The sequence below is a fragment of the Curtobacterium sp. MCLR17_044 genome, assembly GCF_003234435.1.
Classification (GTDB): domain Bacteria; phylum Actinomycetota; class Actinomycetes; order Actinomycetales; family Microbacteriaceae; genus Curtobacterium; species Curtobacterium flaccumfaciens.
This window is the reverse complement of the sequence record NZ_QKTC01000016.1, coordinates 1-57,237: the sequence shown is the minus strand read 5'-3', so window position 1 is coordinate 57,237 and position 57,237 is coordinate 1. Positions and strand designations below refer to the sequence as shown.

Genomic DNA, 57,237 nt, shown 5'->3' with positions numbered 1-57,237 from the left:
GCGTGGGGAGCCGCTCGACCCGGAGTGCCTGGTGCGGCTCCGCGAGGTCGCAGCCGCCAGCGCCGACGACCCGCAGGTCGACGTCTCGGTCGTGCTCCGCGGCGCTCTGCCCGCGATCCGTGTCTTCGCCCTCGTCATGCACACGGCCACCCGCGAGCACGCGACGACGATCGACCACGCCGGCAGGACGATGCTCGCGATGAGCCGGGCATCGCTCGTGGCACACGAACTCGGCTCGTGCTGGGCGGAGGCCTGGGCGCAGCACCGGGGAGGGGCGTCGGCGGACGCGACGACAGCGCTCGGCACCGACGACATCGACCTGGTGGCATCGGCGCCCGGATTGGACGAGACCGAGGAACGGATGCTGGCGCTCGCCGCCCGCGGGCTGTCGAACGACGCCATCGCCAAGGAGACCGCCTACAGCCGGCAGGCCGTCGCCTGGCACCTCGGCCGGTTGATGAAGTCCTGGAACGCGCCGAACCGGACGGCGCTGGTGTCGGTCGCCTTCGTCCGGGGCTGGATCCGGTCTCGGCGGGACTTCATGCTGGCTGCACGCAACCGGCCGTCGGCGATCGAAGCGGCGCGGTCGGACGGCGACGCCCCCTGAGACCGAGGTCCCAGGGGGCGTCGCCGACGAACGGAGGAGTCAGCCGCCGTTGACGTGGATGACGTTGTCGATGCGCTCGATGTTGCCGAACACACCCCAGTTCAGCCAGCCGCCGTCACCGTTGTTGGTGACCTTGCCGGGGCCCTTGAACCAGTAGATGACGTAGTTGCCACCCTTGATGTCGATCGACTGGGCGTCCGCGACGTCGCCCTCGACGGTGATGTCCTGGTTCTTGTTGACCACCGCGACGGTGAGGCGGTCGGGGTTGCCGGCGTTCCAGTAGCCGACGTCGAGCGCCGCCTGCACGGCACCGCCGCGGTCGCTCTGGTCGTTGACCGCGTCCTTGATCGCGTTCACGATCGCGACCGGGTCGAGGTTGACGTTGACGCTGCCGCCGACGGACGACGAGGTGCTGGGCGGCGCCGGCTCGGCGGCCTGCGCGGGGGCTGCGACGAACGCCCCGGCGATGACGGCGCCGCCGAGGGCGGTGCCGGCGAGGAGCTTCACGGACTTGCGCTTGAACGAGTTCATGATCGTGTTTCCCATCTCTGCAGTGGTGACCCGTTCGGGTCGTCTTGCTCGGACAGGACCCAGCCTGCGTGCGCTCCGACGCGGATGCACGCGTTGAGTCTCGACGTTGGTCGATCGTCTGACGATCCGGACGACGCCCGATCGCCGTGCCATCGTCTGCCGGTCCTGGCGGTGACATGGCACGGTGGTAGCGTGATCGTGCTCGTTGCGTTGAGCTTCGAGAAGTGGACCCGAGACCCATCCGGACGGTTGGGCGCTCGGGTTCTGCGCGTTTCAGACGTCGATCACGGTGATCTCCGGTGGACAACGACGTCTCCAGTCGCCGCCCTTCGCCCACGCCCACCCGACTGCATCCGGCAGGGCCAGGAGCGGTTCGTGTGCAGCCGTCTCGTGGCGGTGGACCAGACGGGCGCCACCCGAGTCCCGCGTCGCCTCGACGATCCACTGTCGGTCCTTGCGGATGAGTGTCTCGTCCCGTTCGAAGCACACGCTGACGCGCGGGGACACCGCGGTGGCGGCGACGAGTCGTCTGAGGCACGCAGCGCGGCGTGCTGTGTCGGATCGCCCGTCCTTGACGGCACGGAAGACCGTGACCTCCACCGGTAAGGACGCGATCGTGCTGAGGATCAGCCGGCGACGGGCGTCGCTCTCCTTCCGCATGTGCAGGCGCGACTGCCCACGCAGGACGAGGCCGGTGAGTGCCGACCGTGCGGCCCGTGTCGATGAGCGTTCGAGGCAGACGGCGACGAGGAGGTAGTCCTTGACCTTCGACTCATCGACGAAGACCTCTCGGTACCCGTTCGTCGCTGTCGTCACCACCGCGTCCCCACGGCCTACCACTCTACATATCAGTGACGCTCTCGGTCAGCGGGGCAGCAGGATCTGCACGATCGCGACGACCACGAGCGCCGCGATCGGGACGCCCGCGATCCAGGCGCCCGCCCGCATCTGGGTCCGGCGGATCGTGGGCGGTGCGTGCGAGGAGCGCGCGAACTCGGTCGCGGCCACGAGCTCCGGCGCCGCGGCGGGCGGTGCGGGCTCGGGCTGGGGGCGGTCGTCCTCGAACGCCGGGACCTCGACCACCAGGTCGGCGGGGTCGGGGCGGCCCGGGAGCTTGTCGTACGCGTTCGTCACGGTGCCTCCTCGTCCGGCGTTCTCCGACCAGTATGCGACCGGGACGGCACTCGGTGTGCAGGAGATGTCGAGTGCGGTCGCGGCACCCGATGTCTTCTGCTCACGAAGCGCCCGAGGCAGGCAGGTCCACGGTGAACGCGGTCCGGCCGGGCTCGGACGCGACCCGCACGATGCCGCCGTGCGCCACGACCACGGCCCGCACGATCGCGAGCCCGAGGCCGCTCGTGCCGTGCTCCCGTGAGCGCGAGGCCTCACCCCGGGTGAACCGGTCGAACAGGGTCGGCAGGGACTCGGCGGGGATCGGCGGCCCGTCGTTCGCCACGACGAAGCGGACGACGGCACCGTCCGACGCAGACGCAGACGCAGACGCCGACCGCGACCCGGGCACCGACTGCAACGACACCACGACGGCAGTCCCCGGCGGCGTGTGCGTCCGGGCGTTGGTCAACAGGTTCGTGACCACCCGTCGGAGCTGCACCTCGTCACCGGCCACGAGCACCGGCTGGTCGTCCACGATCTGCAGCGTCCACCGGTGGTCCGGCGCCGTCGCGCGGGCGTCCATCGTGGCGTCGACGACGAGCGACGTCAGGTCGACCGGCTCGCGGACGACCTGCGACGCCGGCGCCCCCGACGCCAGGGCCGAGGCGTCGAGCCGTGCGAGCAGCAGCAGCTCGTCGACGAGGTCGCCCATCCGGACGGCCTCACGTCCGATCCGTTCGACGTTGCGGTGCACGGCGTCCAGGTCCGAGGTCCGCTCCGACAGCTCGGCGTACGCCCGGACGGTGGCGATCGGGGTCCGCAGCTCGTGCGAGGCATCGGCGACGAACGTCCGCATGCCGGCCTCGGCGTCACGACGCACGGTGAGCGCTCGGACGACGTGGCCCAGCAGCCGGTTCAGCGCGTTGCCGACCTGCGCGACCTCGCGGTTCGCGCGCAGGTCGGCGTCGGAGACGCGGACGGGGATGTCCGGGTCTCCGCGTTCCAGGTCGAGTGCGGTCACGCCGGACGCCACCGCGGCGACGCGTTCGAGCGGACGGAGCGATCGACGGACGAGCACCGTGAGCGCCCACGCGGCGACGGCGAGCCCGAGCACCGTGACGACCCCGATGACGAGCAGCAACCGGGCGATCGCGGCGTCGAGGTCACCGAGGGGGAGCGCGGTGACGAACACGTCGCCGTCGTCGCTGACCGCCTGCGCCCGGTAGTCCCCGAGCGCGCCGAGTTCGACCGTCACGGGGTCGCCGCCGGTCTGCACCGCGGCGAGCGTCCGCTGCTGCGCCGCGGTCAGGCGGCGCTGGTCACCGTCCCCGTCGGTGTAGCCACCGAGCACCAGGTCGCCGTCTCGGACGATGGCGATGACCGTGCCCGCCGACTGCCCCGGCGCACCGATGAAGGCGTTGTCGGGATCCGGCAGATCATCCGAGTCCGACGACGAGGACGAGGACGACGACGAGGACGACGACGACGACGAGGACGACGACCCCGGCGGCGGCCCGGAGGCCCCGGGCGGCGGTTCGGCCCCGTCCCGTCCGCCGACCGTCCGCATCGCCGCCGTCGACAGCTCCGCGTCGAGCCGGTCGACCAGGTACCCCCGGAAGGCGACGACGGTCACCGCCCCCACGACGACGTTGGTCGCGACGAGCAGCAGGGCCACGGCCGCCACGATCCGCCAGCGCAGCGACGGCACACGCCCGGTGCGCCCGAGGCGGCTCACGTCGCCGGCCGGAGCACGTACCCCGCCCCACGGACGGTCTGCAGCATCGGCTCTCGTCCGGCGTCGAGCTTCTTCCGCAGGTACGACACGTACATGTCCACCAGGTTCGACGACGTGCCGAAGTCCATGCCCCACACGCTCGCCAGCAGCTGCTCGCGGGACAGCACCCGGTTGGCGTTCCGGGCCAGGTGCCGCAGCAGCTCGTACTCGGTCGGCGTGAGCTCGATCCGGTCCCCGGCACGGCTGACCGAGCGGGCGTCCTCGTCGAGGCGGAGGTCCCCGACCACGACCTCGGCGCTCGCCCCGGCCGCGGCGACCCGGGCCGAGGTGCGCGCCAGGATCCGCGCACGGACGAGCAGCTCCTCGATGCCGAAGGGCTTGGTCAGGTAGTCGTCGCCGCCGCCGGTCAGCCCGGCGAGCCGGTCCTCGGGGGCGTCGCGTGCGGTGAGGAACAGCACCCGCACGCCGTCGCGGGCGTCGCGGAGCCGTTCGAGCACCTCGAACCCGTCGATGTCCGGCAGCATCACGTCGAGCACGATCACGTCGGGCTGGAACTCCCGGGCCGCGAACAGCACGTCGCGCCCGCGGTGCACCGACCGCACGGCCCAGCCGTCGCCCGCGAACGCCAGGGCGACGGCCTCGGCCAGGGCGTGCTCGTCGTCGACGACGAGGGCGCGGACGGGGGAGCCGTCGGTGCGCTGCAGCGGGGTGCCGGGCATGTCCCGGAGCCTATCCACCGCGCCCTCGTCGCCGGTCACTCCGTGCTGCTCAGGTCGTAGACGGTCTGGCCGCCGACGGTCGTCGACCCGTAGTTCGCTGCGACCCACTCCTGGATCGCCGACGCGGTCGACGAGCCGCCGCCCATGCCGCCGCCGGAGCCGGACGACACGTAGTACCCGATGTCGCCGTCGGCGACGTAGGCCTTGAACTGCGCGAGCGTCGGTGCCGGGTCGCTCGACCAGCCGCCGATCGCCATCACGGCGGTGTCGGTGTCGAGTTCGAGCTGCGCGGCCGACTGCGATCCGTTGACCGCGGCCGCCCACTTCGCGTCGGATGCCTCGAGCAGCTCCTGCAGTGCGGACGAGGTCGACGCGCCCTCGCCACTACCCCCGGCCTGGAGGCCCGTCCCCGACCCGCCCTCGGAGGTCGCGTCGTCCGTGCCGTCCTGCCCACTGCCCGGTGCCGTACCGGACGTGCCGTCCGGCATCTCCGGCGCCTCGCCGGAGGCGCCGTCCGGCGGGGTCCCGCCGGGACCCTGCTGGGAGTCGGACGTGCTGTCGGAGCCGCCGTCGTCGGAGCCGGAGGTCGACCCACCCGGTCCGCCCGTGCCTCCCGGGAAGCCACCGGTGCCGCCGCCCATCCCACCGGAGCTGCTGCCCGCCGGACCGACGCTCGGGATCGAACCGGAGTGCGCGACGGTCGTCGTGGCGAGGGCGTAGGCGGTGGTGCCGGACAGGCCGAACAGGGTGCCGGCGAGGACGCCGACCGTGACGAGTCGGCGCAGCGACGGCACGCTGCCGATGACGATCAGTGCCGCGGACAGCAGCCCGCCGGCGAGCATCACCCAGCGCAGCCACGGCAGCCAGGTCGGGTTCTCGTTGAGGAGGCACCAGCCCCAGAACGCGGTCACGCCGATCATCGCAGCGAGGCCGAGGCGGCCGACGAAGCGGGCTCGTGCGTGCCAGAGCAGGGCGCCGCCGGTGCCGACGAGTCCGGCGATGGCCGGGGCGAGGGCGACCGTGTAGTACGGGTGGATCGTGCCGGACATGTACGAGAACACGAGTCCGGTGACCAGGAGCCAGCCACCCCAGAGGACCAGTCCGGCGCGTGCGGGATCGGCCAGGTGCCGACGGCCGACGACGACCAGCCCGACGACCAGGGCGATGAGCGCCGCGGGCAGGAGCCACGAGATCTCGAGCCCCATCTCGGACGAGAACAGGCGGTTCAGGCCCGTCGAGCCGCCGAACGAGCCTCCGGCGGTGCCGCCGGTCATGCCGCCGCCTCCGCCGCCGTTGCCCGAGCCTCCGAAGATCCGGCCGAGGCCGTTGTAGCCGAACACCAGGTCGAGCACGGTGTTGTTCGTCGAGCCGCCGATGTAGGGGCGGGACTCGGCGGGCCAGAGCCACACGGCGACGACCCACCAGCCCGCGGCCACCACGAGGGAACCGGCGGCGACGAGCAGACCGATCACCCGTCGGCCCCAGCCGGTGCGGGCGGCGAACAGGTAGACGAGGCCGAAGGCGGGCAGGACGAGCAGGCCCTGCAGCATCTTCGTCAGGAACGCGAACCCGAGGGCGACCCCGGCGAGCGCGATCCACTTCCAGCTGCCCTTCGGCAGCGCCCGCACCGTGCAGTACGCCCCGGCGGTCATCAGCAGGACGAGCAGGGCGTCCGGGTTGTCGAAGCGGAACATCAGTGCCGCGGCCGGGGTCGCTGCGACGACGAAGCCCGCGAGCAGTGCGCCGACGTTCGCGGTGGTGGCTCCGAGTCGGGCCACGGTGCGGCGGACCGTGCCCCAGACCAGGGCGACGGAACCGACGGCCATCAGCGCCTGGGGGAGCAGCAGGCTGAAGCTCGAGAAGCCGAACAGTCGGGCCGACAGCACCATCACCCACAGCGAGGCGGGTGGTTTGTCGACCGTGATGAAGTTCGATGAGTCGAGGGAGCCGAAGAAGAACGCCTCCCACGACTTCGTGCCGGCCTGCACGGCGGCGGCGTAGAAGCTGTTGGCGTACCCGGAGACGCTGAGGTCCCACAGGTACACCACGGCGGTCACGGCCAGGAGCGCCCAGAACGCCGGCCGGAGCCAGCGGGCGTCTTCGCGCTCGCCGAGGAACAGTCGGGCGAGGGGCGGGCGGCGCCGATCCCGGGCGGCACTGCGCGCGGGGTCGCGTCGGTCGGTCACGGGTATCGGGTACGTGGTCATGTCGATGAGCATCCGGGGCGTTCCCCGACTGCTGCACTGCGACGGCTATGTGCGGGCTAAGGACGCACGGTGCGCGGTTGGCCGGCGGGCGGCGGCGCGGCGCACGGTGCGCTGTTGTTCGGTCCGTGCGGGGTCGCCTGCTCGGTGCGCGGTTGTAGTGCTGCACAGGGCGGGCAACCTCGCACGGGCTGAGCGAGGCCGCACGGTGCGCGGTTGGCCGGCGGGCGGAGGCGCGGCGGGCGGAGGCGCGGCGGGCGGCGGCGCGGCGCACGGTGCGCTGTTGTTCGGTCCGTGCGGGGTCGCCTGCTCGGTGCGCGGTTGTAGCGCTGCACGGAGCGGGCAACCCCGCACAGGTTGAGCGAGGCCGCACGGTGCGGCGCCGGCACCCGGGCGGGCAACCTCGCACGGGTTGAGCGAGGCCGCACGGTGCGGCGCCGGCACCGGGGCGGGCAACCTCGCACGGGGTGAGCGAGGCCGCACGGTGCGAGGGGTCAGGCGTACCGCTGCGCTGCCCGAAGTGCGGCCCCGGAGTACGAGCCGCCGAACAGGAACACGTGCAGCAGCAGCGGCGCGAGCTGGTGGAGCTCGACGCGCTCCTGCCAGCCGTCGGCCAGCCGTGACTCCCGGTCGTAGGCGGCGAGCACCGTCTCGAGCCGGGGCAGCCCGAACAGCCCGAGCAGTGCCAGGTCGGTCTCCGCGTGCCCGCCGTGGGCGATCGGGTCGATGAGCACGGCGCCGGTTGGTTCGGACGAGTCCGTCGGCCAGAGGACGTTGCCTGCCCACAGGTCACCGTGCAGGCGTGCGGGTCGGTCCCCGACGAGCGCGGGCTGCGGGGACCCGAGTGTGCCGTCCTGCACGCGTGCGGCGACCCGCTCGAACACGGCGGCCTCGGCGTGGTCGAACCCGCCGGCGTCGACGATGCGGCGGACGAAGTCGCGGATTCGGTACTCGGCGAAGAACTCGCCCCAGGTCGCCGGTGCCTGCTCGGCCGTGACGAACGGCGTCCGCGAGCGGCCCATCCGCAGCGCCGCACCGCGGGTCCAGCCGGCGGGCGGTGCACCCCAGTGGTCGGCACCGGCGGCGTGGGTGTGTGCGAGGGACCGGCCGAACCGCTCGGCCTGGGCGGCGGTGGGGGAGCCGTCGGAGATGAGCTCGAGGTCGAGCACGGTCGGGGTCGGGCGCCCGAGCACGCGGGCGATGCGGGTGCCTCCGGTGTCCTCGGCCTCGGCGAGCCAGGCGAGTCCGGCGGCTTCGGCTGCCGCTTCGTCCGCGGTGGTGAACGTCTTCACGTGCGTCTCGGCCATCGGTCCATCCTGCCGAGGGGGCACCGTCGACCGTTCAGCCGACGGTCACCCGGTCACCCGGGCACCCGGGCACCCGGCGGACCGTTTACCCGGCGGACTGGTCACCCGGCGCCCCGGTCACCCGGTCACGCGCTCGGCTCTGCCCGCCGGGCCGCGTGCACCACGAGTGCCAGCTGCACCCGGTTCTCGACGCCGAACTTCTCGTACACGTGCCCGACGTGCGTCTTCACGGTGGCCAGGCCCACGTACAGGTCGGCGGCGATCTGCGCGTTGGACGCCCCGTTCGCCACGGCGAGTGCGACCTCCCGCTCCCGCTCGGTCAGCAGGGCGAGCATCCGGCGCGCCTCGGTGTCGTCCGCAGCGGCATCGACCGGTGGCCCGGCCGGTGCGCCGCCCGGGCCACCGGCCGCCTGGCCCGAGCGGGATCCGGCCGCGAACGCGATGACCCGGTCGAGCACGGACGGGGACAGGATCGAGCGCCCGGCCGCCACGGTCCGCACGGCCTGCACGAGTTCGTGCGGCGGGGTGTCCTTGAGCAGGAACCCACGGGCGCCGGCCTGCAGTGCTCCGAGCACGAGGTCGTCCCCCTCGAAGGTCGTCAGCACGAGGACGGCCAGGTCGGGTCGGCGGCGCAGTTCGCGTTCGGTGGCGACGAGTCCGTCGCACCGGGGCATCCGGATGTCCATGAGCACGACGTCGGGCGCGGTCGACGCGATGACGCCCTCGGCCTCGAACCCGTCGCCCGCTTCGCCCACCACCACCAGGCCGTCGTCGCCGCTGAGCAGCATGCGGAGCCCGACGCGCACGAGCTGGTCGTCGTCGACCAGGACGACGCGGACGGGAGCGGTCACGGGGTCCACGGCAGCACCGCCTCGACCACGTGCACGCGTCCGTCGTCGCTGCCGGCGCGGAAGCTCCCGCCGACGAGACGGGCGCGTTCGGCGAGCCCGCGCAGGCCGTGCCCGGCGGTCTTCCCGGACGCGTCCGCGTGCGCAGGTCCGTCGGTCAGCGTGTTCGACACCACCACCCGGACCCCGGGACCGGGGACGGTCTCGACCACCACGTCGACGGGTTGTCCGGGGGCGTGCCGACGGGCGTTCGTCAGCGATTCCTGCACGATCCGGTAGGCGTGCCGGCCGACTGCCGTCGGCACTGCTGCGCCGTCGGTGTCGACGCGCGCCCGGACGGTCGCACCGCCGGCACGCGCCTGGTCGAGCAGGGCGGGCAGGTCGACGAGCGTCGGCTGCGGAGGCGCGGTGCCGGTCACCTCGTCGCCGCCGTTCGCCGCGGGGTCGCGCAACACCCCGAGGACGTCGCGCAGGTCGGTCAGTGCGGAGTGCGCCTCGGCCCGTACGACCCCGGCAGCCGCGGCGGTCTCGTCGAGGGTGAGCCCCGGGCCGCGGTACTCGAGGGCACCGGCGTGCAGCGCGACCAGGGACAGCCGGTGGCCCAGGACGTCGTGCATCTCGCGGGCGATGTGGGCGCGCTCCTGCTCGCGGGCACGGTCCTCGCGCAGCTGCTGGTCGCGTTCGAGCAGGGCGGCCCGCTCACGCAGCGACAGCAGGAGCGCCCGGCGCTGCCCGATCGCGATGCCGATGACCACGAGCAGGGCGATGCCGACGACGCCCGCGATCAAGATCTGCCAGAGCGGCATGTCGTCGGCCGGGGGCGCCAGGACGACGTCGTAGAGCACCGTGGCACCGAGCAGCACCGCACCGGCGACGGCGAGCTCGACGGCCCGGCGCCGGGTGGCGAGCGACACCGTGGCGATCGCGGCCGCTCCGACCGCCAACGTCGACACCGAGCTGAGGGCACCGATGACGACGGTGATCACCAGCGGTGCCCGGTGCCGGAACGGCAGGAGGACGAGGGCGGCCAGACCGGCACCCACGTCGCCGAGGATCAGTGCGCCGACGTGCAGGTCGCTCCACCCACGGGTGTCCATCGTCGGCCACACGAGCCCCGCGGTGAGCAGCCCGGTCAGGGCCGCGACGGCGACACGCCAGGTCTGGGACCACACACGCTGCCCGAGCGGCACGGCGGGGAGCGTGGTCGAGGTCATGCCCCGAGCCTAGGGAGCCGTCGGGACGAGCGGATCCGCCGAAGGTCGGAGCTGCCGGAGCAGCCTGACCAGGGGGCGTCCCTCTCAGACCGCGTCGACCAGCGCCCGCGCCAACGGATGCCACGCACGGGACGACGGCCCGCTCAGCACCAGGGTCCGTTCGAGCCGCCGGGCCATCGGGATCATCACGAGGTCGGGCGGCAGCATCCCGCGGCCCAGGGTCGGCACGATCGACACGCCCTCGCCCCGCTGGATCATCCCGAACATCGTGCTCATCTCCCGCACCCGGTGGGCGTAGCGGAACGGGCGGCCGTCGAGTTCGTGGAGCTTCTGGATCTGGTACTCGCAGCCACCGCCGCCCGCCACCAGACCGTCCTCGTGCAGGTCGTCGAGGGTGAGCGCGGGCAGTTCGGCGAGGGGGTGGTCGCGGCGGATCACGGCGGCCATCTCGTCCCGCGCCACGACCACGCCACCCGCGGGTGCCGGCGACGGGTCGACGAGCACGGCGGCGTCGACGGTGCCGGCCTCGAGCCACTCCGGCATCTCGTCGTCGTCCCCCTCGTAGACCTGCACGTCGACGTCGGGCAGGGTCACCGCCCACAGCTCGCGGAGCCGCGGCAGCAGGCCCTGGCAGACGGTGGGGACGGCGGCGAGGCGCACGGTGCCGCGCGCCGTGGCGGGCCGGACCACCGCCTCCAGGGCTTCGACCGAGGCGAGCACGCTGCGGGCGTGGGCCAGCAGGCGGTCGCCCAGCGGTGTGGCGGCGGCGACCGTGCCGCGGCGCACCACGGGGCCGCCGACCTCGCGTTCGAGCCCGGCGACGGCGTGGGACACCGCGGACTGGCCGACGCCCAGCGCGGCGGCCGCTGCGGTGAAGGACCCGGCGTCGAGCGTGGCGACGAACGCGCGCAGTTGCTGGACCGAGACGGTCATGCGTCCTCCTCATGGCGGCATGAGTGACATGCGTTTGCCGCATGTCACCCGGTGGTCCGACACTAGGCCACGTGAACGCCCTCCTCTACGCCCTCGTCGCACTGACCTGGGGATCGAGCTTCCTCTTCGCGAAGATCGGACTCGACGGTCTCGCCCCGCAGCAGGTCGCCACCGTGCGGACCGTGCTCGGTGGGGTCACGCTGGTCGTGGTGCTCCTGGCGACCCGTCGGCGGTGGCCCCGGGAGCCGCGGACCTGGGCGCACCTGGCGGTCGTCGCGGTCTTCCTCAACGCGGTGCCGTCGTCGCTGATGGCGTGGGCCGAGCAGACGGTGCCGTCCGGGCTCGCGAGCATCTACAACGCGACGACGCCGATCATGACGCTGGCCGCGCTCGCGGTGCTCGTGCCGTCCGAACGGCTGCGCAGACGGCAGGTGCTCGGGATCGTGCTCGGCATCGTCGGGGTGCTCGTGCTGGTCGGCCCGTGGGACGTGCTGACCGACCCGGAGGTCCTGGCGAGCGTGCCGGGGCAGGTCGCGCTGCTCGGCATGACCGCGTCCTACGGCATCGGGCTCGCCTACCTGCGCCGGGTCGCGGTGGCGAGCGTGTACGACCCGGTCACGCTGGCGACGGTCCAGCTGACGCTGGCCTCCGGGATGCTCCTGCTGGTCGCGCCCGTCATCGCGACCGGTCCGGTGCAGCTGGACGGGAGGATCGTGGCCGCGATGATCGCACTCGGTTGCGTCGGCACGGGGCTGGCCTACGCCTGGAACACCCGGCTCGTGCAGGCGTGGGGCGCCGGTCGCGCCTCCACCGTCACGTACCTGACGCCGGTGGTCGGGGTGGCGCTCGGTGTGCTCGTGCTGGGGGAGCGGGTGCGGTGGAACGAGCCCGTCGGCGGACTCGTCGTCCTGCTCGGGATCGCCCTGGCGTCCGGGGTGCTCCTCCGTCGGCGGGAACCCGCGGCGTCCGCCGCCTGACCGGTCCGCCGGGTCGAGCCGTAGGATCGGCGGTGACGACGACGAGGTCGTCGACGAAGACGGAGACCGGCATGCACGACACCCACACCACCCGCGCGACCGCGTCGGTCGCAGCGATCCTCGCCGAGTCGGCGGCACGCTACCCGGACGACGTCGCCGTCATCGTGGGCGACGTCCGCACGACCTACGCCGAGCTGTGGGCGCAGACCCTGGCCTACGCCGGGGCACTCCGCGCGCGGGGCGTGACCGAGGGGTCGAAGGTGGCGATGCTCGTGCCGAACGTCGCGGACTTCCCCCGCGTGTACTACGCCACGCTGGCCCTCGGCGCGGTGGCCGTGCCCGTGCACGCGCTGCTGAAGCGCCGCGAGATCGAGTACGTCCTGCGCGACAGCGGCGCGACGCTGCTCGTCTGTGCTGCCCCGCTGCTCGGTGAGGGTGCCGCCGGTGCCGAGCTCGCCGGGGTCGACGTCGTCACCGTGCTCGCACCGGCGACGACCGACGACGGGTCCGCGGCCGGCCCCGACCGACTCGAGGCCCTGGCCGCGCAGAGCGAACCGCTCGACACCTACGTGCCGCGGCACCCGTTCGACACCGCCACGATCCTGTACACGAGCGGCACCACCGGCCAGCCCAAGGGTGCCGAGGGCTCGCACTTCGCGCTGCTCGAACAGGTCAACACGAACCTGATGACGACGTTCGACATGCACCGCGGGGACGTCCTGCTCGGCGCCCTGCCGCTGTTCCACACGTTCGGGCAGACCTGCACGATGAACACCGGGTTCCGGACCGGCGCGACGCTCGTCATGCTGCCGAAGTTCGACGGTGACACGGCGCTCGCCGCGATGGTCGAGCACGGCTGCGGCATCTTCATGGGCGTCCCGACGATGTACATGGCGCTGCTCGACGCCGCGACCCGGTCCGAGGCCCGTCCGACGCTCCGGTACGCGATCTCCGGCGGGGCCTCGCTCCCGCTGGCGGTGCTCGAGCGGTTCCAGCAGGTCTTCGACGCGCCGATCCACGAGGGGTACGGGCTGACCGAGACCTCGCCGGTCGCCACCTTCAACCACGTCGGGCAACCGCCGCGGCCCGGCACCATCGGCACCGCGGTGTGGGGCATCGACGTCGAGATCGCCGACCCCGAGGTCCGCGACGCGATCGTCATGCTGCCGCACGGTGAGATCGGCGAGCTCGTGATCCGCGGCCACAACCTGATGAACGGGTACCTCGACCGGCCCGAGGACACCGCCGAGGCCATCGTCGACGGGTGGTTCCGCACCGGTGACCTGGGCACGAAGGACGACGACGGGTACCTGACGATCGTCGACCGCACGAAGGACATGATCATCCGCAACGGCTACAACGTGTACCCGCGGCAGGTCGAGGAGGTCCTCGCCACCCACCCCGACGTCGCGATGGCCGCGGTGTTCGGCGTGCCGCACGCGGTGCACGGGCAAGAGGTCGAGGCCGCGGTGGTCCTGCGCGCCGGCGCGACCGTCGAGCCGCAGGTCCTGGTCGACTTCGTCGCCGCCGAGATCGCCGCCTACAAGTACCCGCGAGTGGTGCACGTGCTCGACGCGCTGCCGCTCGGCCCGAGCGGCAAGGTGCTCAAGCGTGAGCTCGTCGACCGCTTCAGCGTCGAGGTGACGGCGGTTCCGTGATCCGCCCCACGACCGCGCAGGGGCGATCCGTACGCTGACCGGGTGACCGCCAGCCGCACCCCGTCGACCGCGCGTCTGCTGTTCGCGTCGTCGCACCCCGGACCCACGGTCACCGTGACCGTCCTCGCCGCGGTGATCGCCGCCGCCGTGGGGCACCCCGTGTGGCTCGTGGTGCTGGTGGCGCTGACGGTCGTCGCCGGGCAGCTGTCCATCGGGCTGGCGAACGACTGGATCGACGCGGACCGTGACCGGGCCGTCGGGCGGAGCGACAAGCCCGTCGCCCGCGGCCTCATCGCCGTCGGTACCGTCCGTACCGCCGCCTACGCCACCGCCGGGATCGCCGTGGTGCTCTCGCTGTTCCTGGGGCCGGTCGCCGCGGTCGCGCACCTCGTGCTCGTCGCCGCGGGCTGGGCCTACGACGCCGGGCTGAAGCGTTCGGCGTGGTCGGTGACGCCGTTCGTCGTCGCCTTCGGGCTGCTGCCCGTCGTGTCCGTCGCGGCCGGGCCCGAGGGACAGTGGCCGGCGTGGTGGGCGATCGCCACCGGGGCCGTCTTCGGGATCGCCATCCACTGCACGAACGTGCTGCCCGACCTGGTCGACGACGCCGCCACCGGGGTGCGGGGCTTCCCGCACCGGCTCGGGCTCCGGGGCGCGGGGATCGTCGCGTTCGCCTCGCTCGTCGTCGCTGCAGCGCTGGTGCTCGGCGGACAGGTGCTCGGCGACGACCCCGTGCAGGGGCTCGGGGTCGTGCTCGCGGTCCTCGGTGCCGTCGTGGTGGCGGTGCTCGCCGTCGTCGGCGTCCGGTTGGTGCTCGCGGGGCGGGCGTCACGCACCCTGTTCCGGCTGGTCATCGCGTCGTCCCTCGTGCTCGTCGTCGAGCTCGGCTTCGCGGGCGCGCGACTCGTCGCCTGACGACGCGGAACAGACTGCGCGACTGCGCGACTGCGCGACTGCGCGACTGCGCGACTGCGCGACTGCGCCGGTGCGCCTGGACGCGAGCCGTCAGGCCCAGCGCATCGCGTAGAGCCGGGCCAGGCCGTGCGCGGTCGGCAGGGACAGGGCGGTCCGGAGCAGCGCCTCCCGGCCGGTCGCCGTGACGGGGCCGAGCGGACGGCCCAGTGCCATGTTCGCCTCGGCCTGCCGAGCCGCGCGGCGGGCGGCTGCCTGGCGGCGGGCGGCGTAGCCCGGCCACGGCCCGGCCGTGCCGGTGCGGACCGCTCCGGCGAGCAACGGCGCGAGCTCGGCGGCGTCGAGCCACCCCAGGTTCATGCCCTGCCCGCCGATCGGACTGATCTCGTGGGCGGCATCCCCGACGAGCACGGCTCGGCCGACGCCCACGCGGTCGGCGGTGCGGCGGCGCACCCGGAAGCCGCTGGTCATCGAGCAGGTCGCGGGGTCGGGGACGACACCGGTGCGCTCGGCGACGAGTGCGGCCAGGCGTGCGACGACCGCGGGGTCCGGCGTGCCCGTCCAGCTGCCCTCGGCCGAGGCGAACGCGTCGTCGTCCGGCACCAGGGCGACGTACCGGCGACGCGCACCCGGCAGTGGGAAGGACTCGACGACGCCGTCCGGGCCCACGTCGACCAGCGCGGCCGACCGGGCCGACGGTGCCTCGGGGTCGGCGAAGTCGCCCATCACGTAGCGGTCGGGGTACTCGCGCCCGGACGTGCCGATGCCGAGCAGGTCGCGGACGGCGCTCCGGGCACCGTCGGCCCCGACGACGAAGGCCGCACGGACCGTCACGGTGTCGCCGTCCGGTCCGGTCCCGGTGGCGTCGACGTGGTCGGGGTGCCGGGACAGCGCCGTCAGGGTGGTGCCGGTCCGCAGGGCGCTCGGTGCGCTGGCCCGGAGCCGGTCGCGGAGCAGGGACTCGGTGCGGTGCTGGTCGAGGGTGGCCACGTACGGGTGGGTCGGCGACGCACGGTCGAAGCGCAGGGTGCCCAGGGTCCGGCCACGGCTGCGGGCCACGCCGGCATGCACCAGTGACGCCTCGGCGAGCACCGCGGTGTCCAGGCCGATCGCGGCGAACGCGTCGAGGGATGGCGGGTGGATGCCGATGGCCCGCGAACCGGTCGGCGGCTCGGCCCGTCGTTCCCACACCCGGACGTCGACGCCCCGCGCCGCCAGGAGTGCCGCCAGGAACAGCCCGACGGGGCCGCCGCCGACGACGAGGACGTCGACGCGTTCGATGGGCACGGAGTGAGCCTACGGTGACCGATCGCCGCGGCGTTCAGTGAGCAGAAGGCGTCGGGTCAGCGGGCCGTACTCGACACCTTCTGCTCACTCGATGCGCTGCGCGGGCGCGGGCGCGTGCGCGGGCGCTGCGGTACTGCGGCATCGCGACCCGCTCGCACTCGTGCGCGGAACCGCTCGACGGGCACCTCGACGGCGTACGCGGCTCCGATCGACACGATCACCACCGCGCCGACCAGGCCGACCGAGCCCCAGGGGCCGATCGCGAAGGTGCCGAGCAGCGCGATCACCAGCGGGTGCCAGAGGTACGCCGAGTACGACACCCGGCGGCCGAACCACGACACCGGCGTCCAGGCCAGGGCGGCGGACACGGGGGAGCGGACCGAGACCAGCCCGCCGATCGCCACCGCCGCGATCAGCCCGGTCAGCGGGAGCACGATGCCGAACGTCGACGCGTGCTGCGTCCAGTCATCGTCGATCCAGAGGAGCACCCCGACCAGCAGCACGAGACCGAGCCAGGTCGCCACATGCCCGAGGACCCCGGCGGCCCGCACGCGCACCCGTTCGTCGTCGAGCAGCAGGGCCAGCCCGCAGCCGATCGCCAGCGGCACGACCCCGAGCACGGGCGAGAAGTAGACGTCGGGCGTGGCACCGCCGCTCGGGCTGCGGTAGCTCGCCCACGACGCCGCCGACGCCCCGACGACCAGGATCCCGAGCCCCGTCAACAGCCAGCGACGGCGGACCCGGAGTGCGGCGAGCAGGACCAGGACCGGCGGCCACACCAGGTAGAACTGCTCCTCCATCGACAGGCTCCACGTGTGCGCGAAGACGCCCTGCGAGGTGTCCCAGAAGGCGCGGAACAGGTTGCCCGTGTAGGTCAGCGCGATGAACGCCGCTTCGCCGGACTGCAGCGAAGCGCCCTTGTAGTCACCGACCCAGTTCCAGAGCAGGAGCCCGACGACGACGAACGCGAGCAGTGCCGGGTACAGGCGGAGCAACCGCTTCACCCAGAACGAGCCGAGGCGCACCCGCCCGGTGCGACGCCGTTCGCCGAGCAGCAGCGTCGTGATGAGGAAGCCCGACAGCACGAAGAACACCGTCACGCCGATGAAGCCGCCCTCGAACTGCGGCACGTGCAGGTGGTACAGGACGACGACCAGGATGGCGAGGGTCCGGAGTCCGTCGAGCGCGGGTGCGCGGTGCGTCAGCGGGGGTGGCGGAGCCTGCTGCGTCCCCGCCCCGGAGCGCTCCGGGGCGGCCGTGCGGTGCTGTGGCTGCGCCTGCGTCGGCGCGTGGGTCAGCGTGGTCGTCGCCATGGTCCCTCCCCGCGCTGCTCGGTTGCGTGTCGCCCACCAGGGTCCTCCTCGCGGGTAAGAGGAGTCTCAACGAGCGGCGCGCACCAGGCTCGTCGGCCTGCCCCGCGGTCCCGGGGTCCGCACCACGCGTCGGCGCCAGCCCCGCGCACCACGCGCCGGCCGGGAGGCCCGTGGCCGGCCCGCACCGCGCCTCCAGGCCCTCGCGCCCCGCGTCCACCGCACGCACACCGTGAGCAGGAACGGTCGGGTCCGACGTGCGGACCCGACCGTTCCTGCTCACCAAGCGAGCGTGCGAGCGAACGCGCGCGGCTACTCGGCCTTCTGCAGCTGCCAGGGGTCCGGCTCGCGGTCGCCGTTCGGGCGCACCGGCCGGACGTCGCCGACGATCGGGATCGAGCGCTTCCGCATGAACCACACGTAGCGGACGAAGAAGTGGGTCAGGGTCGACATCCGGTTGCCGGCGCCGAGCAGGCTCGTGATGTGCACGAACACCCAGGCGAGCCAGGCGACCGGGCCGACCATCGTGATCCCGCCGCGCAGCTGGGCGACCGCGGCGTTCGTGCCGATCGTCGCCATGGTGCCCTTGTCGAAGTACTTGAAGCGCTCGGTGGCCTTGCCCTCGAGCAGGCGCACGATCTGCCGCGCCGAGTGCCGTCCGCCCTGGAGCGCGGGCTGGGCGAGCTGGGCGAGGGCGTCGTCCTGCGCGGCGATGTCGCCGGCGGAGAAGATCCGTTCGGCGCCCTTCACGCTCAGGTCGTCGTTCACCTGGATGCGGCCACCGTGGGTCTGCGGCAGGCCCCAGCCGGAGACCTCCTTGTGGGCGGCGACACCGGTCGCCCAGATCACCTGCGACGCGGGGATGAACTCGCCGTCCGCGGTCATCACGCCGTCGCGCTTGACCTCGGAGACGCCGGTGTTCAGCCGCAGCACGACACCGCGCTTGCGGAGCACCTTGGCGGCGTAGCGGCGCAGGCGCGGGGCGAACGGCTTGAGGAGCTCGCCGCTGCGATGCACGAGCGTGATCGAGATGTTGCCGCGTTCGATCTCCGGGTACGCGCCGACGAGTGCCTGGTCGCGGAGCTCGGCGAGCGCGCCGGCCATCTCGACACCGGTCGCACCGCCACCGACGATCACGATGCGGATCTCGTCGGGGCCCTGGTTGGCCGCCGCTTCTTCGAGCCGGGTGAACAGCTCGTCGCGGATGCGGAGTGCCTGCGAGCGGGAGTACATCGAGTACGCGTACTCGTACGCACCGGGGGTGCCGAAGTAGCTCGTGTTCACGCCGTTGGCGAGGATCAGGTAGTCGTAGTGCAGGTGCTCACCGTCGGACATCTCGGCGATGCGCTCGTCGGTGCGGATGCCGGTGAGCAGGCCGTGACGGAACTCGGCGTTCGACTGGCGGGCCCGGAGCGAGCGCAGGAAGTACGTCACGTCGCCGGCGTTCAGGCCGCCCGTCGCCACCTGGTACATCAGGGGCTGGAACATGTTGTAGACGTGACGGTCGACCAGGGTCACCCGGACCGGCGCGTCGGCGAGCTCCCGCATGGCGGCCACACCGGCGAATCCACCGCCGACGATGACGACGTGCGGGCGGGTGTCCTGGGTCATGCTTGCTCCGGTGTTCCTCGGGTGCGGATGGTCACCCACGAGGGTACGCGCGGTTTGCCGGGGCGCATGACGGGCAGAGGCCGGGAGGCCCGTGGTGCGTCCGTCAGGCGTCGAACCGCCCGTAGGTGTTCAGCACGTTCCCCTTGCTCGTCACGGTGCTGTCGACCAGACGCAGGCGCGTGGGCGGATCGGTCGGTTCGAACAGTGGCCGGCCACGGCCGGCGATCGCCGGGTGGATCATGAGCTGCAGTTCGTCGAGGACCCCGGCGAACAGCAGGCTGCGGACGAGCGTGACACTGCCGCACACGGCGATGTCCGCCCCGTCGCGCTGCTGCAGGTCGCGGACGAACGCGGGGACGTCGCCCGGGATCAGCGTGCTGTTCTGCCAGGTCAGGTCGTCGCCGAGCGTGGTGGAGGCCACGTGCTTCTCGATCGGGTTGATCCACTGCCCGAAGGGGTCCTCCGGGTGGGCGGGCCACCACTCGGACCACTCGAGGTAGCTGTTCCGGCCGAGCAGCACGGTGTCGGTGCGGGCCATGAAGGCACCCATCCCGGCGCCGAGCTCGTCGTCGAAGCTGTCGTACTGGAACTCGTAGGGGTCCTGCACGACGCCGTCGACCGACGTGAACAGACCGGCAGTGGTCTTCCGCATGGGACGGATCGTACCCGCCGGTCAGCTCCCGGTGCCGTCGGTGCCGTCGGTGCTGCCGGGGGCCTGGCCGGTGCCGTTGCCCGGGAACCGGTTCGTGCCGGGCACCTGCGTCGTCGACTGCGTCCGGTCCGCACCGATCGCGTGGCCGATGGCGAACCCGACGCCTCCGCCGACGAGCAGTGCGGCGAGTCCGACGATCGCGGCGAGGAGCGGCCAGAACCACGGGGGCTTCGGGCCGGTGCTGCGGCGGTCGGTCGGGCTCGCGGCGCCGGCTGCGGCTCCGTACCAGGGGGTGGTGCCGTTCGGGGCGGTGGAGTCCCAGCCGCCCGGGGCGCCGGCGCCGGCGTCCGCACGGTACGGCTGCTGCTGCTGCTGTGGTTGTTGCGGCGCCGGGGCGTCGAGCGTGGAGGTCGACGTCGGGGTCGGGGCGGCGCCCCAGCCGGTCGGAGCCGTTGCCCGGTTCGCCCGGTCGGAGCCGTCCGGTTCGTGGCCGTTGGTGGGAGTGGTGTCGCTCATGCCAGGAGTGCACACGGCCCGGCTATGCGCGGCCGATGACGAGGCTGACCCGGTGCTGCGAACCGCCGCGTAGCCTCGGCTCGTGCGCGCTGCTGTGGAGACCGTCCGGATCGACGGGTTGCCCGTGCGCCTGCACACCATGGCGGCGCGAGAGCCGGTCCGCGACGACACCGACCCCACCGTCGTGTTCGTCCACGGCATCGGGATGTCGCACCGGTCCTTCGCCCGGTCGCAGCGCGCCGTCGCCGCTGAGCACCGCACGATCAGCGTCGACCTGCCGGGGTTCGGCTGGCTGCCCGCGGCCGGTCGGCGGCTGCCCATCGAGGAGCTCGGCGACGTGGTCGTGCGGGCGGTCCGTCACCTGGTCGACGGCGACCTGGTGCTCGTCGGGCAGTCGATGGGTGCCCAGGTCGTGGTCGAGTCCGCCCGGCGCCACCCGGAGACCGTCGCGGCGATCGTGCTCGTCGGTCCGGTGATCAACGCGGAACGGCGGTCGCTCCCGCTGCAGGCACTCGACCTGGGCCGCGACGGGTTCGTCGAGGGGGTCCGGATGAACGGCGTCCTGGTCACCGACTACCTGCGGAGCATGCGGCAGTACACGCGTGAGCTCGGGCCGATGCTCCGCTACCCGACCGAGCAGACGATCACCGAGGTGACGCAGCCCGTCCTCGTCGTCCGCGGCGCCCAGGACCCGATCGCGCGGCACGACTGGTCGGCTCGGGTCGCGGCCGCTGCGCCGAACGGCACCTTCGTGGAACTGGCCGGCCCGCACCACGTGCAGGAACGGCAGCCGGACGCCTTCGCACGCCTCCTCGAGACGTTCCGCAGCGCCGAGCGCCTGGAGGGGCTGCGATGACCCGGCCGACCACGTCGGGGACGGAGGCGGCGCGGACGGCGCGATCCGGGCCTCCAGGCCGTGTCCCGCTGGTGCGACGCGCGTGGTGGGCCGCACTCGACTGGGGGTACGCGGCACGCTGGCAGGTGCGCAGCTTGGGCCCGACCACCGCGGACGACTACCGGACCGGCGCCGGGCAGCCCGTCGTCGTGGTCCCCGGCGTCTACGAGACCTGGCACTTCATGCGGCCGCTGATGGACGCGCTCCACGACCGGGGGCACCCGGTGTACGTGCTGCCGGTCCTGCGGCACAACCTGCGGCCCGTGCCGGACTCGGCGCGCGAGGTGATCGCGACCTTGGAGGAACAGGACCTGCGGAACGTGCTCGTGCTCGCGCACAGCAAGGGCGGGCTCATCGGCAAGTACGCGATGACGCAGCTCGACCAGCACGAGCGGATCGACCGGATGGTCGCGGTGTCGACGCCCTTCGCGGGCTCGGTCTACGCGCGGCTCGCGCCGGTGCCGCACCTGCGGGCGTTCCGGGCGGCCGACCCGGTGCTGGCGGGGCTGGCGCGGGAACTCGACGCGAACGCGCGGATCACCTCGGTGTACGGGGTGTTCGACACGCTCATCCCCGAGGGCAGTGAGCTCCAGGGGGCGACGAACGTGCGGCTGCCGGTGGGAGGGCACTTCCGGATCCTCGGCGATGCGCGGACTCGGTCGGCGGTGCTGGCGGCGGCGGACCCGGGAGGGGGCGGCGGCTCCGGTTCCGGCTCCGGCGGCGGCGCTGGCGGTCTTTCGCGCTGAGCGACACTTCGTGGGCGCGCGACCACGTGAGGTGTCGGTCAGCGCGAAACGGCGCGGCAGCGGCGCGGCGCGGCAGCGTCAGCGCGGGCGGTCGCCGACGCTCGCGCGCTCGACGATCCGGTGTGGCACGACGACGGTCTCCGGCGCTGCCGCGCGGTCCGCGATCCGTCGGGTCAGCAGGTCGAGCGCCGCCGTCGCGAAGGCCCGACGGTCGAACGACACCGTGCTGAGCGACGGGATCGCGTACGCGGCCGCGTCGACGTCGTCGAACCCGATGACGCTGACCTGCTCGGGCACCCGGACACCGCGGGCGGCCAGGACGTGCAGCACCCCGAACGCGATCGAGTCGGTGAAGGCGAAGACGGCGTCGGGCAGGGGGTGCTCGTCGAGCCAGGCCGCGAAGGTCGTCGCCGCGGAACTCGTGGTCCACGACGGCAGCGGGACTCGGAGCGACGGGTCGGGCGTGATGCCGGCAGCGGCGAGCGCGGCGGTGTAGCCGCGTTCGCGGAGCTCGCTCGTCGCCGTCGCGGCACCGTCGGGTGATGCGCCGACGATCGCGATGCGCCGGTGCCCGTGGGCGATGAGGTGTTCGGTGACCTGCTCGGCCGCCGCGCGGCTGTCGACGTGCACCTGGTCGACGTGCTCGGGCTCGACCTCGCCGATGACGACGGTCGGCGGCAGCCCCTCGGTCGAGGCCAGGACGCTCGCGCTGAGGGACACCGGGTTGAGGATCAGCCCGTCCACCAGGTGTGCCCGGGCACGGGAGACCAGTTCGCGTTCGCGGGCCGGGTCGTTGCCCGTCTGCTCGAGCTGCACGACCCAGCCGCGTTCGCGGGCGAGTTCCACGAAGGACTGCGCGAGTTCGGCGGAGTAGGCGCTGCCCATCTCCGGCAGCGTCAACGCGATGGCTCCGGAGCGGCCGTTCCGGAGCCCGCGGGCGGACAGGTTCGGCACGTAGTCGAGCTCGGCGACCGCCCGCTCGACGCGTTCGCGGGTCTCCGGGCGCACGACCACGCCGCCGTTGACGACGTTGGAGACGGTCTTCGGGGACACCCCGGCGAGGGCGGCCACGTCCCGCACGGTTGCGCGCATCGGGACGAGCGTAGCGCGGGGCGGTGCTCAGTCCGCGACCGGCACCGGCACCGTCCTGCCCGTCCGCACCGACTCCTGCGCCGCCAGCACGATCGACAGCGTCCGGAGTCCGACCCCGACGTCCGGCTGCGGCTGCTCCCCGGACTCCACGGCCGCCAGGAACGTCCGGAGCATCGGCAGGTCGTGGTCGGGTCCGTACCGGAGCTCGATCGGACGGCCCCCGACCGCGTCGAGCCCGCGAGCAGCCGCTCCGAAGAAGTCCACCGACACCGTGCCACCGGTCCCGGCGACGTCGAGCGTCAGCCCACCCCACACCGGCGACGTGTCCGGTCGGCTCCACGAGCAGTCGATCGCCGCGATCGTGCCGTCGTCGTACGTGATGGTCACCAGGCCCGCGGTCTCGGCGTTCGCGCGGTCGGCGTGCAGCACCCGGTTGGCGACGGCGGTGACCGACACCGGCGCCGCTCCGGTCAGCCCGTCGATCAGGTCGGCGACGTGCACGACGTGGTCGACGAGGGCGCCGCCTCCGCTCAGCCGGACGTCGGTGAACCAGTCCCGGGCGAGCGGGAGCATGCCGTTGTTCGCGCCCCGCACCGAGAACACCGTGCCGAGTGCGCCCGAGTCCTGCGTCGCGCGCAGCCGGTCGAACGCCGAGGCGAAGCGCACCGGGAACGCCATCATCAGCAGCACCCCGGCGCGGTCCACCGCCTCGCGGATGGCGAGGCCGTCCTGCCACGAGGTCGCGAGCGGCTTCTCGCAGAGCACGTGTGCCCCCGCTGCCGCCGCGAGCTCGACGAACTCGCGGTGCCGCGCGTTCTCGCTCGTGACGATCACCGCGTCCGGACCCCAGTCGAGCAGCTCGTCGACGGAGTCCGCGTACCCGACGCCGAGCGCGCGTGCCAGTTCGGCTCCGCGCAGGTCGCCGAGTTCCGTCCCCGTCGAGGTGCCGTCCGGATCCGTGCCGTGCACCTCGACGTCGGGCATCGCCGCCAGGGCACCGAGGTAGCTGATGGCGTGCGTGTGGGCGAAGGAGAGCACCCCGACCCGGAGCGTCACCGCGACACCTCCACCGGCTGGCCGGACTCGATCGAGGCGATCGCCGCGTTCGCGATCCGCACCGCAGCGACGCCGTCGTCCACGGTCACCCGGGGCCGTGCACCGCCGTCGAACGCGGCGAGGAAGTCGGCGAGCTCCAGCGCGTACGGGTCGTCCGCCGGGTCGACCGTCGGTAGGAAACCGTCCACGGAAGCCGGTGCCGCCAGGTCACTCCGGGTGTCCTCCTCGGCCCGGGACGAGTGCGACAGGCTGCCGAGCGTTCCGGTCACCGAGTACTCGGTCGTGAAGGCGAGGTGCTGCGGCCCCCACAGTCCGGCGACGTGGCTGATCGCGCCCGACTCGTGCGTGAGCAGGACGTGCGCCGCCTCGACCGGCTCCGCCTCGGAACCCGCGTGGACGCTCACCGCCGACACCCGGGTCACCTCGCCCGCCACCCAGCGCGCGATGTCCAGGTCGTGGATCATCTGGTCCATCACGATCCCGCCCGACAGGGCGCGGTCGCCGAACCAGGGGACGTGGGTGGGGAAGGCGCCGGACCGCGAGAACCGCAACACCGCCAGGTCGCCCAGGAGGCCCGTGGTCGCGGCCTCGTGCAGGCGCGCGTACGCGGGGAACCAGCGCACGACCTGGGCCGGGTAGAGCTGCACGCCTGCGTCCGCAGCGCGGGCTGCCAGGTCCGCCGCGTCCCCGTCGGTCCGGGCCAGGGGCTTCTCGGAGACGACGTCCTTGCCGGCCGCGATCGCCGCACGGCCCACCTCGGCGTGGGCGTGCGTCGGGACCACCACATCGACGACGTCGACCACGGCGAGCAGCTCGTCGAGGCTGCCGGCGACGGTGATCGTGCTGCCCTCGGCCCGGGCGGTGTCGGTGAACGCGGCGACGAGTTCGTGGGCGCCCTCGCGAGCGTGCACTACCACGTCGCCCAGGCGGAGCAGCCCGGGCAGGTGGGCGACCGAGATGCCGCCCGCGCCGACGAGCCCGATGCGTTTGCGGGCGGGGGAGTCCGACTGCGACGTCATGGGGTCAGCGTAGGAGATGCGGTGGGACGAGGGGCACGGTCAGCCGAGCCAGCCAGGGGCGGCGAAGCGCTCCTCGAGCTCACGCAGCAGTCGGGTCGTGTGGAAGCCGTCGGCAGCCGCGTGGTTGACCTGCAGCGCCAGCGGCAGCCGCGTCCGGTCACCAGCGGTCCGGTACCCGCCGAGCGTGATGATCGGCAGCAGGTGGTCCCAGCCGTCGCGCACCTGCAACGAGAAGCCGGTGAACGATGCTCCCGGCAGGGTCGAGACGTCGAACACGTTGCCGGGCCGGTCGTCCTGCGGGAACATCCGGGTGTCGTCCCGGTACTGCGCCATCGTCGACACCGCGGCGTCGTGGAAGGTGCCGAAGTCCTCGTCGTACGGCACGACGAGGGCGGAGAACGTCTCGGTGTCCGCGTGGAACACGGTGAACATCGGGTGGACACGGTCCCACACGGCGGGGGAGCCGTCGTCCAGCAGCTGCATCCGGAACTCGTCGTGCCGGTTCACCACGGTCGCGATCGCCCAGAGCTGCGACGCGTAGGTCCGACGGCCGGTCGCTCGGACGCGCTCGACGAAGGCGGTGACGTCGAGTTCGACGGTCACCTCGTACGCGCACGGCACCCGGTGCCGGTAGTGCTCGAAGTGCTCCCGGCGGGGCCACTGGTCGACGTCGATCGCCCGGAGTTCGGTCATGGCTCCACCCTCGTGCGGGATCGCTTCCCTACGGTGGAGCCATGCCGACGCTCGAACGTGTTCCCGCCCTGGTCGCCACCGGATTCCTCGCGATCCCCGTCGCCGAAGCCCTCGTCGCGTTGCCGACCGAGGTCGTCATGAAGATCGAGGGGGCCCCGATCGACGCGGACCTCGCCGACACGGCCGCGTTCTCGGAGGCGTACGGCTACCCGCTGGCCGGCGGCGCGAACTGCATCGTCGTCGCAGGGAAGCGCGGCGACGAGGTCCGCTACGCCGCCTGCGTCGTCCTGGCATCGACGAAGCTCGACGTGAACCGGGTCGTGAAGCAACTGCTCGACGTCCGCAAGGCGAGCTTCGCTCCGATGGACGAAGCGGTCGAGCTGACCGGCATGGAGTACGGCGGCATCACCCCGATCGGGCTGCCGTCGTCGTGGCCGCTCTACATCGACGCGCGCGTCCTCGACGCTCCCGAGGTCGTCATCGGCGCCGGGCGCCGCGCCGCGAAGCTGTTCCTGCCCGGCGCCGCACTCACCGCGCTGCCGAACGTGACCGTGGTCGAGGGTCTGGCGACCGAACCGGTCAGTCCGACGGCCGGATGAGGCAGAACGGGTGCCCCGCGGGGTCGAGGTAGACGCGGAACGTCTCCGTGCCCGACCCCGTCGCCGTCGCACCGATCGCGAGCACCGCGGCCTCGCCGTCGTCGAGGTCGTCGACCTTCACGTCGAGGTGGCTCTGCTGCGGCACCGCCTGGCCGGGCCACTCCGGCGCCCGGTAGTCGTCGACCTGCTGGAACGCCAGGATCGGACGGTGGTCGGTGAACGGGAGGGCGAGCTCCGCCCAGTCCTCGTCGAAGCCGACGATCTCCCCGCCGAGCAGCTCGGCGTAGAAGCGGGCGAGGGCGCGGGTGTCCGGGCAGTCCAGGACGACGACGTCGAGTGTGCCGATCATGGCCGACACGGTAGACCCATCAGCGTGCGGCGGTCAGGGCCTTCGTGATCCGCTGCAACGAGACGGTCTCGGCGGTCCCGAGTGCCTGCGCGAACAGGCTGAGCCGGAACTCCTCGAGCATCCACCGTGCGTGCACGAGTTCCGGGTGCGCCCCGACCGCGGGCGGGAAGACACCGCCGGCATCGGTGTAGCGGTCGGTCGCCACGGTGACCTCGCGCATCCAGGTCGCGTCACGCCCGGGGTTCTGCAGCAGCTTCTGCACGCGGGCCTCGATGCCCTGCAGGTACACGCGGATGCGTCGCAGCCGGTCGAGCCCCGCGACGGCGACGAACCCGGGGAACACCAGGCGCTCCAACTGCTGCCGCATGTCGCTGAGGGCGGCGAGCAGCGACATCGAGTTCGCCTGCTTGAGTGCTCGTTCGGCGGAGCGCTGCGCGGCCAGGACGGCCGAGACCTCGGACACGGCGGTGAACATCGTGTCGACGACGGAGGCCGACACGGCATCGCGGACCGACTCGAACTCGGCCTTCGTGAAGACGAGGCCGTCCGGGTGGGCCCGACGGATGCCGGCGTCGACCACGGCGGCCAGGACGTCGTCGAACAGCGCGGCGGTCGACGGGTAGGGGCTGGCGGCGAGCGCGAGCTTCTCCTGCGCGGTCAGGTGCGACTGGATGTACGAAACGGGCGACGGCACCGCGTGCATCACCAGACGGCGGACCCCGGCAGGCATCCGGACGACGCGGTCGGACGGGGTGGCGAGCAACTGCACCCCGACGGTCGCCTTCGGACCCGTGCCTTCCTCGACCAGGGACGGGTACGCGCGGATGACGCCGCCCGCCTGCTTGGTGTCGAGGGTCTGCGGCAGGTCCTGGTCGGGCCAGGCGGTGAGTCCGGACTGTTCCAGCGGGCGACCGGCGCCGGCGGATGCGACGCGAGCCGCGCCTCCGGTCCGTCCCGCGCCCTTCGCCGTGGCGGAGGCGACGCTCTGCTGGGTCCGGTCCTTCAGTTTGGTCTGCAGGGCCGACAGGTCCTTGCCGGTCTCGACCCGGCGACCACGCTCGTCGACCACGGCCCACGTCGGCAGCAGGTGCGCGGGGACGCGGGACAGGTCGAAGTCGGACTCGGAGACCGGGACGTAGGTCATGCGCTGGATGGCCTTGGCGAGGGTGGCGCGGAACGACTCCGTCGGCTCGGTTGGGGCGTCGTCGGGCAGCTCGGCGACGATCTTCTCGGCCCAGTCGGCAGCGGGCACGACGTTCTTGCGGATCTGCTTCGGCAGCGACTTGATGAGCGCGGTGACGAGTTCCTTGCGGAGGCCGCGCACCTGCCAGTCGAAGCCCTCTTCACGCATCCGTGGTAGGAGCGCGAGGGGGACCTGCACGCTGACGCCGTCGTCCTGTGCGCCGGGCTCGAAGCGGTACTGGATGGCGAGACGCTGGTCGCCGCTCCGCCATTGGGTCGGGTACTCGACGTCGTCCTCGGCGGCCTCGGCCGCTGATTCGTCCAGCAGGTCCGACCGGCGCATCGTGAGCAGGTCCGGCTGCTCACGGCGGGTGGTGCGCCACCACCCCTCGAAGTCGCGGGTCGTGGCGACGTCGGCCGGGATGCGGGCGTCGTAGAACTCGTAGACTTTCTCGTCGTCGAGCAGGATGTCCCGGCGGCGGGTGCGTTCCTCGAGCTGCTCGAGTTCCTTGCGGAGCTTCCGGTTGGCGCGGTCGAAGGCCTGCTGCGATTCCCACTCACCCTCGACCAGGGCGTGCCGGATGAAGAGCTCGCGGGAGTGTTCCGGGTCGATCCGCGAGTACTGCACGCGGCGGCGCTGCACGATCGGGACGCCGAACAGGGTCACGCGCTCGTAGGCGACGACCGCCCCCTGCTTCTTCTCCCAGTGCGGTTCGCCGTAGGTGCGCTTGAGCAGGTCACCGGCGAGCGGCTCCACCCAGGCGGGGTCGATCCGGCCGACGGTCCGAGCGAACAACCGGCTCGTCTCGACGAGTTCGGCGGCCATCACGGCGTCCGGCTGCTTCTTCGCGAGCACGCTGCCCGGGAACACCACGAACCGGGTGTTCCGCGAGCCCAGGTAGTCGCGCTTCTCGCGGTCGCGCAGCCCGATCTGACTGAGGAGTCCGGAGAGCAGCGCGCGGTGCACGGCGTCGCCGTCGTCGGACCGGGTCTGCCCGACTCGGACGTCGACCTGCTTCGCGGCACGGGAGAGCTGCCGGTACAGGTCCTGCCACTCGCGGATGCGCAGGTAGTTCAGGAACTCGGCCTTGCACAGCCGGCGGAACGCGCTCGACGACAGTTCCTCCTGCTGCTCCTCGATGTGGTTCCAGAGGTTCAGCAGGGTCAGGAAGTCGCTCGTCGGGTCGGCGAAGCGGGCGTGCAGCTGGTCGGCGTGCGCACGCTTCTCGAGGGGCCGCTCGCGGGGGTCCTGGATGCTCAGGGCGCTGACGATGGCGATGACCTCGCGCCCGACGCCCTGCCGCCCGGCCTCGAGCACCATCCGACCGAGCCGGGGGTCGATCGGCAGCCGGGTCAGCTGTCGCCCGGACTTGGTGATGCGGCCGTCCTTGTCGACGGCGCGGAGCTCGCGGAGCAGGTCGAGGCCGTCCTTCACGCCCCGGCTGTCCGGCGGTTGCAGGAACGGGAACGACTCGATGTCCCCGAAGCCGAGCGAGATCATCTGCAGGATCACCGCGGCGAGGTTCGTGCGGAGGATCTCGGGGTCGGTGTACTCGGGGCGTCGGCCGAAGTCGTCTTCGGAGTAGAGCCGGATCGCGATGCCGGCACTCGTGCGGCCCGCTCGACCGGAGCGCTGACTGGCGCTGGCCTGCGAGATCGCCTCGATCGGCAGCCGCTGCACCTTGGCCCGCGGGGAGTACCGCGAGATGCGTGCCGTCCCCGTGTCGATCACGTACTTGATGCCGGGCACGGTCAGCGAGGTCTCGGCGACGTTCGTGGCGAGGACGACACGACGGCGGATGCCCGGGGTGTGGCGGCGCTCGAAGACCCGGTGCTGGTCGGCGGCAGACAGGCGGCCGTACAACGGCAGGACCTCGGTGCCCGGGTAGCGCTTGCCCTCGATCGCGTCCTGCGCGTCGCGGATCTCGTTCTCGCCGGACAGGAACACGAGCACGTCGCCCGGGTCCTCCTGCGCCAGCTCGTCGAGGGCGTCGGTGATGCCCTGCAGGGTGTCGCGGTCGTCGGCTGCGTTGCCGCTGTCACCGGTGCGGGAGTCGGACTCGTCGTCGGCGTCGTCGTCCTGGTCTTCGGCGACGAGGGGGCGGTACCGGATCTCGACCGGGTAGGTCCGGCCGGACACCTCGATGATGGGGGCGTCGTCGAAGTGCTTCGAGAACGACTCCGGGTCGATCGTCGCACTCGTGATGATGAGCTTCAGGTCGGGGCGACGGGGGAGCAGCCGCTTCAGGTAGCCAAGCAGGAAGTCGATCGTCAGGGACCGCTCGTGCGCCTCGTCGATGATGATCGTGTCGTACCGCTTCAGGTCGCGGTCGAAGTGGATCTCGTTCAGCAGGATGCCATCGGTCATCAGCTTCACGCGGGTCTCGGAGCTCACCTTGTCGGTGAAGCGGACCTGGTAGCCGACGAGTCCGCCGAGCTCCCCGCCGCCGAGTTCTTCCGCCACACGCTCGGCGATGGTCCGCGCCGCGATCCGGCGGGGCTGGGTGTGCCCGATGTGCTCACGACCGAGCTCGAGGCAGATCTTCGGCAGCTGCGTCGTCTTGCCCGAGCCGGTGGCCCCGGCGACGATGACCACCTGGTTGTCACGGATGGCAGCCGCGATGTCGTCCCGCCGCTGCGAGACCGGCAGTTCGGGCGGGTACGTGATGACGGGCAGCGGAGAAGACATGAGCATTCCAGGATACAGGCGCGCCGGGCGGGAGGCGCGTCAGGCGATCTGCTGGGCCAGGGCGTCCGCCGACCGGGACGGCAGTTCGCACACCCGGTCGTGGCAGACGTAGGCGGCAGGGTCGAGCACGTCGCGTCCCTCGAACACCGAGAACCCCGCCTCGGCCCAGTCGCGTGCCTGCTCCGGCGTCGTGGTGGCGACGACCGTACCGGGGCGCCGTCCGCGGTGTGCCACGGCACGCATCGGGTCGTCGGTGCCGCTCGTGACGACGACGATCTCGCGCGACGGCCGTTGCAGGGCGAGGGCGACACCGAGGGCATCCGCGTGACCGAGGGGTCGCTCGGTCCCGGTGCGGGCGCGGTCGGCGATGAGTCGTGCCGCGGCGACCCGCAGTGCCTCGTCGCCCGTCAGCGCCCCGAGCGTCGCGGCAGCCGACGCCAGCGCCACGGTGCCGGACCGCATCGCCGTCTGCGGCTGTTCGCCCGTGGCCGTCCCCGCCGCGGCCAGCACCGGGTCGACGTCGAAGCGCTCGGCCAGGCCGTCGTCGACGAGCGAACGTGCGACGGTCGCGTAGGAGACCTCGCCCGTCACCAGGGCCAGTTCGAGCAGCCCTTCGGCGAGCAGTCCGACGTCCTCGACGGTGGCCGGAGCAGAGGACGCCCCGCGCGGTGTGCTGGACCGCACCGTCACGTGGCCGTCCTGCACGTGGGCGGCGAGGACCGCGTCCGCCGCGCCCCGCGCGAGCGCGACGAGTACCGGGTCGCCGTGCCGTGCGCCGGCGATCGCGAGCCCCCGGATCGCCAGGCCGTTCCAGCCCGTGAGGACCTGGTCGTCCAGCGGTGGCGGGTCGAGCTGGGCGCGCTCGGCGATCGGCCGGCGGTACCACTCGCCCTCGACCCGACGGCCGTCGATGGTCGACTCGCTGTCCTGCGCGGCGACGAAGGCCCCGTCGGCACGGCGCAGGGTGTCCCGGAGGAAGTCGGCGATGCCGCGGGCCTGCTCGGCACGCGCGACCGCGAGCAGCCCCGCGTTGTCGTAGAGCATCCGTTCGTAGTGCGGCACGCTCCAGTCGCGCTTGGTTGCGTACCGGAAGACGCCGCCGTCGGCGTCGGTCAGCTCGGACGCGCGGATCGCGTGCAACGACCGGTCGAGCAGCCCGTCGGCCTCGGCGTCGCCGTCGGCCGCCGCGCCGGCGAGGAACTCGAGCAACGGTGTGCTCGGGAACTTCGGCGCGCCGCCGAAACCGCCGTAGGTGGTGTCCTCTGCCTGGGACAGCTGGTCCGTGACGGCCCGGATGGCATCGACGGACGGGAGGCCCGGGTCGGCTCCGGCACCGCCCTCGCCCGAGCGAGCGGTCGCGTCCGCCATGGCACCCTGCCGGATCGCCGTCGCGATGGCCGACGCGTTCGCGTCGACCTCGTGCCGACGCTCGGTCCAGGCGTCGAGCACCGCGGCCAGGATCTGCCGGAACGCCGGGACCTGCCCGACGGGAGTGGGTGGGAAGTACGTCCCCGCGAAGAAGACGTGGCCGTCGGGCGTCAGGAACGTCGTCAGTGGCCAGCCGAGCTGCTGCGTGAACGCACTCGCCGAGGCCATCAGGCTCGCGTCCACGTCCGGCCGTTCTTCGCGGTCGACCTTCACCGACACGAAGTCCCGCCGGAGCAGCTCACCGATCTCCGGGTCGGCGAAGCTCTCGCGCGCCATGACGTGGCACCAGTGGCACGTGGCGTACCCGACGGACACCAGCACCGGGACCCCGCGCTCGCGCGCTTCGGCGAACGCCTCGGGACCCCACTCGCGCCAGTCCACCGGGTTGTCGGCGTGCAGACGCAGGTAGGGGCTGACCGAGGTGCCGAGGCGGTTGTCGTTCATGCCTCCAGCGTGCCCGCCCCCGACTGGGCGGACCACCGCCCGGGGACAACTGTGGACGGAACGCCCACTCTGCACAGGCCGTGCGGGGAGATCAGCGCTCGAGCCACCCCGTGATCGACGCGAGCCGTGCGGCCACCTGGGCGGGGCTCTGGCCGTCGGTGTCCACCCGGGTGACCGTGTCCGCGGTGGCCGAGTCGAGCCTCCCGGCCGTCCGCGTGCTGTGCGCGAGCTGCGCCTGCGGGACCGCGCCACCCGCTCGTCGTGCGAGCCGGTCGGCGGTCGCGCCGTCGGATGCGCGGAGCAGGACGAGGCTGGCCAGCGGATCGTCGCCCATCGCTGCAGCGAGGCGCTCGTGCTCGAGCACGGACACGGTGTTCGTGTAGACGAGCCGGTGGTGCCCGATCGCCCGGTAGCCGGCCCAGATCGTGGCCAGGTTCCGCTCGGCCAGGCGCGCCTCGGGGTGTTCGACGTGCGGTGCCGGGTGCGCGAGGTCGAGCAGGTCGCCCTCGATCACCGCGTGCCGGACGTCCGCCGCGACGAGCAGGTCGTGCAGTGCCTCGGCGGCGGTGGACTTGCCCACGCCGGAACGTCCGCCGATGAACAGGACCTCGGACCGGAGCACCGTGTCACCCCAGGTTGAGGGAGAGGAGCGCGAGTGCGGCGTCCTCGGGGCCGTAGTCGAACATGTGCTCCCAGAACGGGTCGTCGGCCCACGGGACGTCGCCGTCGGCGGGCGTCGCGTGGGCGGTCTCGACCAGCCATGCCAGTTCCGGGGCGACGGCGGTCGCGAACTCCGGTGGTTCCCACCCGAGGGCGCGTGCCGCCGTGGTGTCGAGGACGAACGGCGGTCGTGACGACCACGGCGTGCCACCCACGAACGCGGGCGCGTCCTCGTCGAGCAGGACCTCGTCGAACCGGTGGTCCAGGTGTCCGCCGATCGTCCGCACGATCTCGAGCGCGGTCGGGGCCGAGGCATCCGCGACGTTGAGGATCCGGCGGTCCGGCGCGTCCGCGACGAGTCGGACGAGCGAACCGATGCCGCTCGCCGCCGTCGTGTGGTCGACGCCGCGGCCGTGGTCGGCGAGCAGGATGCGCTCCCGGCCGTCGAGCACACGGCGGACGACGAACCACTCCCGCGGGCGGCCGATGCCGACGCCGTACACCTTGGACGGGCGGAGCACCGTGACCGGAGCACCGTGGTCGAGCAGGACCTGCTCGGCGGCCACCTTCGCGGCGCCGTAGCCGTCACGACTCGTCGGGTCCCCGTCGCCGGCGGTGACGGTCGGCTGGATCTCGGTGACCGCGCCGCCGAACACCGGCTTGTCGAGCGAGTTCGCGTGCCGTCCCTGCTCGTCGGCGTACACCGACCTGGACGAGACGAAGACCGTCGAGCCGACGTCGTCGAGGAACGGCAGGAGCTGTTGGGCGTCGTCGCGGGTCAGGCCGACGGTGTCGACGAGCAGATCGGCTCCGGGGCGGAGCAGGTCGCGCAGGACGGACCGGTCGCGGCGGTCGCCGGGCGTGAACGTGGCACCGGAAGCGGTCAGCGCGTCCGCTGCGGGGCCGCCTCGGCGTGCGAGGACGTCCACCTGCCAGTCGTCGCCGCCCCTGCCCGAGGCGTCGAGGAGCTCCCGTGCGACGGCCGAGCCGATGCCGCCGGTGCCGCCGAGGATGACCGCGCGTCTGGTGCTCATGGTGCAACGGTAGTGCGGCGCGGCACGGCCGAGGGCCCTCGATCGGTTCCGTCAGGAGGCGAGCTGCTCGTGCCGCCACCAGTCGGCCAGCGAACCGTCGTAGACCTTCACCCGGTCGTGTCCGAGCACCGTCAGGGCGAGGGCGTCGACGCACGCGGCGCTGCCCACCCCGCAGTACGTGACGATCTCGTCGGCACCGATCACCGCGGCGAAGGCTCGCTCGAGCTCGGCGCCGCGCAGGTACGCGTTCGTCTCGGGGTCCACCAGGGTGTCCGCCGTGATCGGGGTGCTGCCCGGCACGATCGGCGGGTGGTCGTCACCGAGGGCCGCCCAGGGCGCGGCGAACACCAGGGATGCCGGCTCTTCGCCGGAGACCGCACGGGTGACCCGGTCGTGGTCGGCCCAGAGCGCACGTTCTTCGCCGGCCAGGAACGCACCGGCATCGGGGTCGGACGGCGTCGCGCGAGTGTGGAGTGCGCCCACGCGGACCGGGCGGCCCTCGTCGCGCCACTTCGTGAAGCCACCGTCGAGCACCGCGACCGAGTCGAAGCCGAACGAACGGAAGATCCACCACAGGCGTGCCGACCACTCGCCGACGCTGTCGTCGTAGACCACCACGGTCGAGGTGTTCGTCACGCCGAGCTGTGCCGCGGCGACCTCGAAGCGCTCGGCGCCGGGGCGGGTGAACGGGACGTCGGCGTCGGCGGCGGAGAAGTCGTCGATCAGGTCGGCGAAGCGGGCGCCGGGCACGTGGCCGCGCTGCTCGTGGGCGTCCCGCCCGGGGAGCCAGCTCGTGTCGAACCCGGCGCCGACCGTGTGCACCGAGGCGTCGAGCACGACGAGCTCGTCAGCACCGAGGTGGTCTGCGAGCCACTGCGTCGACACGAGTGGTGAGGTCAGGACGGGGGCCATGTCGCACACCATAATCCGCACCCCTGACGTGGGCCAGGGACGTGGACACACGGCGCAACCGCAGGCACCGAGTGCGTGCGCATCGATCGACGATGCACGCGTCGTTCGACAGGTGGATCGTCGTGGAACGGGTGTCGCCGCCCCCCACGCACGACGGCCCGCCCCGGCAGAACCGGAACGGGCCGAAGACGCGCAGCGAACCGCCAGCGTCAGTGCGCCGCGGCGGGGATGCTCCCGGTCGTGGCGGACCCGGCACGCGCGAGTCGCTCGACCCGCACCGACTGCCGGTTGATGAGCAGTCCGCCGGCCAGGGCGACGAGCACGAGCACGCCGGCCGAGATGCCGAACGCCACGTGGTACCCGTCGAGCGTGGCCTGGGCCTGCTGCAGCTTGGTCGGGGCGGCGGTCAGCCCGGACAGGCTGTTCGACACCACGTCGGCGAAGATCGTCGACAGCAGCGCCGTGCCGATCGAGCCACCGATCTGCTGCATGGTGTTGACCGTCGCCGAGGCGACACCGGCGTCGGCCCGGGCGACCCCGGTCGTCGCGGTGTTCATCGCGGACGAGAAGATCGTGCCCATGCCGAGGCCGATCACGATCAGCGCCGGCAGGACGGTGCCTGCGTAGGAGCTGTCCAGGTCGGTGCGGAGCAGCAGGAGGAGCCCGGTCGCGGCGACCAGCCCACCGGCGAAGATGAGCACCTTCGGCCCGACGCGCGGCAGCAGGCGGCCACCGATCTGCGTCGCCGAGATCATGATCGACAGCGGCATCGGCAGGAACGCGAGACCGGTCTGCAGCGAGCTGAAGCCGAGGGTCTGCTCCAGGTAGTAGGTCAGGAACAGGAAGATGCCGAACATGCCGATCGCGACGAGGCCGATCGCGATGAACGAGCCGCCGCGGTCACGGTCGAGCACGACGCGCAGGGGCAGCAGCGGGTGGGCGACGCGGGTCTCGATGAACACGAACGCGGCGATCAGCACGACACCGCCGGCGAGCATGGCGATCGTGACGGGGGAGTCCCAGCCGTTCGTCTCGGCGTTCGAGAAGCCGTAGACGACGCCGACCAGCCCGAGCGTGATGGTGATGACGCCGAGCACGTCGATGCGCGGACGCTCGACCTTCGGCGGCTTCTCCATGAAGACGAGTGCGCCGATCACGCCGAGCACGGCGAAGACGACGTTGACGTAGAGGCACCAGCGCCACGAGGCGTACTCGGTCAGCACGCCGCCGAGCAGCAGGCCGATGGCCGCACCCGAGCCGGCGATGGACCCGAAGATGCCGAACGCGCGACCGCGTTCCTTGGGGTCGCGGAACGTGGTGGTCAGCATGCCGAGTGCGGACGGGGCGAGCAGCGCGCCGAAGACACCCTGGAGTGCGCGGGCCGCGACGAGCAGGCCGAACGAGTCGGCGAGGCCACCGAGCACCGAGGCGACGGCGAAGCCGACGAGCCCGATGATGAAGGTGTTCTTGCGCCCGAACAGGTCGCCGAGGCGACCGCCGAGCAGCAGCAGCGAACCGAAGGCCAGCGAGTACGCGGTGACGATCCACTGTCGCTGGTCGGTGCCGAAGTCCAGGTCGGCCTGGGCCGAGGGCAGGGCGATGTTCACGATGGTCGCGTCGAGCACGACCATCAGCTGTGCGAGGGCGATGACCGCCAGGGCGATCCAGCGGTGGTTGCTCTTGGCGGGGGTGGTGCCCGGAGTCGTGGGTGCTGTCCCGGTGGGGGTCGGCACGGTGTGTTCTGCCGTCACGGCAGCCTCCTTCGAGAAGGTTGGAGGGTGGGGTGGAGGTGCGCGCCGTCGGGCACTCCCGAGATGTGGTGGTGACGAAACCGGATGCGAGGCATCCGTTTGTGGTCAGTGTAGACCGAAACGGAAGGAGGGCATCCACTTGTTCCCAGAAAGTGCAACTACGGTCGGATCGTGAGCACCACCGAGTCCGCGTCCGACCTCGAGCGACCGCTGCGCGCCGACGCAGCGCGCAACCGCGAGCTGATCCTGCAGACGGCACGCAAGTGCTTCGCGGAGCGCGGGCTCTCCGTCACGTTGAACGACATCGCGCACGAGGCCGGCGTCGGGGTCGGCACCGTCTACCGACGGTTCGCCGACAAGGACTCCCTGATCGAGGCGCTGCTCGCCACCAAGTTCGAGGCCATGAACGACGCCGCAGCGCGCGCCGCGGACGTGTCCGACCCGCGCGAGGCGCTCCGGGTGTACCTGATGGGCGTCTTCGCGTTCCGTGCACGCGACCGCGCCCTCGCCGACGCCATCGTCCGTGCCGGCAAGGCCCGTCCGTCCATCGTGCAGGAGCGCGACCGGCTCGAACGCCAGGTCGCCGCGATCATCGGCCGTGCCGAGACCGCCGGCGTCGTCCGCCCCGGCTTCGACTACCGGGACCTGCCGATGCTCACCGCGATGGTCGGTGCGGTCGCCGACGCCACCCGCGAACACGACCCTGATGCCTGGCGCCGCTACGCGGAACTCCTGATCCAGGGCGTCCTGCCGGGCACGGACGACACCGCGCCGATGCTCGGCGACCCGCTGGACCGCGAGTCGATCGAGCGCGCGCTGCACGCGCAGTCCTGACCACGGACCGGCTGGAGGCCCGTGGCGGCGCCGCCACGGGCCTCCAGTCCGGACGTGGTCGCCACCAGAGCGCCCAGCGCGACGAGCGCGGCGAGCCCGGTCAGACCTGCCAGCCCTGCCGGACCGGCTACAACCAGCTGGGGATCCAGTAGTGCGACCGGACGAAGTCCCACGGCACCTGCATCGCCGTCCACATCGGGTACCAGTAGACCGAGGCCAGCACGACGACGCCCAGGTACACGCCGACCCACAGGATCGCCCGCGACCGTCGTGACCGTTCGTCGCTCCGCCTGCCGAGCACCAACCCGATCGCGGCGGCCAGTGCCATCACCATGTAGGGCTCGAAGGCGATCGTGTAGAACTGGAACACCGTCCGGTCGACGTACATCAGCCAGGGCAGGTACCCCGCCGCGACGCCGAGCAGGACGAAGCCGTACTCCCACTTCCGGCGCAGGACCCAGAGCACGAGCAGCGCCACCGTCGCGATGACCGAGGCGTACCAGATGAACGGGTTCGCGATGCCGGTGATCGCCTCGCCGCAGCGGTTCGCCCAGCAGCCGTCCTGCCCGGCGTCCGTGCCGACGTAGAACATCGACGTGGGGCGCTGCATCACGAGCCAGAGCAGTGGGTTCGCCTGGTACGAGTGCGGGGTGTGCAGCCCGATGTTGAAGGCGTAGATCTCCGACTGGTAGTGCCACCAGTTCTGCAGGCTGTCCGGCACCCAGGCGAGCAGCCCGGTCCAGCGGTCGCCGCCCGAGGACAGCCAGTTGCGGTCCCAGCCGTCCTTCGACACGAACCAGCCGGTCCACGACGCCACGTAGGTCACCGCGGCGATCGGCACGGTCAGCAGGAACGACACCGGTGCCTGCTGCAGCAGCGCGCTCGACGACCAGAACTCGACCCCGGCGCGGCGGCGCATCATCATGTCGCTGAGCACGGAGTACACGGCGAAGAACGCCAGGAAGTACACGCCCGACCACTTCGTCGCCGCTGCCAGGCCCAGGGCCAGGCCCATCGCGAACAACCACGGCCGCCACCAGAACACCGGCCCCCACAGGGTGGTCCGCCCGGCGGCGGCGCGGGCGGCGACCCACTCGTCGAGCCGCCGTTGACCCTGCCGTCGGTCGAGCAGCAGCGCCCCGAACCCGAGGATGACGAAGAAGGTCAGGATCCCGTCGAGGAGCGTCACCCGCGACATCACGATCGCCTGCCCGTCGATCGCGAGCAGGAAGCCGGCGAGCGTGCCGATCATCGTCGAACGGAACAGCGACCGGGCGATCACGGCGGTGAGGAACACCGTCGCGATACCGAGCACGGCCACCGTGAAGCGCCAGCCGAACGAGTTGTCCGCCCCGAACAGCAGCATCCCGAGGCCGATGAGGTACTTGCCGAGCGGCGGGTGCGCGATGAACTCCGCGGCACTCGTGAAGACGTCCGTCTCACCGCGGACGAACCGGTCGTCGGTCGTCGGGGCGGTGTCACCGCTCGGGTTCGCGGGCCAGGTGCCCTCGTACCCGAGGTGCACGATCGACCAGCCGTCCTTGACGTAGTACGTCTCGTCGAACACGAGCGAGTGCGGGTTGCCGAGGTTCACCAGTCGCAGCACGGCGGCGAGGAGCGTCACCGCGAGCGGACCCGTCCACCGCCACACGGCGACGCGCTGCGACGTGGAGAGCACCCGCCCCCACCAGTCGTCCAGGCGCGAGCCGACCGGCCCGTCGGGCACGGCCGTGCGGTCGTCGGTCAGCTCGCTGGTCATCGCTGAGCATCCTACGGATCGACCACATGTCCCCGCTGCGACGGGGCTGCTCGCGCCGACGCAGCCGCCCCGCGGCCGCCCCGGGGCCGCGCTGGCGTCGCGGTGCGGGGACAATGGGTGCGTGATCGTCCTCGCAGCAACGCCCATCGGCAACCTCGGGGACGCCTCGCGCCGTCTCGTCGAGACCCTCTCCAACGCCACGGTCGTCGCGGCGGAGGACACCAGGACCGCCATCCACCTGATGCGCGCCCTCGGCATCGAGAACCGTCCGCGGCTCATCGCCCTGCACGAGCACAACGAGCGGGCGAAGGCGTCCGAGGTCGTCGAGCTCGCCCGCGACGAGGACGTCGTGGTCCTGACCGACGCCGGCATGCCCGCGATCAGCGACCCCGGCTTCCCCCTCGTCGAGGCCGCCGCGGCCGCCGGGGTCACCGTCACCGCCCTGCCCGGGCCGTCGGCCGTGCTCATGGCGCTCGCCGTGTCCGGGCTGCCCACCGACCGCTTCACGTTCGAGGGGTTCCCGACCCGCAAGGCCGGGGAGCGCCGCCGGGCGTTCCAGGCGCTGGCGGGGGAGCAGCGGACGATGGTGTTCTTCGAGTCACCGCACCGGCTGGCCGAGACCCTGGCGGACATGGCCGTCGGGTTCGGGGACGACCGACGCGCCGCGGTCTGCCGTGAGCTCACGAAGCTGTACGAAGAGGTCCGTCGCGGGCCGCTGGACGAACTCGTCGCGTGGGCGTCCGAAGGGGTGCGGGGCGAGATCTGCATCGTCGTCGCGGGCGCCGCGGAGGCCACCGAAGAAGCCACGCTCGACGACGGCGTGCGCCTGGTGCTCGAGCGGGTGGCCGCCGGCATGCGCATGAAGGAGGCCGCCGCGGCGGTCGCGGACGCGACCGGGCTGTCGAAGCGGGACCTCTACGAAGGGGCGCTCGCGGCGCGCTGAGCGGGGCTCGTCACGTTCGCGTCCGCCGGTCTGGAGGCGCGGGGCGGGCCCGTCACGGGCCTCCCGGACCCGGTTCTCCACAGTCCACCGCCGCACGCGTCATCAGGGTTCGGTGCGCCCGTAGGATGGTCCGCATGTCCGCCGGGTCCTCGTTCAGCATCACCACGCCGATCTTCTACGTGAACGACGTGCCCCACATCGGGCACGCCTACACCGAGGTCGCCGCGGACTTCCTCGCGCGCTGGCACCGGCAGCGCGGTGACGACACCTGGCTGCTCACCGGCACCGACGAGCACGGGCAGAAGATCCTGCGCACCGCCTCGGCGAACGACGTCTCGCCCAAGGAATGGGCCGACCGGCTGGTCAACGACGCCTGGAAGCCACTGCTCGACACGGTCGACGTCGCGAACGACGACTTCATCCGCACCACTGACGAACGGCACGAGCGCGGCGTGACGGCGTTCCTGCAGAAGCTGTACGACGACGGCTTCATCTACGCCGGCGAGTTCGAGGGCTTCTACTGCGTGGGCTGCGAGGAGTACAAGCAGCCGAGCGACCTGGTCGCCGGTACGGGTGCGTACGAGGGCCAGCAGGTCTGCGCGATCCACTCGATCCCGGTCGAGGTGCTGGCCGAGCGCAACTACTTCTTCCGGATGTCCGACTTCGAGCAGCGCCTGCTCGACCTGTACGAGTCGAACCCGCTGTTCATCCAGCCGGAGAGCGTCCGCAACGAGATCATCTCGTTCGTCAAGCAGGGGCTCCGCGACCTGTCGATCTCGCGTTCCAGCTTCGACTGGGGCATCACGATCCCGTGGGACAGCGACCACGTGCTGTACGTGTGGTTCGACGCCCTGCTCAACTACGTCACGGCGCTCGGCTACGGCACCGACGACGACGAGGCCTTCAAGCGCCTCTGGCCGAGCGTGCACATCGTCGGCAAGGACATCGCCCGCTTCCACGCCGTCATCTGGCCGGCGATGCTCATGGCCGCCGGACTGCCGGTGCCGGAGCGCGTCTTCGGCCACGGCTGGCTGCTCGTCGGCGGCGAGAAGATGTCCAAGTCGAAGCTGACCGGCATCGCGCCGTCGGAGATCACCGACACGTTCGGGTCCGACGCCTTCCGCTACTACTTCCTGCGCGCCATCACCTTCGGGCAGGACGGCAACTTCAGCTGGGAAGACATCTCGGCGCGCTACCAGGCCGAGCTCGCGAACGGCTACGGCAACCTGGCGTCGCGCCTGGTCGCGATGCTGCAGAAGTACTGCGACGGCGAAGTTCCGGCGCGTGGCGAACTGACCGAATCCGACCAGACGATCGACGCCCTGGCCGTGTCGGTCACCGAGCGTGCCGACGCCGCCATCGCCGCCTTCGCCCCGCACGAGGCGATCGCGAGCGTGTGGGAGCTCGTCGACGCCCTGAACGGCTACATCACCGAGCAGGCGCCCTGGGCCCTGGCGAAGGACGACGCCAACCGCGAGCGCCTCGGCACGGTCCTGACCACCGCGCTCCGCGGCCTCGGCACCGTCACCGTCCTGCTGTCCCCGGTCATGCCGAAGGCGACCGAGAAGCTCTGGGCCTCGATCGGCGCCGGCGGGTCCGTCGCCGAGCAGCGGGTCGACCGCGCGTTCGAGTGGCAGGGTGCGTCGCACGTGGTGCCGCTCGAGAGCGGGCTGTTCCCCCGGATCGAGCAGGTCTCCGCGTGACCGACGCCGAGTCGCACGTCCGGTCCCGCGGTGACGGGGCGTCCGGTGGCTCGAAGCGCGACCTGACGTACCCGCCGCTGCCGCAGGCGCTCGTCGTGCCGGTGTACGACAACCACACCCACATGGAGATCGCCGACGGTGTCGGCGACGGGGGTGACGGTCCGCTCGAGTACCGCGAGCACCTCGACCGCGCCTCGAGCGTCGGCGTGCGCGGTGTCGTGCAGGTCGGCACCGACCTCGCCACCTCGGAGTGGTCCGCGTCGATCGCCGCCCGGGAGCCCCGGGTCCTGGCGGCCGTCGCGCTGCACCCGAACGAAGCGCCCGTGCTGCAGGAACAGGGGCTGCTCGACGAGCACCTCGCCGGCATCGAACGGCTCGCCGCGCTGCCGCGGGTCCGGGCGATCGGTGAGACCGGCCTCGACTTCTTCCGCACCGGCGAGGACGGCCGTGACGCCCAGGTCCGTTCGTTCGAGGAGCACATCCGCATCGCGAAGGAGCACGACCTCGCGCTGACGATCCACGACCGCGACGCGCACGACGCCGTGGTCGAGGTCCTCGACCGCGTGGGTGCCCCGGAACGCACCGTCTTCCACTGCTTCTCCGGCGGGCCGGACCTCGCCCGGCTCTGCGCCGAGCGCGGCTGGTACATGTCCTTCGCCGGCACCGTGACGTTCAAGAACGCCGCACTGCTGCGTGAAGCCCTGGTCGTCGCCCCGCGGCACCTGATCATGATCGAGACCGACGCACCGTTCCTGACGCCCACCCCGTTCCGTGGCCGCCCGAACGCGCCGTACCTCATCCCGCTCACCCTGCGGTCGATGGCGGAGACGCTCGGCACGGACGCCTCGATGCTCGCGGCCCAGATCGCCTCGAACACCGAGCTCGTCTACGGCGCGTGGGACGCCGAGCCCGTGACGGTGGACGAGTAGTCGTGGGCGCACTGCTCGGCCCGGCGGAGATCCGGGAGCTCGCGGCCGAACTCGACGTCACCCCGACGAAGAAGCTCGGGCAGAACTTCGTGCACGACGCCAACACCGTGCGGCGCATCGTGTCCGTCGCCGGTGTGACCCCGTCGGCACGGGTGCTCGAGATCGGGCCGGGTCTCGGGTCGTTGACGCTCGGGCTCACCGAGACCGGCGCCCCCGTCACCGCGGTCGAGATCGACAAGCGTCTGGCCGCCAAGCTGCCGTCGACGGTGTCGTCGATGCAGCCGGACGCCAGGCTGACGGTCGTGCAGCAGGACGCCATGACCGTCGCCGCCGCGGACCTCGACGTCGAGCCGACGCACCTCGTCGCGAACCTGCCCTACAACATCTCCGTGCCCGTGCTGCTGCACCTGCTCGCGACCTTCCCGTCGATCGAGCGGTCGCTCGTCATGGTGCAGGCCGAGGTCGGGTACCGGCTCGCCGCCGGTCCGGGCAGCAAGGTCTACGGTTCGCCGAGCGTCAAGGCCGCCTGGTACGGGTCGTGGAGCACCGCCGGGTTGGTCAGCCGTCAGGTCTTCTGGCCGGTGCCGAACGTCGACAGTGTCCTGGTGGCGTTCGACCGGCACGAGCCCCCGGGTGACGAGCTCCTGCGGTCGCGGGTGTTCACGCTGGTGGACGCGGCGTTCCAGCAGCGGCGCAAGATGCTGCGGCAGAGCCTGTCCGGGGTGCTCGGCGGCAGTGCGCACGCGTCCGAGGTCCTGACGGCGGCGGGTATCGACCCGACCGCCCGGGGCGAGGCGATCGGTGTGGACGACTTCGTGCGGCTCGGGCGGACGGTCCTGGCGGCTGCGGAGTAGTCCTTCTCACGCCTGGCGCCGGCCCCGCCCTGACGCCTGCGTGCTGCGTACCTGCTGACCGCGATGGTGCGAACGCCGGCGGGCCGCCCGACTCAGTGCTCGCGGGACGCCATCATCTCGAGGATCTGCTGGTGGTTGCCGTTCCGCTCGGCGAAGCGCAGCGGGTGCACGTTCTGCACCAGGATCTCCGGGGCAGCGCCGGACTCGATGAGTGCCATGACCTCGTCGGCGAAGGCGTCGAGCGGCATGCCGCCGAAGTCCGCGCCGCCCATCAGGTCGGTCATGACGGCCGGCGGGGCGAGCTCGAGCACCTCGAGCGACGACCCCACGAGCTGCTGACGGAGGGCCTGTGTGTAGGCGTGCACACCGGCCTTCGTCGCGCTGTACGTCGGTGATGCGGTGAGCGGGACGAACGCGAGACCGGAGGTGACGGTCATCAGGGTGGCCGAGGGCTGGGCGAGCAGGTGCGGCAGGAACGCGTCGACGAGGCGGATCGTGCCGACCAGGTTCGTCTGGACGAGCTCGAGGGCGTCGTGGATGTGCTCGGGGTCGCGGAGGTCCTCGTCACGCATGATCCCCGACATGGTGATGAGGGCATCGAGCGACGGGTACGCCTCGAGCACCGAGGTGGCGGCGGCTTCGATGGACGCCGCGTCGGCGACGTCGATCTGCACGGTGCCGAAGCCGTGCTCGGCGGCGAGGGAGTCGAGGAGGGCCTGGCGACGGCCGCCGATGACGACGGTGCTGCCGGCGGCCTGCAGGCGCTGGGCGAGCGCGAGACCGATGCCCGAGGTCGCGCCGGGGATGAAGACGGTGGAGTTCGTGATGTCCATGACCACCACGATGCTCCGTGGACACGGTCGCAACCAGAGCGCGGTCATCGGGGGATCGGCGATCCCTGGCACCCGGGCCGGAAGCGGACGATGATCGACCCATGGACCGTGCCGCACTCGCCGACTTCCTCCGCCGTCGCCGCGAGCTGCTGCGCCCCGAGGACGTCGGTCTCGGGCAGGGGCCACGGCGCCGGACCCCGGGGCTGCGCCGTGAAGAGGTCGCTGCCCTCGCCGGCATGTCCGTCGACTACTACACGCGACTCGAGCAGCAGCGCGGACCGCAGCCGTCCGAGCAGATGATCGCCGCGATCGCCCGGGCCCTGCGGTGCAGCCTCGACGAGCGCGACCACCTGTTCCACCTGTCCGGGCAGAACGCCCCGACCCGGATGCACCGCGCCGACCACGTCGACCCGGCGATCCTGCGGGTGCTCGACCGGCTCGAGGACACCCCGGCGATCGTCGTCAGTCACCTGGGCGAGACCCTGGTCGAGAACCGGCTCGCGGCGGCGCTCCTCAGCAGCTCGGTCGGCCTGCCGGGCAACCGCCGGTACCAGGCGTGGCGGTGGTTCGTGACGGGTGAGGAGCTCACGAAGTACGCACCCGAGCAGCACGAGCGGCTGGGTCGGGTGGTGGTCGCGTCGCTCCGGGCGGCCGTCGGGCTCGCGGGTCCGGGTGACCGCCGGGCGACGGAACTCATCGCCGAGCTGCAGACGCGCAGTGCCGAGTTCCGCGACCTCTGGGCCAAGCACGAGGTGGCCACGCGCTGGTCGGACAACAAGACGATCGTGCAGCCGGAGCTCGGCCGCATCACCGTCGACTGCCAGGTGCTGCACACCGACGACCAGGCGCAGGCCCTGTTGCTCTTCACCGCGCCTCCAGGATCAGAGGACGCGCAGAAGCTCGAGCTCCTCGGCGTCGTCGGACAGCAGACCTTCGCCGGCTGACGCGGCGCACGGTGCGGGTTCGCTCGGCTCGCGCGAGGTTGGTCGACCCCGCACGGTGCGAGGTTCGTCAGCCCGTGCATCGTTGACCGCTCGGTGCCGCCCTACAGTCCGTCACCGAGCGACCAACCTCGCACCGACCGGACAAGCGCGCACCGTGCGACCCGCCCGCCCCCGCCCCGCCCCGAGAAGCAACGCCACGTCACACACTTGGGCACGTGCGGTATACCGTGCCTAGGGTGGGGGCGTGAGCACTCCGCGCGTGTACGTCATCCACGAGAACCCCGAGTGGTTCCCCCCGCTCGCCGCCGCCTTCGAGGCCGAGGGCGTCCCGGTCGAGGAGATCCTGCTGACCGAGGGGCAGATCGACCTCGCGGCCGAGCCGGCCCCCGGCGTCTACTGGAGCCGCATGTCCGCGAGCTCCCACACCCGCGGCCACGAGCACAGCAAGGAGTACACCCGGGCGATCCTCGGCTGGCTCGAGCGTGCCGGCCGCCAGGTCGTCGGCGGCAGCCACGTGCTCGAGCTCGAGGTTTCGAAGGTCGCCCAGCACGGTCTCCTGCAGCAGGCCGGGTTCGACGTGCCCCGAACGACCGCCGTGTTCGGCACGACGACGCTCAAGGACGCCGCCCGCACCTTCACCGACGGGCAGGACGTCCCCTTCATCACGAAGCACAACCAGGGCGGCAAGGGCCTGGGCGTGCGGCGGTTCGACTCGCTCGCCGAGTTCGACGCCTACGTCGACAGCCCCGAGTTCGAGGCCCCGGTCGACGGCATCACCCTGCTGCAGGAGTACCTGACGGCCCGCGAGCCCTTCATCACCCGCGTCGAGTTCGTCGGCGGCGAGTTCGTGTACGCGGTCCGCGTCGACACCAGCGCCGGCAGCTTCGAGCTCTGCCCCGCCGACGCGTGCGAGGTGCCCCAGGTCATCGCGGGTGCTGTCTGCGACGTCCCCGGCACTGAGACCGCCGGTGCGCCCCCGGCGTTCGCCGTCCGGACCGAGATCACCGCCGAGCACCCGCTGGTCCAGCAGCTCCGCACGTTCCTCGCCGACCAGCGCGTCACCATCGCGGGCGTCGAGTTCATGGAGACGACGGACGGCCGCACCGTCGTCTACGACATCAACACGAACACGAACTACAACCCCGCGGTCGAGGAGTCCGCGCCGGCCTCCGGCCCGCGCTCCATCGCGAAGTACCTCGGTGGCCTGCTGGCAGCGGAGTACGCGGCGCAGCTCACGGCCTGAGAACGCAAGAACCACCGGACTGGAGGCCCGTGGCGGGCCCGCCACGGGCCTCCAGTCCCCTTTCCCACACCCCCCCCCAAGGAACCCACGTGCGATTCGGATACTGGACCCCGCTCTTCGGCGGCTGGCTGCGCAACGTCGACAACGAGAACATGCCGGTCACCTTCGACTACGTGAAGCGCCTGGCGCAGCGCGCCGAGCGGATCGGCTTCGACCTGACGCTCGTGCCGGAGCTCAACCTCAACGACATCAAGGGCACGGCCGCGCCCTCGCTCGAGGCGTGGTCGCTCGCGGCGGCCATCGCAGCGACGACCGAGCGCCTGGAGATCATGGCGGCGATGCGTCCCGGGTACCACCTGCCCGCGGTGACCGCGAAGCAGGCGGCGACGATCGACGACATCTCGTGCGGCCGGTTCACCTTCAACGTCGTGAGCGCCTGGTGGGCGGAGGAGGCGAAGCAGTACGGCGGGATCTTCTCGGAGCACGACGACCGGTACAAGCGCACCGCGGAGTTCGTCGAGGTCATGAAGGGCCTGTGGCGCGAGACCCCGTACTCGTTCTCGGGCGAGTACTACGACATCGAGAACGCGCACCTCGAGCCGAAGCCCCGCGTGACGCCGCGCATCTACGCCGGTGGGGAGAGCGAGGCCGGCAAGGCCGCGATCACCGGGTACGCCGACGCCTACGTCACGCACGGCGGCACGGTCGAGGAGCTCCGCGCGAAGATCGACGAGATGAAGCAGCGCCGCGTCGACGCCGGTCTGCCGCCGTTCGAGGCGTTCGGCATGGCCGCGTACGTCATCGTGCGCGAGACCGAGGAGGAGGCGCAGGCCGAGCTCGCCCGGATCACCGACGTGCAGCACGGCAAGGCGTACGAGTCGTACCAGGACTTCATCTCGAAGTCGCAGCTCGAGCACGTGCCCTCGCTCGAGGACTACTCGGTGTCGAACCGCGGCCTGCGCCCCGGGTTCGTGGGGACGCCGTCGCAGGTGGCCGACCGCATCCGGGAGTTCGAGGACGCCGGGGTCGACACGCTCCTGCTGCAGTTCTCGCCGCAGCTCGAGGAGATGGACCGGTTCGGCGAGCAGGTCATCCCGCTCGTCCGGCAGTCGGTCGGGGCGCAGTCCTGATGGGTGCCACGCCGACCAACGCCGAGGACGGCTGGGCGTTCGAGACCCGCCAGATCCGCGCCGGCTTCAAGGCAGACCCGGGGTGGGGCGCGAACGTGCCGCCGATCGCGCAGAGCGCCGCGTACGTCTACCCGTCGGGGGAGGACGCCGCCGCGCGCTTCATGCTCGACGCTCCCGGCCACACCTACACGCGGGTGAACAACCCGTCCGCGGCAGCACTCGAACGCCGGATCGCCGACCTCGAGGGCGGGATCGGTGCGCTGGCGCTGGCGTCCGGGCAGGCGGCGACGTCGCTGGCCGTGCTCGGTGTCGCACGCGCCGGTGACCACGTGGTGTCGAGCGCCTCGCTGTACGGCGCGACCTACACGCTGTTCGCGTCGACCCTGCGGGACCTCGGCATCACCTTCACGTTCGTGCAGGACCCAACCGACCTGTCCGAGTGGGCGGCGGCGGTGCGCCCGGAGACGAAGGCGTTCTTCGGCGAGTCCATCCCGAACCCCCGCGGGGACGTCCTGGACTTCGCCGGGGTGGCCGGGGTCGCACACGAGGCCGGTGTGCCGCTCATCGTCGACAACACCATCGCGACGCCGTACCTGGTGCGCCCGATCGAGCACGGCGCCGACATCGTCGTGCACTCCGCGACGAAGTACCTGGCCGGACACGGCAGCGCCATCGCCGGGCTCATCGTCGACAGCGGGAACTTCGACTGGGCCGCGCACGCCGACGCCTACCCGCAGCTGGCCTCGACCGAGCAGTCCGGGTTCGCGAACACGAACTTCGCCGAGAAGTTCGGGCGGCGGGCGTTCATCCAGCGCACCCGCTCGAAGCTGTCCGCCGACCTCGGGCCCGCGATCGCACCGTTCAACGCGTTCCTGGTGCTGCAGGGCATCCAGACGCTGTCGCTCCGCATGGACCGGCACGTGTCGAACGCTGCCACCGTGGCGAGCTGGCTCGACGCCCACGACCAGGTCGAGCACGTGCACTACGCCGGCCTGCCGGACTCGCCGTGGCACCACCTGCAGCAGCGCTACGTGCCGAAGGGGCCGTCGGCCGTGTTGTCGTTCGACCTGGCCGGTGGGGTCGCCGCGGGCCGACGGTTCGTTGCGGCGCTCGAGCTGTTCGACCACGTCTCGAACCTCGGTGACGTCCGCTCGCTCGTCGTGCACCCGGCATCGACCACCCACGTGCAGATGACCTCGGCGGAGCGGGCGGCCGCCGGGGTGGGGGACGGCCTCATCCGCCTGTCGATCGGCCTCGAGCACATCGACGACATCACCGCGGACCTGGCGCGGGGGTTCACGGCAGCCGCAGCGGGATAGGTTGGGCGCATGACCACGTTGGCCGCACCGACCCGTGTGCGGACGCGCGCCCCCGGCAAGATCAACGTGTTCCTGTCCGTCGGGGCGCTGCAGGACGACGGCTACCACGACGTCGCCACGGCGTACCAGGCGGTGTCCCTGTACGAGGACGTCACCGCCGAGGCCGCCGACGACTTCTCGGTCACCTTCACCGGGCCGATCGACACGAGCACCGTGCCGGTCGACGAGTCGAACCTGGCCATCCGTGCGGCCCGGCTCGTGGCCGACGCGGCCGGACACCGCGGCGGCGTGCGGCTGACCATCGACAAGCAGGTGCCCGTCGCCGGCGGCATGGGCGGTGGCTCCGCGGACGCCGCGGCGACCCTGCTCGCCGTCGACACGCTCTGGGGCACCGCGCTCGGTCGCGAAGAGCTGCTCCGGCTCGCCGCACAGCTCGGCGCCGACGTGCCGTTCGCCTTCGCCGGCGGCACCGCCGTCGGTACCGGTCGCGGCGACGAGCTGAGCCCGGCGTTGGCCAAGGGTGAGTTCCACTGGGTCCTCGCCCTGAGCGACGACGGGCTGAGCACCCCGGCCGTCTACCGTGCGCTCGACGAGCACCGGGAGCGGTACCGCGCCGACATCTCCCCGGCGCCGTCGCACCCCGTGGTCGAGGCCAACGTCCTGCAGGCCCTGCGCGCGGGTGACCCCGACCTGCTCGCCGACTGCGTCCACAACGACCTGCAGGCACCGGCCATGCGTCTGCAGCCCCGGCTCGCGGCGACGCTGGAGCTCGGTGAGAAGTCCGGTGCCCTGGCCGGCCTGGTGTCCGGCAGCGGACCGACCGTGGCGTTCCTGGTCGGTGACCGTGACGCCGCGCTCGAACTGCAGGTCGAGCTCAGCGCCGCCGGCCTCGTCGCACTCCGGGCCACCGGTCCGGTGCACGGCGCACGCGTGGTGCACTGACCCGAGGCCCCGGCACAGCCGTCGTCGGTTGGACCGCCACCATCAGCGGTTGGACCGCCACCGTCAGCGGCTGTACTTCCAGAGGATGACCGTGCCGGTGTGCCAGTAGCGCACGACGTGGAACCCCTCGGCCACGAGCGTGTCGGTGACCTGCGGGCGGATGTTCCGTGACTTGCCGCCGACGAACCACACGGTGTCGATGCCGGAGATCCGCTGGGGCACCGTCGTCGCGATGTCCCCGTTGACGTTCCAGAGCTGCCCGCGTTCGGCACCGGTCTCGGCGACGGCGAGGTCGCGCATCCCGGTGAAGGCCTCGGGGTAGGAGTCGGCGATGACCTGCGCGGTGGTGCCCGGGTGCTCCCAGACGCTGCCGAAGACGACGCCCTCGTTCTGGTCGGTGCGCCGGTCCCGCTCGCGCTCGATGATCGCCGCCGCGTTCGCCCAGTGCGAGTCCTGCTTCGCGTGTGGCAGCCGGACGATCGTGCTCGTCGGTGCCGACACGAGCAGCATCCCGACGACCGCGAGCGCCAGCCACCGCCGGGGTCGGATCGCCGTGATCGCCAGGCCGATGAGCAGCGCGACGAACGGCAGGCTCAGGCTGGCGTACTTCGGGGAGTACAGGTGCTCCCCGGCCGCGGTCGCGCCGACGAGCAGTGCGGTGGGCAGGATCGTCAGGGGGACGGCGACGCGCACGGCTTGCATCCGCAGCAGGTCACGGGCGGCGGGGGAGGGGCGTCGGGTGGCCCGGACGGCGAGCACGACGCCGACGATCATCAGCGCCCACCCGAGCACCGCGTACGGCCAGACGGCACCGAACCAGGCGGTCGCGACGACCTGGCGCACGGTGGCCCACCCGACGCCGGTGATCCAGCCGACCTGCTTGGCCTGTCCTGCCGCGAGGACGATGAACGGCGACACCACGAGCGCGGCCCCGACGGCGGCGACGCCCCAGCGCACGAACGCGGCGCGGTCGACCATCGGCGCGACCACCGGACCGCTGCGCTGCGAGAGCACGGCGTCGCGACGTGCGGCACGGTCGGCGACGGCGGTCCAGAGGAGCACGACCCCGTGCGCGACGACGGCCAGGGCCAGGTAGACGTTGAACAGCACGGCCACCACGGCGAGCAGGCCGTAGACGACCCACCACCGGGTCGCGTGGTGCCCGGTCCGGGTGCGCCGGACCGCGGTGATCCCCACGAGGGTCAGCGCGACGGCGAAGGTCGTGACGGTGGCGTACGGGCGCCCCTCGGTGCCGGCCCAGGCGACGCGCGGCAGGACCAGGAACACGATCCCGGAGACGACGCCGAGCCGCACCCCGCCGAGACGACGGCCGAGCGCGACGACGAGGCCGGCGGACACCCCGATGGCCAGCGCGCTCGGGAACCGGAGCGTGAACGGCGAGTACCCGACGAGCGTGAACCAGACGTGCATCACGGCGTAGTACAGGCCGTGGACGGCGTCGACGTTCTGCAGTTCGGCCCAGAGCGCCGGCCAGCTGCGCTGTGCGCTCGCGATGGTCGCGGCCTCGTCGTACCAGACCGACGGTACCCAGCTGAAGGCCGCCGCGACGACGACGCCGAGCGCGCCGACGGTGATCTCGGGGGTCCGTGCGAGGGCTCGGACAGCCGCCACGACGAGCCCCAGCGAGCGCGCGCGCACCGACGCGTCCGACGTCGTGCGTCGGACCGGGACGGTACCGGTGCGCGGGGAACTCACGCCCGCGACCGTACCGATCTGCTCTGGGGATCCGCCGCGTCCGGGCGCTGAACTCTCACATGCAGGAGTTCGGTGCGACGGGCCAGAATGACGGGATGGAACCCCTCGTCGCCCCCGTCGCCGCGCTCTCCCCGGGGCGGACGCAGCTCGGTTCGCGGACCGCCGCGCTCGCCGACGTCGGGGTCACCGGGCTGCGACGCCTGGCCACATCGCGCATCCTCGTCGTCGGGGCCGGCGGCCTCGGGGCGCCGGTGGTCGCGTACCTCGCCGGGATCGGTCGGCTCACGGTGGTCGACCCCGACGTGGTCGACGCCTCGAACCTGGCCAGGCAGACGCTCTTCACCGCCGCGGACGTCGGCTCGCCGAAGGCGCAGGTCGCGGTCGCCCGGGCCGTCGCCGTCGACCCGGAACTCGACGCGGTCGCCGTGGTCGGGTCGTTCACGCCGGACCTGGTCGCCGGACACGACGTCGTGGTCGACGCCGCCGACTCGGTCGTGGTCACCCGGGCCGTCTCGGACGCCTGCGCCGCAGCGGGCGTGCCGTTCGTGTGGGGCACCGTCCTCGGCCACGACGGGCAGGTCAGCGTCTTCCGCGACGCCGGGCCGGACGGCGTCGACTTCCACGACCTGCACCCCGACGCCCTGCCCGACGAGGGCTCGTGTGCCCTCGACGGCGTGGTCCCCGCACTGTGCGGTGCGGTCGGTGCGGTGATGGCGGGACAGGTCTTCGCGTTGGTCACCGGCAGCGGCGACCCGCTGCTCGGACGCGTGCTGACCGTCGACGCCCGCCGGTGGCGCTGGACCGAGAGCCCCGTCCGCCGCGGACCCGCCTCGCGTCGACCGGCGCCTGCCCCTGGTGCCTCCGCGACGCCGCGCATCGCGCCGTCCGCCCTGGCCGCCAGGGTGGCGGACCCGTCGGACCCGCTGGTCGTCGTCGACGTCCGGACCGACGAGGAACGCGCGGCCGGCGTGGTCGCCGGTGCCGTCACCGACGACACCGGTGCGGACGAGGTCGTCGTCTACTGCGCACGCGGACCCCGTGCGGACGCGTGGGCGGCGCGGCAACCGGCCGGGAGGCGCGTGACGGTCCTCGACGGCGGCTTCGAGGCCTGGCGTCGCGAGGGGCTGCCCGTGGCGATCGAGCACCGGTCCTGACCCAGCCCGGTCACCTCCACCGCCCCTGCCGCCGCATCCGCGGATAGGATCGGTGGATCATGGCGCAACTGCGGGTACGGGATGCTGCGGCCTTCCTCGGGATCAGTGACGACACCGTTCGTCGGCTCGTCGACGGCGGCACCTTCACCCGTGCCACGGACGACGCTGGGCGAGCCGTGGTCGACGGTCGCGAGGTCGCCGCGTACGCACGCGAACGCAGCTCCGAGCTGACCGACCCGGCGTCCGCGGTGAAGAGCTCGGCGCGCAACCGCTTCGTCGGGATCGTCACCGACCTGGTCGTCGACACCGTGATGGCGCAGGTCGAGCTGCAGTGCGGCCCGCACCGCGTGGTGTCCCTGATGAGTGCCGAGGCCGTCCGCGACCTCGGGCTCGAGGTCGGGTCCGTCGCGGTGGCGTCCGTCAAGGCCACGATGGTCGCGGTCGAGGCACCCGCTCGGCACGAGGACGAACGATGAGCCGCCTCCCGCCGTTCGCGGCGCTGGCCCTCGCCGCCACCGTCGCGCTCGGGCTCGCTGCGTGCACGGCTCCGGACACGGGCTCGGGGGCATCGGCCCCGGCGGGTTCCGACACCGAGGGGCCGACCGGTTCGATCACCGTGTTCGCGGCGGCGTCCCTGCAGCAGACCTTCACGACCCTGGGCAAGCAGTTCGAGACCGCGAACCCCGGTGCCTCGATCCGGTTCTCGTTCGCCGGCTCGAGCGATCTCGTCACCCAGATCCAGAACGGTGCCCCCGCCGACGTGTTCGCGTCCGCCGACGAAGCGAACATGGCGAAGCTGTCGTCGGACGACCTGGCAAGCGGGTCGCCGCAGGACTTCGCGACGAACGTCCTCGAGATCGCCGTCGCACCGGGCAACCCGAAGGGCATCGCGAACCTTGACGACCTGACGGATCCGGGCGTCCAGCTCGTCACGTGCGCCGCCCCGGTGCCGTGCGGTGCCGCGACGGCGGAGGTCGAGTCCGCATCGGGCGTCGATCTCGAGCCGGTCAGTGAGGAGCAGTCCGTGACCGACGTGCTCGGCAAGGTCGAGTCCGGGCAGGCCGACGCCGGACTCGTCTACGTGACGGACGTCCGAGGAGCCGGCGGGAAGGTCGACGGCGTCCCGTTCGACGAGTCGGGCAAGGCCGTCAACACGTACCCGATCGGCGTGCTCCGGGAATCCGAGGACCCGGAGCTCGCGCAGGCGTTCTCGGAGTACGTCCGCTCCGCCGCCGGGCAGCGCGTGCTCGCCGACGCGGGCTTCGGGAAGCCCTGACTCGTGGCTCCGCGCGCTGACGGACGGCCGCCGGTCGCGTGGTGGCTCCCGCTGCCCGCGGTGCTCGGCGGGCTGTTCGTCGTCGTGCCGGTGCTCGCGATGCTCGGCCGGGTGGACTGGTCGTCGTTCGTCGGGCTCGTGACCTCCACCGCGTCACTGACCGCACTCGGGCTCAGCCTCGGCACGGCGCTCGCGGCCACCGGCGTCGCGTTCGTCCTCGGCTACCCGCTCGCCGTGCTGTTCGCGCGGTCACGGTCGCGCTGGGTCGGCGTCGCACGTGCCGTCGTGCTCCTGCCGCTCGTGCTGCCGCCGGTGGTCGGCGGCCTCGCACTGCTCGCGGCCTTCGGTCGGCTCGGGGTGGTCGGGGCGTTCCTCGACGACCACGGCCTGCACATCGCCTTCACCACGACGGCGGTCGTCATCGCGCAGACCTTCGTCGCGATGCCGTTCCTGGTGTCCTCGGTCGAGGGTGCGCTCCGCGTCGAGGGCGACCGCTACGAACGGGTCGCGGCGACCCTGGGTGCCGGACCGACCCGGACGTTCCTGACCGTCACGACGCCGCGGGTCCTGCCCGGCATCGTCTCGGGGCTCGTGCTCTGCTTCGCCCGGGCCCTCGGCGAGTTCGGGGCCACCCTGACCTTCGCCGGCAGCCTGCAGGGGGTCACCCGGACCCTGCCGCTCGAGGTCTACCTGCAGCGCGAGGTCGACCCGGACACCGCGGTGGCCCTGGCGGTCGTGCTCGTCGTGGTGGCCGTCGTCGTCATCGGCGCCTCGTCGTTCCGCACCCGCGGAGCCCTGGCGTGACGGCCGAGGGTGCGGTGGGCGTCCGGGCGCACGTCGTCGTCGGGTCGCGGGACGTCGACGTCGCGATCGAGGTCAGCGCGGGGGAGTGCCTGGCCGTCATCGGGCCGAACGGTGCGGGCAAGTCGACGGTGCTCGAGGCCCTGGCCGGGCTGCTGCCGATCGACGCCGGCCGGATCGAACTCGACGGGGTGCAGGTCTCGAGCCCGCGGCACACCGTCCCCGCGCACCGTCGCCGGACCGGACTCGTCGCGCAGCGGTCCGACCTGTTCCCGTTCCTCGACGTCGTCGGGAACGTCGCCTTCGGACCCCGTGCGGCCGGAACCGGTCGCGCCGCGTCCCGGGAACGTGCCCGTGACGCGCTCGACGCCGTCGGGGTCGCCGACCTGGCCACGCGCGACCCACACACGCTCTCCGGTGGACAGGCGCAGCGCGTCGCGATCGCCCGCGCGCTCGCCACCGACCCGGCGGTGCTGCTGCTCGACGAACCGACCTCGGCGCTCGACGTCGGCGCGCAGGACGAGGTCCGCGCGGCACTCCGGACCGCCGTCGCCGGCCGGCCCGCGGTCCTCGTCACCCACGACCCGGTCGAGGTCGTCGCACTGGCCGACCGCGTCGTCGTGCTCGAGGGCGGCCGGGTGGTCGAGCAGGGCACCCCCGCTGCCGTCCTCGGTCGTCCGACGAGTGCGTTCGCCGCGACGTTCTCCGGACTCGCGCTGGTGCACGGGACCGCCACCGGGGGCGGGATCGCGATCGACGGCGGGGGCGAGCTGGCGTCGGGGGCGCACGCCGTGCCTCCCGGCCGGCCCGCCCTGGCCGCCTTCCACCCGACGGCCGCCGTGCTGACGCGGGACGGTGCCGGGGCCGCGCGCACCGTCTCGTCGCTCGAACCGCGCGACGGACTGGTGCGGGTGCGGGCCGGTGACCTGGTGGCGGACCTGACGCTCGCGCGGCTGACCGCGCTCGGGATCGCCCCCGGCGACGCGGTGCGCATCGACGTCCCCGCGGCCGAGGTGGCGGTCTACGCGCCCCGTGGTTGAGACAATGGTCCGATGACCTCCTGGTTCCCCAAGGTGTGGCCCGTGGCCACGCCGATCCTGGCGGCCGTCGTGCTCGCGTTCTCGTACGGCCGCTACGGGCTCGGCACCGCCGTGGTGGTCGTCGTCGCGGTCGTGCTCGCGGTCACGGTGCTCGCAGCCGTCCACCACGCCGAGGTCGTCGCGCACCGCGTGGGGGAACCCTTCGGCTCGCTCGTGCTGGCCGTCGCCGTGACGATCATCGAGGTCGCGCTCATCATCTCGCTGTCGAGCTCGGGCGGTGCGCAGGCCGAGACCCTGGCGCGCGACACGGTGTTCTCGGCGGTGATGATCACGATGAACGGACTGGTCGGCCTCGCGATCCTGATCGGCACCCTGCGGCACAACACCGTGCGCTTCAACCAGGAGGGCGCCAGCGCCGCGACCATGACGGTGGCCGCGCTCGCCGTGCTGACCCTGGTGCTGCCGACCTTCACCACCGGCACCGACGACGCGTCCTTCACGGGGACGCAGCTCGTGTTCGTCGCGATCGCGTCACTGGTGCTCTACGGGCTGTTCGTCGTCACGCAGACCGTGGCGCACCGCGACTTCTTCCTGCCGGTCAACCGTGCCGGCGGGGTGCTCGTCGAGTCCGAGGACGCCCACGCCGCACGCCCGTCCGGTCGCACCACGATGGTGTCGCTCGGGCTGCTCGTCGTCGCGCTCGTCGCCGTGGTCGGGCTCGCCAAGGTGGAGTCGCCCGCGATCGAGGCCGGGGTCGCCGCCGTCGGGTTCCCGCCGTCCTTCGTCGGTGTCGTGATCGCGCTGCTCATCCTGCTGCCGGAGGGCATCGCAGCGTCGAAGGCCGCCGCACGGAACCGGATCCAGACGAGCCTGAACCTGGCGATGGGGTCCGCGATGGCGTCGATCGGTCTGACGATCCCGTCGATCGCGGTCGCGTCGCTGTTCATGCCGGGGACGCTGCTGCTCGGGCTCGGGCCGTCGCAGATCGTGTTGCTCGCGCTGACGATCGTCGCGGCGGTGCTCACCGTGCTGCCCGGTCGTGCCACGCGGCTGCAGGGTGGGGTGCACCTGGTGATCTTCGCCGCGTTCATCGTGCTGTCCGTCTCGCCGTAGGGCGGCTGTCTCTTATACACATCT

The 57,237-nt window shown here is 72.4% G+C and carries 52 protein-coding genes (1 of these 52 only partly in view); 23 read left to right on the top strand and 29 right to left on the bottom strand.

Annotation, left to right across the window (positions count from 1 at the left end; all coding sequences use genetic code 11):
• Window positions 1-607, top strand: the 3' portion of a protein-coding gene (locus tag DEJ04_RS12665; protein ID WP_111030744.1) for a helix-turn-helix transcriptional regulator. 212 nt of this gene lie to the left of the window's left edge; the window shows 607 of its 819 coding nt (coding positions 213-819); the start codon falls outside the window, past its left edge; the stop codon is at window positions 605-607.
• 39 nt (window positions 608-646) lie between these two features.
• On the opposite strand, the gene DEJ04_RS12660 is transcribed toward DEJ04_RS12665, so the two are convergent.
• The 10 genes from DEJ04_RS12660 to DEJ04_RS12610 form a co-directional block, all read right to left on the bottom strand.
• Window positions 647-1,153, bottom strand: coding sequence for a hypothetical protein (locus DEJ04_RS12660; protein ID WP_245165815.1), 507 nt, complete (start codon window positions 1,151-1,153; stop codon window positions 647-649).
• A gap of 258 nt (window positions 1,154-1,411) precedes the next feature.
• Window positions 1,412-1,954: a hypothetical protein gene (locus tag DEJ04_RS12655; protein WP_146245613.1), complete on the bottom strand. Its 543-nt coding sequence runs from the start codon at window positions 1,952-1,954 to the stop codon at window positions 1,412-1,414.
• Window positions 1,955-2,002: 48 nt separating this feature from the next.
• Window positions 2,003-2,272, bottom strand: a complete 270-nt coding sequence (locus DEJ04_RS12650; protein ID WP_071406090.1) for a hypothetical protein — start codon at window positions 2,270-2,272, stop codon at window positions 2,003-2,005.
• 100 nt (window positions 2,273-2,372) lie between these two features.
• Window positions 2,373-3,986 (bottom strand): cell wall metabolism sensor histidine kinase WalK, encoded by a 1,614-nt coding sequence (locus DEJ04_RS12645; protein WP_111047289.1) that lies wholly within the window; start codon window positions 3,984-3,986, stop codon window positions 2,373-2,375.
• Window positions 3,983-4,705, bottom strand: a complete 723-nt coding sequence (locus DEJ04_RS12640) for a response regulator transcription factor (protein WP_111047288.1) — start codon at window positions 4,703-4,705, stop codon at window positions 3,983-3,985. The genes DEJ04_RS12645 and DEJ04_RS12640 overlap by 4 nt, the downstream gene beginning before the upstream one ends.
• A 35-nt stretch (window positions 4,706-4,740) precedes the next feature.
• Entirely contained in the window at window positions 4,741-6,912 is a 2,172-nt protein-coding gene (locus tag DEJ04_RS12635) for a glycosyltransferase family 39 protein (protein WP_258371376.1), read from the bottom strand.
• A gap of 491 nt (window positions 6,913-7,403) precedes the next feature.
• Window positions 7,404-8,216 (bottom strand): fructosamine kinase family protein, encoded by an 813-nt coding sequence (locus DEJ04_RS12625; protein WP_111047286.1) that lies wholly within the window; start codon window positions 8,214-8,216, stop codon window positions 7,404-7,406.
• Between the two features lie 125 nt (window positions 8,217-8,341).
• Window positions 8,342-9,076: a response regulator transcription factor gene (locus DEJ04_RS12620; RefSeq protein WP_111047285.1), complete on the bottom strand. Its 735-nt coding sequence runs from the start codon at window positions 9,074-9,076 to the stop codon at window positions 8,342-8,344.
• Window positions 9,064-10,278: a sensor histidine kinase gene (locus DEJ04_RS12615; RefSeq protein ID WP_111047284.1), complete on the bottom strand. Its 1,215-nt coding sequence runs from the start codon at window positions 10,276-10,278 to the stop codon at window positions 9,064-9,066. Before DEJ04_RS12615 ends, DEJ04_RS12620 begins: the two co-directional genes overlap by 13 nt.
• Before the next feature lie 84 nt (window positions 10,279-10,362).
• The gene (locus DEJ04_RS12610; protein ID WP_111047283.1) at window positions 10,363-11,211 is read right to left on the bottom strand and encodes a LysR family transcriptional regulator; all 849 of its coding nucleotides are present in this window, start codon (window positions 11,209-11,211) and stop codon (window positions 10,363-10,365) included.
• Window positions 11,212-11,282: 71 nt separating this feature from the next.
• On the opposite strand from DEJ04_RS12610, the gene DEJ04_RS12605 reads away from it, so the two are divergent.
• The 3 genes from DEJ04_RS12605 to DEJ04_RS12595 all read left to right on the top strand — a co-directional run bounded on the left by DEJ04_RS12605 (window position 11,283) and on the right by DEJ04_RS12595 (window position 14,758).
• The gene (locus DEJ04_RS12605) at window positions 11,283-12,188 is read left to right on the top strand and encodes a DMT family transporter (protein WP_111047282.1); all 906 of its coding nucleotides are present in this window, start codon (window positions 11,283-11,285) and stop codon (window positions 12,186-12,188) included.
• Window positions 12,189-12,259: 71 nt separating this feature from the next.
• Window positions 12,260-13,846 (top strand): long-chain fatty acid--CoA ligase, encoded by a 1,587-nt coding sequence (locus DEJ04_RS12600; RefSeq protein WP_111047329.1) that lies wholly within the window; start codon window positions 12,260-12,262, stop codon window positions 13,844-13,846.
• Window positions 13,847-13,888: 42 nt separating this feature from the next.
• Window positions 13,889-14,758, top strand: a complete 870-nt coding sequence (locus DEJ04_RS12595) for a UbiA family prenyltransferase (protein ID WP_111047281.1) — start codon at window positions 13,889-13,891, stop codon at window positions 14,756-14,758.
• Between the two features lie 90 nt (window positions 14,759-14,848).
• Here DEJ04_RS12595 and DEJ04_RS12590 read toward each other — a convergent pair whose 3' ends face one another.
• The 5 genes from DEJ04_RS12590 to DEJ04_RS12570 form a co-directional block, all read right to left on the bottom strand.
• Complete coding sequence (locus DEJ04_RS12590; protein WP_258371375.1) at window positions 14,849-16,042, bottom strand: NAD(P)/FAD-dependent oxidoreductase; 1,194 nt, start codon at window positions 16,040-16,042, stop codon at window positions 14,849-14,851.
• Window positions 16,043-16,098: 56 nt separating this feature from the next.
• Window positions 16,099-17,355 carry an acyltransferase gene (locus tag DEJ04_RS12585; protein ID WP_111047280.1) on the bottom strand — a complete coding sequence of 419 codons (1,257 nt, stop codon included), beginning with the start codon at window positions 17,353-17,355 and terminating at the stop codon, window positions 16,099-16,101.
• 309 nt (window positions 17,356-17,664) lie between these two features.
• Entirely contained in the window at window positions 17,665-18,963 is a 1,299-nt protein-coding gene (locus DEJ04_RS12580; protein WP_071406544.1) for an NAD(P)/FAD-dependent oxidoreductase, read from the bottom strand.
• Between the two features lie 103 nt (window positions 18,964-19,066).
• On the bottom strand, window positions 19,067-19,615 hold the full coding sequence (locus DEJ04_RS12575) for a dihydrofolate reductase family protein (protein ID WP_111047279.1): 549 nt from the start codon (window positions 19,613-19,615) through the stop codon (window positions 19,067-19,069).
• Window positions 19,616-19,636: 21 nt separating this feature from the next.
• Window positions 19,637-20,131, bottom strand: a complete 495-nt coding sequence (locus DEJ04_RS12570; RefSeq protein ID WP_111047278.1) for a hypothetical protein — start codon at window positions 20,129-20,131, stop codon at window positions 19,637-19,639.
• Window positions 20,132-20,213: 82 nt separating this feature from the next.
• Here DEJ04_RS12570 and DEJ04_RS12565 point away from each other — a divergent pair, with 82 nt between their 5' ends.
• Together DEJ04_RS12565 and DEJ04_RS12560 are read left to right on the top strand one after the other, a co-directional pair.
• Window positions 20,214-20,987: an alpha/beta fold hydrolase gene (locus tag DEJ04_RS12565; protein ID WP_128780784.1), complete on the top strand. Its 774-nt coding sequence runs from the start codon at window positions 20,214-20,216 to the stop codon at window positions 20,985-20,987.
• Window positions 20,988-21,112: 125 nt separating this feature from the next.
• Window positions 21,113-21,772 (top strand): alpha/beta hydrolase, encoded by a 660-nt coding sequence (locus DEJ04_RS12560; RefSeq protein ID WP_309148017.1) that lies wholly within the window; start codon window positions 21,113-21,115, stop codon window positions 21,770-21,772.
• 78 nt (window positions 21,773-21,850) lie between these two features.
• On the opposite strand, the gene DEJ04_RS12555 is transcribed toward DEJ04_RS12560, so the two are convergent.
• Genes DEJ04_RS12555 through DEJ04_RS12540 form a run of 4 tightly spaced genes read right to left on the bottom strand, consistent with a single transcriptional unit; the run spans window position 21,851 to window position 25,632 of the window.
• Window positions 21,851-22,864: a LacI family DNA-binding transcriptional regulator gene (locus DEJ04_RS12555; RefSeq protein WP_111047276.1), complete on the bottom strand. Its 1,014-nt coding sequence runs from the start codon at window positions 22,862-22,864 to the stop codon at window positions 21,851-21,853.
• A gap of 27 nt (window positions 22,865-22,891) precedes the next feature.
• On the bottom strand, window positions 22,892-23,920 hold the full coding sequence (locus tag DEJ04_RS12550; RefSeq protein WP_111047275.1) for a Gfo/Idh/MocA family protein: 1,029 nt from the start codon (window positions 23,918-23,920) through the stop codon (window positions 22,892-22,894).
• Entirely contained in the window at window positions 23,917-24,939 is a 1,023-nt protein-coding gene (locus DEJ04_RS12545; RefSeq protein ID WP_111047274.1) for a Gfo/Idh/MocA family protein, read from the bottom strand. Before DEJ04_RS12545 ends, DEJ04_RS12550 begins: the two co-directional genes overlap by 4 nt.
• A gap of 39 nt (window positions 24,940-24,978) precedes the next feature.
• Entirely contained in the window at window positions 24,979-25,632 is a 654-nt protein-coding gene (locus DEJ04_RS12540) for a CatA-like O-acetyltransferase (protein WP_111047273.1), read from the bottom strand.
• Between the two features lie 41 nt (window positions 25,633-25,673).
• On the opposite strand from DEJ04_RS12540, the gene DEJ04_RS12535 reads away from it, so the two are divergent.
• Window positions 25,674-26,231 (top strand): YbaK/EbsC family protein, encoded by a 558-nt coding sequence (locus tag DEJ04_RS12535; RefSeq protein ID WP_071246993.1) that lies wholly within the window; start codon window positions 25,674-25,676, stop codon window positions 26,229-26,231.
• Here DEJ04_RS12535 and DEJ04_RS12530 read toward each other — a convergent pair.
• From DEJ04_RS12530 to DEJ04_RS12500, 7 genes are all read right to left on the bottom strand, one after another.
• Window positions 26,212-26,580, bottom strand: coding sequence for a VOC family protein (locus DEJ04_RS12530; RefSeq protein WP_110860834.1), 369 nt, complete (start codon window positions 26,578-26,580; stop codon window positions 26,212-26,214). The genes DEJ04_RS12535 and DEJ04_RS12530 overlap by 20 nt on opposite strands.
• 19 nt (window positions 26,581-26,599) lie before the next feature.
• A complete protein-coding gene (hrpA, locus tag DEJ04_RS12525) occupies window positions 26,600-30,451 on the bottom strand; it encodes an ATP-dependent RNA helicase HrpA (protein ID WP_111047272.1) in 3,852 nt (1,283 codons plus the stop codon).
• Between the two features lie 39 nt (window positions 30,452-30,490).
• On the bottom strand, window positions 30,491-32,323 hold the full coding sequence (locus tag DEJ04_RS12520; protein WP_111047271.1) for a thioredoxin domain-containing protein: 1,833 nt from the start codon (window positions 32,321-32,323) through the stop codon (window positions 30,491-30,493).
• Between the two features lie 91 nt (window positions 32,324-32,414).
• Window positions 32,415-32,945 (bottom strand): AAA family ATPase, encoded by a 531-nt coding sequence (locus DEJ04_RS12515; protein ID WP_111047270.1) that lies wholly within the window; start codon window positions 32,943-32,945, stop codon window positions 32,415-32,417.
• Between the two features lie 4 nt (window positions 32,946-32,949).
• Complete coding sequence (locus DEJ04_RS12510) at window positions 32,950-34,017, bottom strand: NAD(P)-dependent oxidoreductase (RefSeq protein ID WP_111047269.1); 1,068 nt, start codon at window positions 34,015-34,017, stop codon at window positions 32,950-32,952.
• Between the two features lie 51 nt (window positions 34,018-34,068).
• A complete protein-coding gene (locus DEJ04_RS12505; protein WP_171907880.1) occupies window positions 34,069-34,929 on the bottom strand; it encodes a sulfurtransferase in 861 nt (286 codons plus the stop codon).
• Window positions 34,930-35,138: 209 nt separating this feature from the next.
• A complete protein-coding gene (locus tag DEJ04_RS12500) occupies window positions 35,139-36,680 on the bottom strand; it encodes an MFS transporter (RefSeq protein ID WP_027466052.1) in 1,542 nt (513 codons plus the stop codon).
• Between the two features lie 171 nt (window positions 36,681-36,851).
• Here DEJ04_RS12500 and DEJ04_RS12495 point away from each other — a divergent pair, with 171 nt between their 5' ends.
• Complete coding sequence (locus tag DEJ04_RS12495; RefSeq protein WP_111024668.1) at window positions 36,852-37,514, top strand: TetR/AcrR family transcriptional regulator; 663 nt, start codon at window positions 36,852-36,854, stop codon at window positions 37,512-37,514.
• A gap of 127 nt (window positions 37,515-37,641) precedes the next feature.
• On the opposite strand, the gene DEJ04_RS12490 is transcribed toward DEJ04_RS12495, so the two are convergent.
• Window positions 37,642-39,273 carry a dolichyl-phosphate-mannose--protein mannosyltransferase gene (locus DEJ04_RS12490; protein ID WP_111047267.1) on the bottom strand — a complete coding sequence of 544 codons (1,632 nt, stop codon included), beginning with the start codon at window positions 39,271-39,273 and terminating at the stop codon, window positions 37,642-37,644.
• Between the two features lie 121 nt (window positions 39,274-39,394).
• Between DEJ04_RS12490 and rsmI the strand changes: the two genes are divergently transcribed.
• The 4 genes from rsmI (at window position 39,395) to rsmA (ending at window position 43,702) form a co-directional block, all read left to right on the top strand.
• Window positions 39,395-40,216, top strand: a complete 822-nt coding sequence (gene rsmI, locus DEJ04_RS12485; protein WP_111038303.1) for a 16S rRNA (cytidine(1402)-2'-O)-methyltransferase — start codon at window positions 39,395-39,397, stop codon at window positions 40,214-40,216.
• 134 nt (window positions 40,217-40,350) lie between these two features.
• On the top strand, window positions 40,351-41,919 hold the full coding sequence (gene metG, locus DEJ04_RS12480; protein ID WP_111047266.1) for a methionine--tRNA ligase: 1,569 nt from the start codon (window positions 40,351-40,353) through the stop codon (window positions 41,917-41,919).
• Window positions 41,916-42,848 (top strand): TatD family hydrolase, encoded by a 933-nt coding sequence (locus DEJ04_RS12475; protein ID WP_110862405.1) that lies wholly within the window; start codon window positions 41,916-41,918, stop codon window positions 42,846-42,848. The genes metG and DEJ04_RS12475 overlap by 4 nt, the downstream gene beginning before the upstream one ends.
• 2 nt (window positions 42,849-42,850) lie before the next feature.
• Window positions 42,851-43,702, top strand: a complete 852-nt coding sequence (gene rsmA / locus DEJ04_RS12470; RefSeq protein WP_111030773.1) for a 16S rRNA (adenine(1518)-N(6)/adenine(1519)-N(6))-dimethyltransferase RsmA — start codon at window positions 42,851-42,853, stop codon at window positions 43,700-43,702.
• Window positions 43,703-43,794: 92 nt separating this feature from the next.
• Here rsmA and DEJ04_RS12465 read toward each other — a convergent pair whose 3' ends face one another.
• Window positions 43,795-44,535, bottom strand: a complete 741-nt coding sequence (locus DEJ04_RS12465) for an SDR family oxidoreductase (RefSeq protein ID WP_111047265.1) — start codon at window positions 44,533-44,535, stop codon at window positions 43,795-43,797.
• A 101-nt stretch (window positions 44,536-44,636) separates the two neighbouring features.
• On the opposite strand from DEJ04_RS12465, the gene DEJ04_RS12460 reads away from it, so the two are divergent.
• From DEJ04_RS12460 to DEJ04_RS12440, 5 genes are all read left to right on the top strand, one after another.
• Window positions 44,637-45,479 carry a helix-turn-helix transcriptional regulator gene (locus tag DEJ04_RS12460; RefSeq protein WP_111047264.1) on the top strand — a complete coding sequence of 281 codons (843 nt, stop codon included), beginning with the start codon at window positions 44,637-44,639 and terminating at the stop codon, window positions 45,477-45,479.
• Between the two features lie 244 nt (window positions 45,480-45,723).
• The gene (locus DEJ04_RS12455) at window positions 45,724-46,722 is read left to right on the top strand and encodes a RimK family alpha-L-glutamate ligase (RefSeq protein ID WP_111047263.1); all 999 of its coding nucleotides are present in this window, start codon (window positions 45,724-45,726) and stop codon (window positions 46,720-46,722) included.
• 89 nt (window positions 46,723-46,811) lie between these two features.
• Window positions 46,812-47,852 (top strand): LLM class flavin-dependent oxidoreductase, encoded by a 1,041-nt coding sequence (locus DEJ04_RS12450; protein ID WP_071406522.1) that lies wholly within the window; start codon window positions 46,812-46,814, stop codon window positions 47,850-47,852.
• The gene (locus DEJ04_RS12445; RefSeq protein ID WP_111047262.1) at window positions 47,852-49,171 is read left to right on the top strand and encodes an O-acetylhomoserine aminocarboxypropyltransferase/cysteine synthase family protein; all 1,320 of its coding nucleotides are present in this window, start codon (window positions 47,852-47,854) and stop codon (window positions 49,169-49,171) included. The genes DEJ04_RS12450 and DEJ04_RS12445 overlap by 1 nt, the downstream gene beginning before the upstream one ends.
• 9 nt (window positions 49,172-49,180) lie before the next feature.
• On the top strand, window positions 49,181-50,113 hold the full coding sequence (locus DEJ04_RS12440) for a 4-(cytidine 5'-diphospho)-2-C-methyl-D-erythritol kinase (protein WP_027466065.1): 933 nt from the start codon (window positions 49,181-49,183) through the stop codon (window positions 50,111-50,113).
• A gap of 63 nt (window positions 50,114-50,176) precedes the next feature.
• On the opposite strand, the gene DEJ04_RS12435 is transcribed toward DEJ04_RS12440, so the two are convergent.
• Window positions 50,177-51,829: a glycosyltransferase family 39 protein gene (locus DEJ04_RS12435; protein WP_111047261.1), complete on the bottom strand. Its 1,653-nt coding sequence runs from the start codon at window positions 51,827-51,829 to the stop codon at window positions 50,177-50,179.
• Window positions 51,830-51,924: 95 nt separating this feature from the next.
• Here DEJ04_RS12435 and DEJ04_RS12430 point away from each other — a divergent pair, with 95 nt between their 5' ends.
• The 6 genes from DEJ04_RS12430 to DEJ04_RS12405 are packed head-to-tail and all read left to right on the top strand — an operon-like array spanning window position 51,925 to window position 57,213.
• Entirely contained in the window at window positions 51,925-52,983 is a 1,059-nt protein-coding gene (locus DEJ04_RS12430) for a ThiF family adenylyltransferase (protein ID WP_181437808.1), read from the top strand.
• A gap of 59 nt (window positions 52,984-53,042) precedes the next feature.
• A complete protein-coding gene (locus DEJ04_RS12425; protein ID WP_111047259.1) occupies window positions 53,043-53,459 on the top strand; it encodes a molybdopterin-binding protein in 417 nt (138 codons plus the stop codon).
• Window positions 53,456-54,259, top strand: coding sequence for a molybdate ABC transporter substrate-binding protein (gene modA / locus DEJ04_RS12420; RefSeq protein WP_111047258.1), 804 nt, complete (start codon window positions 53,456-53,458; stop codon window positions 54,257-54,259). The genes DEJ04_RS12425 and modA overlap by 4 nt, the downstream gene beginning before the upstream one ends.
• 3 nt (window positions 54,260-54,262) lie before the next feature.
• Complete coding sequence (locus DEJ04_RS12415) at window positions 54,263-55,063, top strand: ABC transporter permease (protein WP_071246956.1); 801 nt, start codon at window positions 54,263-54,265, stop codon at window positions 55,061-55,063.
• Window positions 55,060-56,100 carry an ABC transporter ATP-binding protein gene (locus DEJ04_RS12410; RefSeq protein ID WP_258371373.1) on the top strand — a complete coding sequence of 347 codons (1,041 nt, stop codon included), beginning with the start codon at window positions 55,060-55,062 and terminating at the stop codon, window positions 56,098-56,100. The genes DEJ04_RS12415 and DEJ04_RS12410 overlap by 4 nt, the downstream gene beginning before the upstream one ends.
• A 12-nt stretch (window positions 56,101-56,112) precedes the next feature.
• Window positions 56,113-57,213 (top strand): calcium:proton antiporter, encoded by a 1,101-nt coding sequence (locus tag DEJ04_RS12405; protein ID WP_017888287.1) that lies wholly within the window; start codon window positions 56,113-56,115, stop codon window positions 57,211-57,213.
• Window positions 57,214-57,237: the final 24 nt, after the last annotated feature.

Excerpts from the sequence above, each read along its gene's own strand:
- DEJ04_RS12505 (WP_171907880.1), bottom strand. The coding sequence starts at position 34,929 with ATGGCCCCCGTCCTGACCTCACCACTCGTGTCGACGCAGTGGCTCGCA.
- metG (WP_111047266.1), top strand. The coding sequence starts at position 40,351 with ATGTCCGCCGGGTCCTCGTTCAGCATCACCACGCCGATCTTCTACGTG.
- DEJ04_RS12405 (WP_017888287.1), top strand. The coding sequence starts at position 56,113 with ATGACCTCCTGGTTCCCCAAGGTGTGGCCCGTGGCCACGCCGATCCTG.
- hrpA (WP_111047272.1), bottom strand. The coding sequence starts at position 30,451 with ATGTCTTCTCCGCTGCCCGTCATCACGTACCCGCCCGAACTGCCGGTC.
- DEJ04_RS12575 (WP_111047279.1), bottom strand. The coding sequence starts at position 19,615 with ATGCGGAAGACCACTGCCGGTCTGTTCACGTCGGTCGACGGCGTCGTG.
- DEJ04_RS12625 (WP_111047286.1), bottom strand. The coding sequence starts at position 8,216 with ATGGCCGAGACGCACGTGAAGACGTTCACCACCGCGGACGAAGCGGCA.
- DEJ04_RS12580 (WP_071406544.1), bottom strand. The coding sequence starts at position 18,963 with ATGACCCAGGACACCCGCCCGCACGTCGTCATCGTCGGCGGTGGATTC.
- DEJ04_RS12490 (WP_111047267.1), bottom strand. The coding sequence starts at position 39,273 with ATGACCAGCGAGCTGACCGACGACCGCACGGCCGTGCCCGACGGGCCG.
- DEJ04_RS12460 (WP_111047264.1), top strand. The coding sequence starts at position 44,637 with ATGGACCGTGCCGCACTCGCCGACTTCCTCCGCCGTCGCCGCGAGCTG.
- DEJ04_RS12425 (WP_111047259.1), top strand. The coding sequence starts at position 53,043 with ATGGCGCAACTGCGGGTACGGGATGCTGCGGCCTTCCTCGGGATCAGT.
- DEJ04_RS12540 (WP_111047273.1), bottom strand. The coding sequence starts at position 25,632 with ATGACCGAACTCCGGGCGATCGACGTCGACCAGTGGCCCCGCCGGGAG.
- DEJ04_RS12465 (WP_111047265.1), bottom strand. The coding sequence starts at position 44,535 with ATGGACATCACGAACTCCACCGTCTTCATCCCCGGCGCGACCTCGGGC.
- DEJ04_RS12440 (WP_027466065.1), top strand. The coding sequence starts at position 49,181 with ATGACCACGTTGGCCGCACCGACCCGTGTGCGGACGCGCGCCCCCGGC.
- DEJ04_RS12555 (WP_111047276.1), bottom strand. The coding sequence starts at position 22,864 with ATGCGCGCAACCGTGCGGGACGTGGCCGCCCTCGCCGGGGTGTCCCCG.
- DEJ04_RS12640 (WP_111047288.1), bottom strand. The coding sequence starts at position 4,705 with ATGCCCGGCACCCCGCTGCAGCGCACCGACGGCTCCCCCGTCCGCGCC.
- DEJ04_RS12530 (WP_110860834.1), bottom strand. The coding sequence starts at position 26,580 with ATGATCGGCACACTCGACGTCGTCGTCCTGGACTGCCCGGACACCCGC.
- DEJ04_RS12535 (WP_071246993.1), top strand. The coding sequence starts at position 25,674 with ATGCCGACGCTCGAACGTGTTCCCGCCCTGGTCGCCACCGGATTCCTC.
- DEJ04_RS12570 (WP_111047278.1), bottom strand. The coding sequence starts at position 20,131 with ATGAGCGACACCACTCCCACCAACGGCCACGAACCGGACGGCTCCGAC.
- DEJ04_RS12520 (WP_111047271.1), bottom strand. The coding sequence starts at position 32,323 with ATGAACGACAACCGCCTCGGCACCTCGGTCAGCCCCTACCTGCGTCTG.
- modA (WP_111047258.1), top strand. The coding sequence starts at position 53,456 with ATGAGCCGCCTCCCGCCGTTCGCGGCGCTGGCCCTCGCCGCCACCGTC.
- DEJ04_RS12430 (WP_181437808.1), top strand. The coding sequence starts at position 51,925 with ATGGAACCCCTCGTCGCCCCCGTCGCCGCGCTCTCCCCGGGGCGGACG.
- DEJ04_RS12615 (WP_111047284.1), bottom strand. The coding sequence starts at position 10,278 with ATGACCTCGACCACGCTCCCCGCCGTGCCGCTCGGGCAGCGTGTGTGG.
- DEJ04_RS12585 (WP_111047280.1), bottom strand. The coding sequence starts at position 17,355 with ATGGCGACGACCACGCTGACCCACGCGCCGACGCAGGCGCAGCCACAG.
- DEJ04_RS12510 (WP_111047269.1), bottom strand. The coding sequence starts at position 34,017 with ATGAGCACCAGACGCGCGGTCATCCTCGGCGGCACCGGCGGCATCGGC.
- DEJ04_RS12610 (WP_111047283.1), bottom strand. The coding sequence starts at position 11,211 with ATGACCGTCTCGGTCCAGCAACTGCGCGCGTTCGTCGCCACGCTCGAC.
- DEJ04_RS12545 (WP_111047274.1), bottom strand. The coding sequence starts at position 24,939 with ATGACGTCGCAGTCGGACTCCCCCGCCCGCAAACGCATCGGGCTCGTC.
- DEJ04_RS12635 (WP_258371376.1), bottom strand. The coding sequence starts at position 6,912 with ATGACCACGTACCCGATACCCGTGACCGACCGACGCGACCCCGCGCGC.
- DEJ04_RS12600 (WP_111047329.1), top strand. The coding sequence starts at position 12,260 with ATGCACGACACCCACACCACCCGCGCGACCGCGTCGGTCGCAGCGATC.
- DEJ04_RS12660 (WP_245165815.1), bottom strand. The coding sequence starts at position 1,153 with ATGGGAAACACGATCATGAACTCGTTCAAGCGCAAGTCCGTGAAGCTC.
- DEJ04_RS12445 (WP_111047262.1), top strand. The coding sequence starts at position 47,852 with ATGGGTGCCACGCCGACCAACGCCGAGGACGGCTGGGCGTTCGAGACC.